Source organism: Hymenobacter negativus, from assembly GCF_016056375.1.
GTDB lineage: Bacteria > Bacteroidota > Bacteroidia > Cytophagales > Hymenobacteraceae > Hymenobacter > Hymenobacter negativus_A.
In genome coordinates this window covers 511441-568155 of record NZ_JAEDAE010000001.1, presented here as the reverse complement: position 1 = coordinate 568155, position 56715 = coordinate 511441, and the positions used below count along the sequence as shown (strand labels likewise).

The 56715-nt window shown below is 62.2% G+C and carries 50 protein-coding genes (1 of these 50 only partly in view); 20 read left to right on the top strand and 30 right to left on the bottom strand.

Going from position 1 to position 56715, the window contains the following annotated elements; all coding sequences use genetic code 11:
* Positions 1 to 1514 carry the 3' portion of a M14 family metallopeptidase gene (locus I7X13_RS02510; protein WP_198074221.1) on the top strand. 247 nt of this gene lie to the left of the window's left edge, so only the last 1514 of its 1761 coding nucleotides appear in the window; its start codon lies beyond the left edge, outside the window; it ends in the stop codon at positions 1512 to 1514.
* Positions 1515 to 1567: 53 nt separating this feature from the next.
* Here the strand turns inward: I7X13_RS02510 and I7X13_RS02505 are convergent, their stop codons facing one another.
* The 5 genes from I7X13_RS02505 to I7X13_RS02485 all read right to left on the bottom strand — a co-directional run bounded on the left by I7X13_RS02505 (position 1568) and on the right by I7X13_RS02485 (position 6449).
* Positions 1568 to 2062: a DUF4112 domain-containing protein gene (locus tag I7X13_RS02505; protein ID WP_198074220.1), complete on the bottom strand. Its 495-nt coding sequence runs from the start codon at positions 2060 to 2062 to the stop codon at positions 1568 to 1570.
* A gap of 83 nt (positions 2063 to 2145) precedes the next feature.
* On the bottom strand, positions 2146 to 2907 hold the full coding sequence (locus I7X13_RS02500; RefSeq protein ID WP_198074219.1) for a COG4705 family protein: 762 nt from the start codon (positions 2905 to 2907) through the stop codon (positions 2146 to 2148).
* Between the two features lie 117 nt (positions 2908 to 3024).
* Complete coding sequence (locus I7X13_RS02495; protein WP_198074218.1) at positions 3025 to 3444, bottom strand: hypothetical protein; 420 nt, start codon at positions 3442 to 3444, stop codon at positions 3025 to 3027.
* 207 nt (positions 3445 to 3651) lie between these two features.
* Complete coding sequence (locus tag I7X13_RS02490) at positions 3652 to 5199, bottom strand: sigma 54-interacting transcriptional regulator (RefSeq protein ID WP_198074217.1); 1548 nt, start codon at positions 5197 to 5199, stop codon at positions 3652 to 3654.
* Positions 5200 to 5342: 143 nt separating this feature from the next.
* On the bottom strand, positions 5343 to 6449 hold the full coding sequence (locus tag I7X13_RS02485) for a vWA domain-containing protein (protein WP_198068192.1): 1107 nt from the start codon (positions 6447 to 6449) through the stop codon (positions 5343 to 5345).
* 167 nt (positions 6450 to 6616) lie between these two features.
* On the opposite strand from I7X13_RS02485, the gene I7X13_RS02480 reads away from it, so the two are divergent.
* Positions 6617 to 6898: a DUF427 domain-containing protein gene (locus I7X13_RS02480; protein WP_198074216.1), complete on the top strand. Its 282-nt coding sequence runs from the start codon at positions 6617 to 6619 to the stop codon at positions 6896 to 6898.
* Positions 6899 to 7101: 203 nt separating this feature from the next.
* On the top strand, positions 7102 to 7944 hold the full coding sequence (locus I7X13_RS02475; RefSeq protein WP_198074215.1) for a methylated-DNA--[protein]-cysteine S-methyltransferase: 843 nt from the start codon (positions 7102 to 7104) through the stop codon (positions 7942 to 7944).
* Between the two features lie 58 nt (positions 7945 to 8002).
* Here I7X13_RS02475 and I7X13_RS02470 read toward each other — a convergent pair whose 3' ends face one another.
* The 6 genes from I7X13_RS02470 to I7X13_RS02445 form a co-directional block, all read right to left on the bottom strand.
* Complete coding sequence (locus I7X13_RS02470; RefSeq protein ID WP_198074214.1) at positions 8003 to 9922, bottom strand: tail fiber domain-containing protein; 1920 nt, start codon at positions 9920 to 9922, stop codon at positions 8003 to 8005.
* 397 nt (positions 9923 to 10319) lie between these two features.
* On the bottom strand, positions 10320 to 11300 hold the full coding sequence (locus tag I7X13_RS02465; RefSeq protein ID WP_198074213.1) for an acyl-ACP desaturase: 981 nt from the start codon (positions 11298 to 11300) through the stop codon (positions 10320 to 10322).
* Positions 11301 to 11447: 147 nt separating this feature from the next.
* Entirely contained in the window at positions 11448 to 13217 is a 1770-nt protein-coding gene (locus tag I7X13_RS02460) for a hypothetical protein (protein ID WP_198074212.1), read from the bottom strand.
* A gap of 30 nt (positions 13218 to 13247) precedes the next feature.
* Positions 13248 to 14201: a glycosyltransferase family 2 protein gene (locus I7X13_RS02455; RefSeq protein ID WP_198074211.1), complete on the bottom strand. Its 954-nt coding sequence runs from the start codon at positions 14199 to 14201 to the stop codon at positions 13248 to 13250.
* Positions 14202 to 14240: 39 nt separating this feature from the next.
* Positions 14241 to 15506, bottom strand: a complete 1266-nt coding sequence (locus I7X13_RS02450) for an MATE family efflux transporter (protein WP_198074210.1) — start codon at positions 15504 to 15506, stop codon at positions 14241 to 14243.
* A 229-nt stretch (positions 15507 to 15735) separates the two neighbouring features.
* Entirely contained in the window at positions 15736 to 16710 is a 975-nt protein-coding gene (locus I7X13_RS02445; protein ID WP_198074209.1) for a GNAT family N-acetyltransferase, read from the bottom strand.
* 192 nt (positions 16711 to 16902) lie between these two features.
* On the opposite strand from I7X13_RS02445, the gene corA reads away from it, so the two are divergent.
* Entirely contained in the window at positions 16903 to 18108 is a 1206-nt protein-coding gene (gene corA / locus I7X13_RS02440; protein ID WP_198074208.1) for a magnesium/cobalt transporter CorA, read from the top strand.
* A 67-nt stretch (positions 18109 to 18175) separates the two neighbouring features.
* Here the strand turns inward: corA and I7X13_RS02435 are convergent, their stop codons facing one another.
* From I7X13_RS02435 to I7X13_RS02425, 3 genes are all read right to left on the bottom strand, one after another.
* Positions 18176 to 18364, bottom strand: a complete 189-nt coding sequence (locus tag I7X13_RS02435) for a hypothetical protein (RefSeq protein ID WP_198074207.1) — start codon at positions 18362 to 18364, stop codon at positions 18176 to 18178.
* Between the two features lie 110 nt (positions 18365 to 18474).
* Positions 18475 to 19551 (bottom strand): AAA family ATPase, encoded by a 1077-nt coding sequence (locus tag I7X13_RS02430; RefSeq protein WP_198074206.1) that lies wholly within the window; start codon positions 19549 to 19551, stop codon positions 18475 to 18477.
* Positions 19552 to 19658: 107 nt separating this feature from the next.
* Entirely contained in the window at positions 19659 to 22421 is a 2763-nt protein-coding gene (locus tag I7X13_RS02425) for a hypothetical protein (RefSeq protein WP_198074205.1), read from the bottom strand.
* Positions 22422 to 22553: 132 nt separating this feature from the next.
* Here I7X13_RS02425 and I7X13_RS02420 point away from each other — a divergent pair, with 132 nt between their 5' ends.
* The 3 genes from I7X13_RS02420 (at position 22554) to I7X13_RS02410 (ending at position 25291) form a co-directional block, all read left to right on the top strand.
* A complete protein-coding gene (locus I7X13_RS02420) occupies positions 22554 to 23147 on the top strand; it encodes a hypothetical protein (protein ID WP_198068179.1) in 594 nt (197 codons plus the stop codon).
* A gap of 53 nt (positions 23148 to 23200) precedes the next feature.
* On the top strand, positions 23201 to 23731 hold the full coding sequence (locus I7X13_RS02415) for a hypothetical protein (RefSeq protein WP_198074204.1): 531 nt from the start codon (positions 23201 to 23203) through the stop codon (positions 23729 to 23731).
* An 81-nt stretch (positions 23732 to 23812) separates the two neighbouring features.
* Positions 23813 to 25291, top strand: coding sequence for an APC family permease (locus tag I7X13_RS02410; RefSeq protein ID WP_198074203.1), 1479 nt, complete (start codon positions 23813 to 23815; stop codon positions 25289 to 25291).
* Between the two features lie 167 nt (positions 25292 to 25458).
* Here I7X13_RS02410 and I7X13_RS02405 read toward each other — a convergent pair whose 3' ends face one another.
* The 3 genes from I7X13_RS02405 to I7X13_RS02395 all read right to left on the bottom strand — a co-directional run bounded on the left by I7X13_RS02405 (position 25459) and on the right by I7X13_RS02395 (position 27774).
* On the bottom strand, positions 25459 to 26169 hold the full coding sequence (locus tag I7X13_RS02405) for a carboxypeptidase-like regulatory domain-containing protein (protein WP_198074202.1): 711 nt from the start codon (positions 26167 to 26169) through the stop codon (positions 25459 to 25461).
* 308 nt (positions 26170 to 26477) lie between these two features.
* The gene (locus I7X13_RS02400) at positions 26478 to 26909 is read right to left on the bottom strand and encodes a hypothetical protein (protein WP_198074201.1); all 432 of its coding nucleotides are present in this window, start codon (positions 26907 to 26909) and stop codon (positions 26478 to 26480) included.
* Positions 26910 to 26982: 73 nt separating this feature from the next.
* Positions 26983 to 27774, bottom strand: coding sequence for a DUF547 domain-containing protein (locus I7X13_RS02395; RefSeq protein WP_198074200.1), 792 nt, complete (start codon positions 27772 to 27774; stop codon positions 26983 to 26985).
* 368 nt (positions 27775 to 28142) lie between these two features.
* Here I7X13_RS02395 and I7X13_RS02390 point away from each other — a divergent pair, with 368 nt between their 5' ends.
* The 3 genes from I7X13_RS02390 to I7X13_RS02380 all read left to right on the top strand — a co-directional run bounded on the left by I7X13_RS02390 (position 28143) and on the right by I7X13_RS02380 (position 31151).
* A complete protein-coding gene (locus I7X13_RS02390) occupies positions 28143 to 29474 on the top strand; it encodes an NAD(P)/FAD-dependent oxidoreductase (protein WP_198068173.1) in 1332 nt (443 codons plus the stop codon).
* A 24-nt stretch (positions 29475 to 29498) separates the two neighbouring features.
* A complete protein-coding gene (locus tag I7X13_RS02385; protein ID WP_198068172.1) occupies positions 29499 to 29720 on the top strand; it encodes a hypothetical protein in 222 nt (73 codons plus the stop codon).
* A gap of 102 nt (positions 29721 to 29822) precedes the next feature.
* A complete protein-coding gene (locus I7X13_RS02380; RefSeq protein WP_317191514.1) occupies positions 29823 to 31151 on the top strand; it encodes a 4Fe-4S binding protein in 1329 nt (442 codons plus the stop codon).
* A gap of 22 nt (positions 31152 to 31173) precedes the next feature.
* On the opposite strand, the gene I7X13_RS02375 is transcribed toward I7X13_RS02380, so the two are convergent.
* A complete protein-coding gene (locus tag I7X13_RS02375) occupies positions 31174 to 31452 on the bottom strand; it encodes a DUF1294 domain-containing protein (RefSeq protein WP_213019007.1) in 279 nt (92 codons plus the stop codon).
* A 256-nt stretch (positions 31453 to 31708) separates the two neighbouring features.
* On the opposite strand from I7X13_RS02375, the gene I7X13_RS02370 reads away from it, so the two are divergent.
* From I7X13_RS02370 to I7X13_RS02345, 5 genes are all read left to right on the top strand, one after another.
* Positions 31709 to 32743 carry a quinone-dependent dihydroorotate dehydrogenase gene (locus I7X13_RS02370; RefSeq protein ID WP_198074580.1) on the top strand — a complete coding sequence of 345 codons (1035 nt, stop codon included), beginning with the start codon at positions 31709 to 31711 and terminating at the stop codon, positions 32741 to 32743.
* A 493-nt stretch (positions 32744 to 33236) separates the two neighbouring features.
* The gene (locus I7X13_RS02360; protein WP_198074198.1) at positions 33237 to 34217 is read left to right on the top strand and encodes an aspartate carbamoyltransferase catalytic subunit; all 981 of its coding nucleotides are present in this window, start codon (positions 33237 to 33239) and stop codon (positions 34215 to 34217) included.
* 174 nt (positions 34218 to 34391) lie between these two features.
* Positions 34392 to 35669 carry a dihydroorotase gene (locus tag I7X13_RS02355; protein ID WP_198074197.1) on the top strand — a complete coding sequence of 426 codons (1278 nt, stop codon included), beginning with the start codon at positions 34392 to 34394 and terminating at the stop codon, positions 35667 to 35669.
* 73 nt (positions 35670 to 35742) lie between these two features.
* Entirely contained in the window at positions 35743 to 36258 is a 516-nt protein-coding gene (gene purE, locus I7X13_RS02350) for a 5-(carboxyamino)imidazole ribonucleotide mutase (RefSeq protein WP_198068168.1), read from the top strand.
* 23 nt (positions 36259 to 36281) lie between these two features.
* The gene (locus I7X13_RS02345; RefSeq protein ID WP_198074196.1) at positions 36282 to 37505 is read left to right on the top strand and encodes a 5-(carboxyamino)imidazole ribonucleotide synthase; all 1224 of its coding nucleotides are present in this window, start codon (positions 36282 to 36284) and stop codon (positions 37503 to 37505) included.
* A gap of 37 nt (positions 37506 to 37542) precedes the next feature.
* Here the strand turns inward: I7X13_RS02345 and I7X13_RS02340 are convergent, their stop codons facing one another.
* Positions 37543 to 38535 (bottom strand): alpha/beta fold hydrolase, encoded by a 993-nt coding sequence (locus I7X13_RS02340; RefSeq protein WP_198074195.1) that lies wholly within the window; start codon positions 38533 to 38535, stop codon positions 37543 to 37545.
* Positions 38536 to 38727: 192 nt separating this feature from the next.
* The gene (locus I7X13_RS02335) at positions 38728 to 39183 is read right to left on the bottom strand and encodes a peroxiredoxin (protein WP_198074194.1); all 456 of its coding nucleotides are present in this window, start codon (positions 39181 to 39183) and stop codon (positions 38728 to 38730) included.
* Between the two features lie 96 nt (positions 39184 to 39279).
* On the opposite strand from I7X13_RS02335, the gene I7X13_RS02330 reads away from it, so the two are divergent.
* From I7X13_RS02330 to I7X13_RS02320, 3 genes are all read left to right on the top strand, one after another.
* The gene (locus I7X13_RS02330; protein ID WP_198074193.1) at positions 39280 to 39978 is read left to right on the top strand and encodes a glycosyltransferase family 2 protein; all 699 of its coding nucleotides are present in this window, start codon (positions 39280 to 39282) and stop codon (positions 39976 to 39978) included.
* A 101-nt stretch (positions 39979 to 40079) separates the two neighbouring features.
* Complete coding sequence (locus I7X13_RS02325) at positions 40080 to 41537, top strand: cellulose synthase family protein (RefSeq protein WP_198074192.1); 1458 nt, start codon at positions 40080 to 40082, stop codon at positions 41535 to 41537.
* 49 nt (positions 41538 to 41586) lie between these two features.
* Positions 41587 to 42951, top strand: coding sequence for a hypothetical protein (locus tag I7X13_RS02320; RefSeq protein ID WP_198074191.1), 1365 nt, complete (start codon positions 41587 to 41589; stop codon positions 42949 to 42951).
* 75 nt (positions 42952 to 43026) lie between these two features.
* Here I7X13_RS02320 and I7X13_RS02315 read toward each other — a convergent pair whose 3' ends face one another.
* From I7X13_RS02315 to I7X13_RS02290, 6 genes are all read right to left on the bottom strand, one after another.
* Complete coding sequence (locus tag I7X13_RS02315; RefSeq protein ID WP_198068161.1) at positions 43027 to 43920, bottom strand: hypothetical protein; 894 nt, start codon at positions 43918 to 43920, stop codon at positions 43027 to 43029.
* A gap of 79 nt (positions 43921 to 43999) precedes the next feature.
* Positions 44000 to 44650, bottom strand: coding sequence for a TIGR04282 family arsenosugar biosynthesis glycosyltransferase (locus I7X13_RS02310; protein ID WP_198074190.1), 651 nt, complete (start codon positions 44648 to 44650; stop codon positions 44000 to 44002).
* Positions 44643 to 45179, bottom strand: a complete 537-nt coding sequence (locus I7X13_RS02305) for a rhodanese-like domain-containing protein (protein WP_233454638.1) — start codon at positions 45177 to 45179, stop codon at positions 44643 to 44645. Before I7X13_RS02305 ends, I7X13_RS02310 begins: the two co-directional genes overlap by 8 nt.
* Positions 45180 to 45221: 42 nt before the next feature.
* Entirely contained in the window at positions 45222 to 45761 is a 540-nt protein-coding gene (locus I7X13_RS02300) for a heme NO-binding domain-containing protein (RefSeq protein ID WP_198074189.1), read from the bottom strand.
* 113 nt (positions 45762 to 45874) lie between these two features.
* Entirely contained in the window at positions 45875 to 46783 is a 909-nt protein-coding gene (locus I7X13_RS02295; protein WP_198074188.1) for an anti-sigma factor, read from the bottom strand.
* Between the two features lie 7 nt (positions 46784 to 46790).
* Positions 46791 to 47351, bottom strand: a complete 561-nt coding sequence (locus I7X13_RS02290; protein WP_317191513.1) for an RNA polymerase sigma factor — start codon at positions 47349 to 47351, stop codon at positions 46791 to 46793.
* 271 nt (positions 47352 to 47622) lie between these two features.
* Between I7X13_RS02290 and I7X13_RS02285 the strand changes: the two genes are divergently transcribed.
* Positions 47623 to 49017: an NAD-dependent succinate-semialdehyde dehydrogenase gene (locus I7X13_RS02285; protein ID WP_198074187.1), complete on the top strand. Its 1395-nt coding sequence runs from the start codon at positions 47623 to 47625 to the stop codon at positions 49015 to 49017.
* Positions 49018 to 49137: 120 nt separating this feature from the next.
* Here I7X13_RS02285 and I7X13_RS02280 read toward each other — a convergent pair whose 3' ends face one another.
* The 3 genes from I7X13_RS02280 to I7X13_RS02270 form a co-directional block, all read right to left on the bottom strand.
* A complete protein-coding gene (locus I7X13_RS02280; RefSeq protein ID WP_198074186.1) occupies positions 49138 to 49896 on the bottom strand; it encodes a YdcF family protein in 759 nt (252 codons plus the stop codon).
* 18 nt (positions 49897 to 49914) lie between these two features.
* Entirely contained in the window at positions 49915 to 50271 is a 357-nt protein-coding gene (locus I7X13_RS02275) for a thioredoxin family protein (RefSeq protein ID WP_198074185.1), read from the bottom strand.
* A 173-nt stretch (positions 50272 to 50444) separates the two neighbouring features.
* Positions 50445 to 52196, bottom strand: coding sequence for a DUF885 domain-containing protein (locus I7X13_RS02270; protein WP_198074184.1), 1752 nt, complete (start codon positions 52194 to 52196; stop codon positions 50445 to 50447).
* A gap of 253 nt (positions 52197 to 52449) precedes the next feature.
* On the opposite strand from I7X13_RS02270, the gene aspA reads away from it, so the two are divergent.
* A complete protein-coding gene (gene aspA / locus I7X13_RS02265; protein WP_198074183.1) occupies positions 52450 to 53856 on the top strand; it encodes an aspartate ammonia-lyase in 1407 nt (468 codons plus the stop codon).
* Between the two features lie 176 nt (positions 53857 to 54032).
* On the opposite strand, the gene I7X13_RS02260 is transcribed toward aspA, so the two are convergent.
* Entirely contained in the window at positions 54033 to 56600 is a 2568-nt protein-coding gene (locus I7X13_RS02260; RefSeq protein WP_198074182.1) for an alpha-amylase family glycosyl hydrolase, read from the bottom strand.
* Between the last annotated feature and the right edge of the window lie 115 nt (positions 56601 to 56715).

Here is a 56715-nt window from a genome sequence, read left to right as displayed (position 1 = left end):
ACCCGGCCAGCACCCGCCGCAAAAACCGCCGCATCCTGTTCATCCAGAACGGCATCCACCCCGGCGAGCCCGAGGGCATCGACGCGAGTATGATGCTGGCCCGCGACCTGATGCAGCAGAAGTCGCTGGCGAAGCTGCTGGCGGGCGTGACGGTGGTAATTGTACCCGTTTATAACATCGATGGCATGCTGAACCGGAACTCGACTACCCGCGTGAACCAGAACGGGCCGGCCCAATACGGCTTCCGGGGCAATGCGCGGCACCTGGACTTGAACCGTGACTACATCAAGCAGGAATCGCGCAACGCGCAGTCGTTTGCGGCGCTTTTTCAGAAATGGCAGCCCGATGTGTTCGTGGAAACCCACACTTCCAACGGGGCGGACTACCAATACACCATGACGCTCATTGCCACCCAGCACAGCAAGCTGGCCCCGGCGCTGGGCTCGTATCTGCAGGGGCAATTGCTGCCAGCGCTCTACAAAAGCATGGAGCAGAAAAAGTGGCCGATGACGCCCTACGTGGATTTTGAAGGCCAGACGCCGGAGAGTGGCCTGCGGGCTTTCCTCGAAACGCCGCGCTACTCCACCGGCTACGCAGCGCTGTTCAACACCATCGGCTTCATGCCCGAAACGCACATGCTGAAGGCCTACGCACCCCGCGTGCATTCCACTTACGATTTCCTGCTGACGATGCTGGAAACCGTGGGCCACCAGGCCCCCGCCCTGGCCGCCGCCCGCGCCAAAGCCGCCACCGATATGGCCGCCCAGACCACCTTCCCCCTCACCTGGGCGCTGGACGAAGCCCACGCCGAAACCGTGCAGTTCCGGGGCTACGAGGGCAAGATGAAACCCAGCGAGGTAAGTGGCCAGCCGCGCCTGTACTACGACCGCGCCGCACCCTTTACCCGGCCGGTACAGTATTTCAATACTTTCAAGGCGACCACCTCCGCCAGCCGGCCCACCGCCTACATCATCCCCAAAGCCTGGACGGAGGTGGCCGACCGCCTGCGCCGCAATGGGGCCACGCTGGAGCCGCTGACCCGCGAGGTGACCGCGCCGGTAGAAGTCTATTATTTCGAGGATTTCAAGACCACGCCCAAGCCCTTCGAGGGCCACTACGTGCATAGCCAAGTGCGGCTGCAAACCCGCACGGAAACCGCCACCTTCCAGCCCGGCGACCTGGTGGTGTACCTGAACGAGGCAGCGCCCGTGCGCTACCTGATGGAAACGCTGGAGCCCCAGGCCACCGATTCGTTCTTCGCCTGGGGATTTTTTGACAGCGTGCTCCAGCAAAAAGAGCATTTTTCCGACTACGTATTTGAGGACCTGGCCGCCGACCTGCTGCGCCGCGACCCCGCCCTGCGCGAGCGGCTAGAGAAACTCAAAAAAGACAACGCCGCCTTCGCCGCCAACGGCCCCGCCCAGCTCGAATGGGTGTACCTGAATTCGGCCTACCACGAAGCCGGCCACAACCGCTACCCGGTGGCGCGGTGGCTGGGCACGGGCAGGCTATGAGTTATTTTAGATAAGAGTTAGGAGTTGAATATGCAGGATTCAACTCCTAGCACTCAATTGAACTGGTGCCAGCCCCAGCGCAGCAGCGCCACGCTGCCCCAGCCCACCAAGCCCACCACGGCCACCAGCACCATCAGCAGCAAGACTATCAACCCCTTGCCGCTGCCGCTGTGCCTGCCTTCGGCGTAGTGGCGGCGCAGCAGGGCCACGTTGCGCTCGTTGCTTTTGTAGGCGAAATCGAACACGTTGCCGAGGATAGGAATGCCGCCCACCACGGTATCGATGAAGATGTTGAGGGCCATGCGCACCACTACGGCCCCACTGGCCCCGTGCCGGAACATGGTCATCAGCAAGGCCACCGAAACCACCGTGGTCGACAAGTCGCCGACTACGGGCAGCAGCCCCAGCAGCGGGTCGAGCCCGAAGCGGAAGCGCGTGCCGGGCAACTGAAACTGGCTGTCCATGAGCCGGGCCACGCGCTCGACCCAGCGCAGACGCTCATCGGCATCGAAGGAAGAAGGGAGTGGCGGTTGCGGGCGCGGGAGCATAGAGCAGGCTTTGGGGGCATGTACGTACCCAGCGGCCGAACGATGGCCTGGACGGCACAAACCCAGCGCGAACCCGACGCGGCCTAGCGGGGCGCGAGGCGGTCGGGGGCTTCGCCGGTGGCCGGCTGCTTGCGGAAGGTTTCGTACAGCACCAGCGCCACCAACAGCCCGAACAGCACCAACGACGAGCCCTGCGTGCTCAGGCCCAGCCCTTGTTTGGCCACAGGCTTGGTGAGCAAATCGCCAAACGTGGCCCCAAACGGCCGCGTGAGCACAAACGCCGCCCAAAACAGCAGCACCCGCGAAATGCCGGTGAAATAATAGGCCAGCACCAGCACAGCCAGTAGGCTGCCAATCAGCAAGGCCCCGCCCGCGAAACCCAGACCGGAATCATCGGCCAGAAAATCGCCCAGCGCCGTGCCCAGCGTGTTCGACAACAGGATGGCGGCCCAGTAAAACACTTCCCCGGTGCGCGTCTTAATCTCCGTGACGGACAGCGACCTTTCGCGCAGCCACCACAGGCCCAACACCAGGCCCAGCAACGACACCAGAATCAGCGAGCCGGTGGCATAGCCCAGGCCCAGGGTGCGGTCCATGTAGTCGGACATGGTGGTGCCGGCCGTGCTGGTGGCCAGAATGGTGGCCCAGTATAGCGCCGGAATGTAGTGCGACACAGCCAGCTGGCCCGCCAGCACCACTAGGAAGAACCCAATCAAGATGAGCGAGCTGGCCCCGTAGCCCACCTTCATGGTTTGGGCCAGCAGGTCGCCGGCGGTTTCGCCCAGCGTAGTGGCGCAAATCTTCATTATCCAGAACAGCAGGGTGACTTGGGCGATTTTATTCATGGCAAGCAACAAAGTGAAGAAGCGGCAAAAGTGCCGGCGCATCCTGTCGATTTTCTGTGGCTGCTCACCTCGCCCCATCCAGCCTAATAGTCACCCCCAAAAAGAACGCCGGTTCGGCTAGTCCAACCGGCCCAGCAGCCAGGCCACGGCCGCACCCTCATCGGTGAATGTGCGCAGCGCAAGGGTGTCCGTGTCAGCGTAGGCCGCTTCCATGATGGCGCGCAGCTCATCATCTTCGCGCAGGTTTTCGGCCCGCACGGGGGCCACCAAAAAGGCCAGGCGCAGGTAGGCGGGCCGCACCAGGGCGGCGGCCCGGGGCAGCCAGTCGGTGGTGACCCAGCGGGCGGCTTCCGGGTCAGTGGTAGGGCGGCGGCGCACATCAAGCAGCCAGTGCGGCGTGCCCAAGGCTTCCGGCGCCTGCAGCACGGCCTCGTACTCGGCGCGCTCCGTACTAAGGGTGTGAAAAGTGAGCCAGCGCGCCGTAAACAGGTCCAGGTCGGGACGGTAGGCAAGCTGAATGGAGAACGGAGAATTCATTGCACAGGAAACTTCGACCTGCCAAAACTACGATACTACGCGGCAGTTGCCCGACACTCTGTTTACGTTCGTTGACTCTGATGCCTCACTGCCCCGGTTGCTACTACGGCAGCGGTTGGGGCAATGAGGATAAGCAAAAAGCCACGCGTACCAAATGGCACGCGTGGCTTTTTTGCTATTCACGGACTAAAAGTCTGCGATACTGCCTTACCGGCGGCGGCGCGGCTTCTCATCTTCGTCCTCGTCGTCATCATCCTCGCCGAAGCTTGGCATGGTGAACATTGAAGACAGCAAATCCTTGAACTGCGCGCCGGCCGTGAGGCGGTTGCGCGAAATCAGGCTGTGCTCGCTCAGACCGTGGAGCAGGAATTCCATGAGGAAGTAGGTGTGCTCGGGCGTTTCGTTGGGGTGCAGCTCGGTCACGATGTCACGCAGGCCGGGCACCTGGTCGAGGGCTTTGCGGTAATCGGCGGTGCTGGCGTCGTGCAGCAGGTCCAGGGTGTGGCCGTTGCCAAACCACTCTTGCACTGTTTTGTAAGGCGAGGGGCGGTTTTTAAGCTTTTTGGCCTTATCGGGGTCGGGGAAGTAATTCAGGAACAGCGTGCGGATGGCCTTGCCCATCAGCTTCTCGGCCACGATACCCGCGCCCTCCTGCTCGCCCTCGTACACCAGCTCCACCTTGCCCGTCACGGCGGGCACGGCCGAGATGAAGTCGCCCAGGCGCACGTAGGTGTTACTTTCGCCGTTCACCAGCGCCCGGCGCTCGGCGCCCGCAATCACCTGCTCGTAGGCCGAGATGGTGAGGCGAGCCGATACGCCGGATTTGGCGTCTACAAATTCGGAACCGCGGGCTTCAACCGCAACTTGTTCCACCAAATCGTGGATGACTTCGTTGCTGGTCACCATGCCGCGCTGCTCGTCCTTGATGCGGGCTTCCTGCTTGGTAATGCGCTTGCCGATTTCGATGGACTTAGGGTAGTGCGTGATAATCTGAGCGTCAATCCGGTCCTTGAGCGGGGTCACGATGCTGCCGCGGTTGGTGTAGTCCTCCGGGTTGGCCGTGAAAACAAACTGAATATCCAGCGGCAGCCGCACCTTGAAACCGCGAATCTGAATGTCGCCCTCCTGCAAAATATTGAACAGCGACACCTGAATACGCGCCTGCAAATCGGGCAATTCGTTAATCACGAAAATGCCCCGGTGCGCCCGCGGAATCAGCCCGAAGTGAATCACCCGCTCGTCGCTGTAAGGCAGCTTCAGCGTAGCCGCTTTGATGGGGTCGGCGTCGCCGATGAGGTCGGCCACCGACACGTCGGGCGTGGCCAGCTTCTCGGTGTACCGTTCGTCGCGGTACACCCAGGCCACGGGCGTGTCGTCGCCCTTCTCGGCAATCAGGTTTTTGGCAAATACCGACAGTGGCTGCAGGGGGTCGTCGTTCAGCTCGGAGCCGGCCACTACGGGCATGTACTCGTCGAGCAGGTTGATGAGCAGCCGCGCGATGCGGGTTTTGGCCTGCCCGCGCAAGCCCAGCAAATTGATGTGGTGCCCGGCCAGAATGGCGCGCTGCAACTCCGGAATCACGGTTTCCTCGTAGCCGAAGATGCCGGGAAACACGTCTTCTTTCAGCCGCAGCTTGCGGATGAGGTTTTCCCGCAGCTCGGCTTTCACGGTGCGGGGCTTGTAGCCAGACTTTTTCAGCTGGCCCAGGGTGGTAATGTGGGCGGAATGGTTGGTTGGAAGCTGGTCGTTGGCCATGAAAGGGGTTAGATTGTCATCCTTAATCTTACGTCCGCAGCGCGAAGGACCTTACCACGTCCGCACTGTTTGAAATATGTAGCGCTAACGAAAGCAGCCGTGATAAGATGCTTCCTTCGTCAGCATGACAGAAAAAGAGGGGCTTACAGCGTCTTGCGGCGGTTTTTCTTGTAGTCCTCGAACACCAGATGCCCCAGCCCTTTCAGGCCGGAATAATAGGCTTTGCCCTGGTTCACCTCCGTAAATTCCTCCACGAATTTCTGCAAATACGGGTCGGAGGTAATCATGAAGGTGGTAATCGGAATCTTGACGCGGCGGGCGGCGGCGGCCAGGTTCAGCGTCTTGTTCACCACTTTGCGGTCGAGGCCGAACGAGTTTTTGTAGTAGCCGCCGGGCTCTTTCAGGCAAGTAGGCTTGCCGTCGGTAATCATGAAAATCTGCTTGTTGGGCGTTTTGCGCTTGCGGAGCAGGTCCATGGCCAGCTCCAGGCCGGCTACAGTGTTGGTGTGGTACGGGCCCACCTGCAGGTAGGGCAAGTCCTTGATTTCAATCTGCCAGGCATCGTTGCCGAAAACGATGACGTCGAGGAAATCCTTGGGGTATTTCTGCTTCACGAGTTCGGCCAGGGCCATGGCCACCTTCTTGGCCGGCGTGATGCGGTCTTCGCCGTAGAGTATCATCGAGTGCGAGATGTCAATCATCAAGACCGTACTGGTCTGTGACTTGTGCTCATTTTCGCGCACTTCCAGGTCGCCCTCGGTCAGCATAAACTCGCCGCTGTCCATGCCGTGGTTCAGCTGGGCGTTGCGGATGGATTCGGTCATCTGAATCTGCTCCAGCGAATCGCCGAAACGGAACTCGCGCAGGTCGGTGCTCTGCTCGTCGCCCTGGCCGGTGTGCGGAGTGCGGTGGTTGCCGGTGCTGCTCTTTTTGAGCTTGCCGAAAACCTCTTCGAGAGCCGACTTGCGGATGCCCTGCTCGGTCTTGGGAGTTATCTTGAACTCGCCTTTTTGCTGCTCATTCTCATCGATGTAACCTTTTTTCTTGAGGTCATCGATGAAATTGCCCATGCCGTAGTTGTCGTCGGTAAGGCCGTACTGTTTGTCCAGCTCATTGAGCCATTGCAGGGCCTCGCCCACGTCGCCGGAGGTGATGGTGACGAGCTGCATGAACAGCTTAAACAACGACTCGAAGCCCTTCTCGGGCTGGTCTTCGGGCACAAAATCGCGGAAGCGGAAGCCAACGGCCATAAGACAGGAATACGGGATAAGGGAAAGGGAATAGGGGCGCTTTGCTACCAGTCAGCCCGGCTCAGCAAACACCGCAGGCCGGCTTTATGTTCAGCCAATACAACGGCTTCAGTCCATCGATGCCTTGTTCTTTTCCATATCCCTTGTCCCCTATCCCCATCCCACCCATGAAAGCCATCTGGAACAACACCGTTGTGGCCGAGAGCGACCACACCGTCGTCGTCGAGAACAACCACTATTTTCCCGCTGATTCTATCAAAAAAGAGTTTTTTGAGGACAGCATCGCCCAAACCAGCTGCCCCTGGAAAGGCCGCGCCAGCTACTTTTCGCTGAACGTAAACGGCGAAAAAAACAAAGATGCCGCCTGGTATTACCCCGACCCAAAGGACGCCGCCAAAGAAATAAAAGGCCGCGTAGCGTTCTGGAAAGGCGTGAAAGTGGAAAAGTAAAACCGCTACTCTGGGTTTATTAAACGTCATGCCGAGCGCAGCGAAGCATCTTGCCCGCATAAGTAATTATTTACTATTGCGGTAACGATGCTTCGCTGCGCTCGGCATGACGTTCTGTTTTCATCTGTCCCAACTGCGCAAGAATCGGGTTTTAGCCCTTCCTGCTAAGTGCGAATTTTGTAGTTAATCAGCGAATCATTGCCATGACTGACTACCAGCGCATCGCCGCCGCCCTCACCTACGCCCAGGCCCATTTTCAGGCCCAGCCCGACCTCGACGAGCTGGCCCGACAGGCCCACTGGAGCCCGTTTCATTTCCAGCGCAAGTTTCAGGAGTGGGCCGGCGTGTCGCCAAAAAAATTCCTGCAATACCTCAGCCTCAACCACGCCAAGCAGCTACTGCGCCAACAAGCCTCGGTGGCCGAGGCGGCGCACGCAACCGGCCTTTCCGGCACCGGCCGCCTGCACGACTTATTTGTAACACTGGAGGCCATGACGCCCGGCGAATACCGCCACGGCGGGGCTGCGCTGGCCATCAGCTACAGCTTCGGGGACAGTGCGTTCGGGGCTTATCTGGTGGCCTCCACCGATAAAGGAATTTGCAAGCTGGACTTCATTGAAGATGAGACTGCCGCGCTGGCCGAGCTGCGGGCGGAGTGGCCCAATGCCACGTTTGCCGCAGAAGAAATGCCGGCTCATGCCCAGGTGGCGCAGTTTTTCGCCCGCGACTTCCCGCCCACCGGCCGGCTACACCTGCACCTGAAAGGCACGGCGTTCCAGCTCAAAATCTGGGAATCATTGCTGCGCGTGCCCGAAGGCCAGCTGCGCACCTACGCCCAGCTAGCCGAAGCTGCCGGGCGCGGCGCGGCCGTGCGGGCGGCGGGCACGGCCATCGGGGCCAATCCGGTGGCCTACCTCATCCCCTGCCACCGCGTCATCCGCGGCACCGGCGCGCTGGGGCAGTACCGCTGGGACAGCACGCGCAAAGCCGCACTGCTGGGCTGCGAGGCAGCGCGAACGGCTGTACAAACCATGACGGTGGCGTAAAATAAAGGGCTGGCCATTGGCCAGCCCTTTTTGGGTGAGCAAGGTGGTACCTGGCCAGCTATTTGCTCCGCGCCTGTGCCCCCAGCAGATTTTCCAGTGCCCGCAGGCGCTCTTCGAGCGAAGCCGTGCTGGCAGTGGCCTGCACCTGGGCCTTCAGCACACTTAGCTCGGCCTGTTGGGCCTGGCTTTGCCGTTTCAGGGCGTCGTTTTCGGCTTTCAATTCCTTAATGGCTTCGACCAGCACCGGCGTGAGCTGGGCATAATTTACGGCTTTGAAGCCCTGCTTATCGGTGCTGACGAGTTCGGGGTAGACTTTCTCGACTTCCTGGGCGAGGAAACCCAATTGTTCCCCAGCAGGCAGGTTTTTATCAGCGAACTCGGCCTGGCGGAAAATGTAGCGCACGCCGCGCAGCCGGAGCACGCCCGCCAAAGCCGCGCCAACCGGGCGGATGTTTTGCTTGAGGCGGGCGTCGGAAGTGGTAACGACTGCGCCGATGCACCGGATGCCGCCGTTTACGTCCAGGGTATAACTGGGGGCAGTGAACCCGATGCCTACATTCACGGTATCGCCGCCGGTGCCGCCCAGGGACAGGCTGTTGCTTTGGCTGACTTGGGCGTTGTAGCCAATGGCACCCGCGTTGGTGAGTGCGCCGGTGGTAGGGCCGGCATTGAACCCCAAGGCCCAGTTGTTGGAACCCGTGGTGTTGTAAAACCCGCCGAACCGGCCGACAAACGTATTGTTCGTGCCGGTGGTGTTTTGAAAGCCACTCACCACGCCCGCAAAGGTGTTGCTGCCACCGGTGGTAGTAGCACTACCGCTGCCGCTGCCCGCGAAGGTGTTGTCGGTGCCTTCGGTATTGGAAATGCCGCTGCTGTTGCCCAAAAAGGTATTGTTGGTGCCCAGGGTATTGGCCGTGCCGCTGTTTCTGCCAATAAAGCTGTTGTAGCTGCCCGTTGTGTTCGCTTGACCGCTGCCACTGCCCCCAAACGTATTGTTGATACCCGTAGTGTTGGCGGCCCCGCTATTGCTGCCTGCGAACGTGTTGTAGCTACCCGTGGAGTTGGCCCCACCGCTGTTGGCTCCCTCAAACGTATTGTTGTTGCCGGTGGAGTTGTTCAGGCCACTCTGGTAGCCCGTAAAGGTGTTGCTGAAACCTGTCGAATTGACAAAGCCACTGCTGTAGCCCGTGAAGGTATTGTTGTTGCCGGTGGTGTTCAGGGTGCCGCTGCTACGGCCGGTAAAGGTGTTTTGGCTGCCGCTCGTGTTGTTCTGGCCGCTGCCGAAGCCCACAAAATTGTTGTTGCTGCCGGTCGTGTTCAGCTTGCCGCTGGCGCTGCCCACGAAAGTATTTGAGCCGCCCGTGGTGTTGGCCTGCCCACTGGCGCTGCCCACAAAGGTGTTGTTGTTGCCAATGGTAGTGGCCTGGCCGCTGGCAAAGCCCACGAACGTATTCTGAGAGCCCGTGGTGGTGTTCTGCCCACTGGAGTAGCCCACAAACGAATTGAAAAGGCCGCTAGGGTTGGCCTGGCCGCTCAGGAACCCGATGTAGACGTTGTTGCCGGCCGTGCTTTTGCCAATGTCCAGGCCCCCGACGGCGCTCACACCCAAGCCCAGGAACCCACCCGAAGTGCGCACCAGCTGGTTGGCCCCGAGCACCAGTTCCTTGGTAGCCACGTGGTTGCCCAGGTTGTCGCCGGGGTTCAGGAACGTCCACGCGGGCGCAGTGGGCGTGCCCACGTTGTAGTAAAAGCCAGCGGGGCTGTCGGTCTGGAACACGAGCAGGCCCGTGGCAGGGTTGTTTATGCCTGCACGGGCCGCCGCCGTCAGGCGGGGCAGCAGCGCCCCCTTGTCGGAGGCCACAATATCGAGCGCGGCCGAGGCGTCCGGGGTCGTGGTGCCAATGCCCACCTGGGCCTGGCTCACCAGGGAAAAGCCAAACAGGCAGGGCAATAGGAGCCCCACCAAACGCAGGGGCACGCCACGGCGGAATGCCTTAGGCACGTGCAACTCAGAACAGCAAGCGGCACGTTCGGCCCACCACCGTAAAGGAGAAAGTGTAAAAATGTGTTTCATGCAGAAAAAGCAGTTAAAAGTGCTATATTTAATAGATTGAGCAAACCCGACTGGGTGGGATGCCTTCTTTTTGATGCGGACCAACCCGTGCTAAAAGCACTTCTGGCAGGTTAGCAGGGCCGAATTTGCCGTGCAATGGCAGCCAAGAAAAAGCATATAGAAATCTTTGCCTCTCGAAATAAACAGCAAAGGTAAGTGCATCCTGCAAACCCCAAGGGCGAAACGCGAAAAGCCGGATGGGTCTTCCATCCGGCTTTTCGCGTTTCGCCCTTGGCGCGATTACGGCGCTATAAGTATCGAGCTACGAAATCCACTTGAACTTGTATTCCAGCTTGGGCACGGGCATGCGGTCGCTCACGCGGCGCAGGCGGTTGGGCAGGGCCATCACGTAGTCGCGGGCCTTCTCAGCCTCGCCGGTCAGGTCCTTGAGGTGCTCAATGTCCCAGTCGGCGATGAGCGAGTCCAGGATGTCGGTGTAGTCGTTGCTGGTGTACACGCCCAGGCGCTGGGCGGCGTCGGTGAAGTGGCCGAAGGTTTTGCCCATTTCCACGCCCATTTCGCGCATGTAGTGGGCCGGCATCACAATCTTCTTCTTCATCATGTCGGCGAAAGCCAGCATCATTTCCGACTGGTCATACTTGAAAATCTCGCTCACGAAGGCCTTGTACACGCGGGCGTGGCGGTTTTCGTCGCCGGCAATCATGCCGCAGATTTTGGAGAGCTGGTCGTCGCCGGCGGTGCGGGCCAGCTGGCCCACGCGGCGGTGCGAGATGTTGGTGGCCTGCTCCTGGTAGCTGGTGTACACGAAGGCGCGGTAAGGGTCGTTGGCCGTACCGAGGTCGAAGGCGTCGTTGATGAGGTACTGGGTGCTCACCTCAAACTCGCGCATGTTTACACGGCCGCTCAGGTAGAGGTAGCGGTTGAGCAGGTCACCATGGCGGTTTTCCTCGGCCGTCCAGCCCCGAATCCACTCGGCCCAGCCGTTGTTGCGGTCGCGGTTGATGTTGTCGAGCTCGTGGAACCAGGCTTCGTAGTTGGGCAGGGCTTCCTCGGTGATGGTGTCGCCGATGAGCACAGCCAGCAGGTCGTAGCTGAGGCTGCCGGCTTTTTCGCGCAGTTCTTTTACTTCGTCAAAAAAGGTGTCGCGGCGCGAGTCGGGCAGGAAATCGGCGGGCTGCCAGCTGTCTTCCACGCTTTTGAGGAAGGTGCCCATGTTCGATTTCAGGAAGCCTTCCATCTGTTGCAGGACTTCGCCGCGGGTTGCTGATATGGAGGTTTGCATAGCAATAAGGCGAATAGACGTGGAGGGTTAATGAAGAAGAAACGCTTTTCGCGCAACAAAGGTCTGCCCGAACCGTAGGGGGCCGGGTATAAGATTATGGCATTGGAGCCGGGCACGGGGCACAAAAACGCGATTTCCGCGTCAAAATCACCGGTCAGCCGGCTCCCGAATGTGGTAGCGCCACGCCGCAGAATCAGCCCCGTAAGCGGTGGGCAGCGGCCCCGGCCACAGCTGCACCCGCGGCCCGCCGAGCAGGAAGCGGTGGCTGAGCCACCGCGCCGTTTCGGGCGTGAGCACCCACAAAGCATCGGCCTCTGAGCCGTAGGTGCCAAGCTCGGCCAGGCGGCGCAGGCACTCGGTTTGGTCAGAGGTGCCGGTGAGGGCACGGCGCAGTTCAGCCTGCGAAGCATCGTGCGAGGACCAGCCCGTAAGCAGCAGCACGGGTTGGCGGCCGTGGCGGTAAATGCGAAAAGGCGAGAGGCTTTTCAGGAGGTCGTTGGTGCCGGCCAGGATGCGGACACGGCGGGCTTCCTGAACGGCAATGATATCTAGGGCGCTTTCGTGCCGGCGCTGCTCTTGGCTGAGAACCTGGTGCCGGTGCCAGGTTTTGACGACATAGAGGGTGATGACTAGTAAGAGTCCGGCGATGGCACCCCGGCGAGGTAAAGCACCCGGCTCCATCCATGGCAGCCTTTCACCAGAAGCGTAAAGCGCTGGTCGCTGGACGTTTGCCGCTGCGGGTGCCGCGTCAGCTTCTCCGGCTGCCTGAGCGCCACCGGATGCGTGGTTTGCAGAAGCTGCATTTGCATTGTTCAGCCAGAAAACCAGGTTGGTCAGCAGCCAGAAATCAAGCAGCGGCAGCCCCAGCCGGGGTGGCAGCTTAAATACACCCGCCAGCAAAATCAGCCCGCCGGCAAACCCCAGCTGCAGCAGCCAGAACCAGCCGTGGCGGCCCCGGCGGCGGGCTACGGCCACAGCCGTGGCCGCCAGCACCAGCAGCAGCGGGAAGTAGTCGCGCCCCAGCAGCGTGAGCCGCTGGCGCAGCTTGGCGGGCACTTCGCGGGTCAGAAAATCTGCCGCATCGAAGCGGTAGGCGCGCTGAATCAGGGCTTCGTTTACAACCGTCGAGTCGCCCAGCAGCCACAGGCCGATGGCAGTGGTGCCAAGGCTGTCGGCCGGGGTGCGCGGCTGCGGGCAGAGTTGGTCGAAGTCTAGGATGCGGCTTAAAGCGGCATCGCGACGCTGCGCGCGGGCTTCGGCCAGCGTTTGCTGCCAGTGAAGAATGCCGGTGGCGAGCAGCAGGCCCAGCGCCGCGCTGCCCAGCACCGGAAATGCCCGCCGCCAGCTTCCCGCTAACCAGACCGCGGCGGGCACAGCAGCGGCGGCCCCAAGTGTGGCGAGGCTGGGCCGAATCAGCCATGCCGCGCCCAGCGCCAGCAGGCCTATTAGCAGCGCTCCGCGCCGGCCGGGCCGCTGGGCCGCAAACAGCACCCCCATCCCTGCCAGCAGCAGCGCTACCCGCGCGTGGCTGAACCACAGCCAATGCTCCAGCCACGCCAGCCCGAAAAATAGCGTGAGCACCAATACCAGTGGCCCTGGCCGCAGGCAGGGCCGCAAAAGTTTATCTAACACCGCGAAAGCGAGCACCGTGGCCGCCCCCAGCAGTGCACCCAGCAGCAGCCCCAGCCACGGCACACCGGGCGCCGCGGTGTAGGCAGCGGCCAGCAAATGTCCGTAGCCGTGCAAAAACAGCGGCACCGAGGGCACCGGCTTCAGCGCCAGCACGCCGCTGAAAAGCCAGGCCAGCGTGGTATCGTCGTTGGTTTCGTAGTAGCTACCCAGGCCCAGCACCGTGGCTGCGCTCAGGGCCAGGGGCAGCAGCACAGTACGCACACGGAAAGATGAAAACCAGTTCATGGGCGCAAGAACGGGACTGCGGGCGGGTTTTTAGCCCAGCGGCAGGCGGGCCAGCTGGCCCAGCAGGTGGTCGAGTGTGGTGGCGTGGCCGGTCTGGCGTAGCAGGTCGTAGAGGGCGCGGCCCTGGGCGGCGTGGCGGTGGCGCAGGGACTTGCGCAGCTCCCAGCGCAGGCGGGTGGCCAGGGCGGCGCGCTCGGCGTAGGTACGGGCCAGGTCAAGGGCCTTGTCGCAGACGCGAATGGTGGAGGCTAGGTAGGGGTCGTGGCGTTGGTAGGCTTTGGCGCTCATGCTGCGTGGGTGCTTGCGCTTGCGGGTCGTCACTGCGTCGAGGTACTGGAACTGCCAGTCGCGGCTGGCGCGCACCCAGAAATCGAAGTCTTCGTAGGCCAAGGTTTCGTCGTAGCCGCCCAGACTTTCGAGGCACGCGCGGCGCATCATCATAGTGGGTGTGCTGATGAAGTAGCGCCGCAGTACCTCGGCGAAAACCCAGCCGCTGGCGGGCACGGGCTGCAATTGGCCAGCGCCATCGGGCCGGTGGTGCAGACCCAGCGAGTGGCCAGCTTCGTCAATCAGCTCGCAGTTGGAATACACCACGCCCACTTCCGGCGCGACGGCCTGAAACTGGGCTACCTGCTGCGCCACCCGCGCCGGCAGCAGCACGTCATCGGTGGCAAAATCAATTACGAACTCGCCTTTGCTTTGAAAGAAAGCGGTATTGAAAGCACGGCAGTTGCCCACGTTTTCGGGCAGCAGCAGCAGGTGCCAGGTGGGGTTGCGGGCGGCGTATTCGCGTAGGATTTCCGGGCTACCGTCGGTGCTGGCATCGTCCACGAGCCATACTTCCAGGTGCGGGTAGGTTTGGGCCCGAATGGAATCCAGCGCCTCGCGCAGGAAGGGCGCGTGGTTGTGGCACAGCGCCACGATGGTAACGGTGGAAGCTGCGCTTAATGAAGAAGGAAAACTGAAGACTGAAGAATCGGGCATAAAATCACAAGCGGCAAGCGGAAGCACAAGGTTAATTCCTCATTCTTCATTCCTCATCAAATGCCAGGCTCCGCACGCCAATAGCAGCAATCCATACCGCACCGTGTGCGCCCATACTGCCCCGGCCAGGCCCAGGTGCGGCAGCAACCCCGCCAGCAGCGCTGCAAACACCACCGCCGAGCCCGCTTGCACGGTCACATAGGCCCCCGTGCGCGCCCGGGCCGTAAGCTGGAAGATGAATAGCCAGCTCAGCAGCTTGGCCCAGTCGCCGAGCAGCTGCGGGGCCAGAAACTCCCGTGCCCCCAGCAGCCGGGGCGCAAACAGCAGCGGCAGCAGCCAGTCGCGGCACACAAATAGCAAGCCCAGGCCTACGGCCAGCACCGGGGCCAGCAGCCCGAGCACGCCGCGCAAGTAGCGCCGCGCCGCCAGCGGCTGCCCCGCCAGCGCCGCCAGCCGGGGGTAGAACACGCTGCTCATCACCGCCCCAAACACCATGGTGTAATTATCCGAGAGCTTGGCCACGGCCTGCCACAAATCGGTGCGGGCCGGGCCGAAGGTGGCCAGCAGATAGTCGCGCAGCACGTAGTCCACGGCCTTGCCGAATAGCAGCGTGCTCACGGCCATCAGCAGGAACTGGCTGAGCCGCCGCAGCGCCAGCCGGCTCATAGGCGCGGCCGGCTGCAGGTGTTGCAGCAGCCCGGCCCGCGCTGCCAGCCCCAGCGCCGGCAGCAGCGTGAGGCCCTGCGCCACCAGATACGCCAGCAGCACTACCCGCAGCGGCCAGCCGCCCAGCAGCGTGGCCGCCGTGGCGGCAGTGCCCAACACCGCCAGCAGCACTGTGAGGCCAATATATGCCCGCAGCTTGCCGGCCGCCAGCAGCGCACTACCCAGCATGGCCTGCCCTGTAATCAGCCCAATGCCCAGCATGAATACCGTCAGGCTGCCCCACTCCCAGCCTAGCAGCCCGCGTGCGGCCAACACGGCGGCCCCGGCCAGCAGCGCCGCGGCGTTCAGCACCGTGGCCGCGCCCAGCCAGGCGCGGTAGCGCGGGCTGCCCGGCCGCAGCGGCGCGAGGTATTTCACCAGGCCTACCTGCACGCCATCGTAAGGCAGCGTGGTGAGCATAGCCATCAAGTTCTGGAACTGGGCCAGCAGGGTGAGGCCGCCGGTCGGCGCATACGTGGCAAACAGCTTGTTGACGATGAGCGAGCCCGCCGCCCGTGCCGCCACCGCCACGCCCGTGCCCAGCGAGCCCCGCACAAAGTGCCGGATGGGAGATTTGATGGGAGAAGCGGCGGTGGGCATGTGGGCACAAAGAACGGGGCCGTCTGTCATTGCGAGTGAAGCGCAGCGCAATGCGGCAATCCTTCCTGTAATAACCAGCTACTTTCTTTTACCAGAATGCCCCGACACTTCGCATTTTTGGGGCTTTCTGATATTTAAAAAGGGCTTTATCACATCTCAGGGTTAGTCGCTGACCGAGGAAAGATTGCCGCGTTGCGATGCGCTCCACTCGCAATAACAGACGCTTCCCCTACAGCTCCCGCTCCCAGCTCAGCCGCAGGCCCGCCACGCCGCCCAGATGCCGTTTAAACCGCAGCAGCGAAGCATTCGGGCCGGAATCAAGCGTAGAAGTACCTAAATCGAGCACGGCCATGCCGCTGGCCCGGGCAAAGGCGTGCAAGCCCTCATTCAGCAGCACCACCGGGCTGAAGGAATTGCAGCGCAGCGGGCTGGCCGGGTAGAAATTGTACAGCACCTGCTTATCAACCTGAATGGCTACCGTGAGGGCTGCCCATTCGCCATCGGCCTGGCGCACCGAGAACAGGAAATGCTCCTTCGGGAAGCGCCGAAACAATTCCTGCACCCGCGCCAGCGGCAACGACAGCGCCTGCCCCCGCTCCTGTCGGCAAGCCTCAATGAATTCATAAGCCGCCGGCAGCAGAAAGGGCGGCTCCTGCTCAAAATGCAGGCCGGCGCGGCGGCACTTGTGCAGCCGGCGGCGCTCCGAAGGGTGCAGATGGGCTTCGTAGTCGCGGGCGGGGTCGAGGTGATAGTTCTGCTCGGCCAGGGCCACGCGGTAGCTGCGCTGGCGCAGGGCTTCGGCCTGGGACGCGGCCCCGGCAGGGTGGTAAGCGAAGGGGTAGCTGCGCAGGGCCAGCCGGCGCACTCCACGCTGGCGCAGCTCGGTTTCGGCCGCGTCCAGCAGCTGGTGCAGGGCGGGCAGCGGCAGGCCCGCGGCTAGTTGAATGCCGCCGAAAGGGGCCTGCGCGGGGCTGCGGGCCTCCCCGGCCGCCGGGCCCAGGGCTACGTGCAACTGCGCTACGGTGCGACCAGCGGCAGGAGCTTCAAGGTAAAAGCTGAGCACCGGGCCGGCCGCCTGCAAGGCTTGGTGGGCGGGCCGCAAATACAGAAAGGACTCGAAAGCCAGCGGCAGGCGGGGTTCGGCTGGGCCCAGCGGGCCGCTTTCGGCTACGGCCACCACCAGCGCCGTCTCGCCCGCCTTCATTGCAACCAGGGAATCCGTACTTCTCAACGCTTAATCGTGTGGCTTTCCCAGCAAAGTACGGTATAGATTGAGTGCCCGCCGCCGGGGTCGCCCGCTGCAGACCTCAACTCCTCGGCCCGATGAAGGCATCTTCATCCTATCGCCACACGTAAGGGCCGAAATTGCGCCTCGCTTTCGCCCCCGTCCCGCTGCATGAATCCCCTCAGCTCCAATCCGCAGGCCACCCCCTACCGCTCGCCGGCTCTCACCGAGCCCGCCGGGGCGGCCCCGTACTCCATCACCGACCGGGAGGCCACCCGGCAGGCCCGCGAGCAGCAGGTGGGCCAGCGCCCCGGCACGCTCAACATTCGCCCCGGGGCGCTCAAGCCACGCCTGTTTTTGATGTCGTACGACGACGATGTCTTCACCGAAGCTGAGTACACCGACCGCTACGACGAGCTGCTCGACGAGCTGCGCCAGCACCCCGAGCTCAAGCATTGGATTGACGTGCGTGGCTACGGCGACCTGGCCCTGATTGAGCGCATGATGCAGGAGTTCGGCCTGCACCCGCTGCAAATGGAAGACGTGCTGAACGACTACCAACGGGCCAAAATCGATGTTTTTGACGACAACCGCCTCTTCATGGTGTCGCGCATGACCGATTTCACCCGCGACCTGGAAATCGACGACGACCAGCTCTCCATCTTCACCGGCCCGAACTACGTGCTCACGTTTCAGGACGACTACGACGACTGCCTCGACTCGCTGCGCACCCGCATCCGGGCCAATTTCAGTACCCTGCGCCGCCACCCGGTGCTGTACCTGGCCTACGCCCTCACCGACGTGGTGCTCGACCACTACTACCCCACCATGGCCGCCATCGGCGACTACATCGAGGAGCTGGAGGAAGCCATTTTCGCCGACAAGCGCCCGCGCCGCCTGCTCAACCGCATCCTGCGCATCAAAAAAGACGTGGTGCGCTTTCGGCGGCTGGTATATCCGGAGCGCGATAAAATCGCGGAAATTCTGCGCCTGCCCGAGGAAATCATGCCCGAAACCCTCAAAATATTCTACCGCGATGCCTACGACCACGCCATCCAGGCCCTGGACCTGGCCGAGAGCTACCGCGACAACATCTCCTCCCTCACCGACCTCTACATGTCGGACCAGGGCAACCGAATGAACGAGGTGATGAAGGTGCTCACCATCATCAGCACCATTTTCATCCCGCTCAGCTTCGTGGTGGGCCTCTACGGCATGAACTTCCAGCGCGACGACGGCCACGGCCACTTCCTGCCCCACAACATGCCCGAGCTCTACAGCCCCTACGGCTACCCCGTGGTGCTCGTCGTGATGTGCCTGGTGGTACTCGTGCAGCTTTTTTACTTCTACCGCAAAGGCTGGCTGACCAATCGGTAGAAAGCCGAACCGGGCGGCCGAATTTTCAGTCGGCCGCCCGGTTCATGCTTACAATCACCCCGCTTTGTTATTCCTGCGCCGTGTTTTCCGATGTTTTGAGCCTCGATGGCTGATGCGTGCCTTCGTGGGGCAAATGATGCTCTTGGCCCTCGCCGATGTGGATGTCGCTGCCGCCGGAATAAGGCGGGTCGGTAAGCAACGGCTTCGGGGCCGTCGGTGGGTTTTGTTCAGATTCCTTTTCGGGGTTTTCCTGCATAGTGGTGGTTGATTAGGGTCGGCTGGAAGTAGCCTGGCGAACGGGCAATAATGCGCGGCCCATTCGATGCCGTAAGGTAACGGGATAATCGCCAATCAATAGCGCCCCCTTTAAGCTGGAAGCTCGCCCCGCCCTTGTAGCGCCGCCCGCACCTGCGCCACCCGCTCGGCCACCGTGCCCTCCACCAGTATGTACGGGATGCCGAAGTAGTCCAGCTGCATCAGTATCATACCGTGCTGAAAGCTGCGCAGTGCCTCGGGGCCGCGCCAGCCGTCCTGCTCGAAGGGCACGGTGGGCGCACACACGAAGGTGTGCGCGTAGCGCTGTCCGCACACCGCTGCCATGGCCTGCAGGGCCGGGTCGCAGCGGTGGAAATAGTAGTAGGAATAGAGCGCCGTGGTAGCCGCGTTGGTGTCGCAAAACAGCACGCCGTGGGCCTGGGTGGCAGCCTCATCCTCCAACTCGGCGTGGCGGCGGGCAATGTAGAGCAGGTCTTCGTAGCCGAGGTTGCCGTTTTTTTGCTCGTGCAGGGTACGGCCGTACTCGGGCACCCACACCGTGCCGCAGGCCTCGGCCAGCGCCGCGCACAGCGTCGATTTGCCGCTGCTTTCGGCTCCCAGAAAAACAACCCGGGGCACTTCGGCGGGCGGCACCACACCTAGCTGCGCCGCCACCAGCGGATGCAGGTAGCGGGCGTAAGCCGCTGGATTATCACGTACCAGCGTGCCTGATACGGGCACCTGCGCCCGGGCCGCATCCACGCTCACATGGGCCACCCCCAGGTGCTCGGCAAAGCCCGGCCCGTAGTCTTCGCTGGTGAATACCGCATCCACCGCCAAGCCCTGCCCGGCCAGCCACTGCCGCACAAACTCGCGGTGCGTGTAGTCGTCGGCCGTATCGAGTGGCACACCGTCGGCCTCAGCGGTGAGGGCGAATATGCGCAGCGGCGTGCTGCCGATGTGCAGCCCATCGGTCAGATTATCGCCCCGGTACAGTTCGCGCAGCCACTGGGCCCGCACCGGTGCTGGCATGGTTTCGGAGTCCGGGCCGTGCCCGGTAGGGTTGGCGTATACCAGCACCAACAGCTCGGCTACTTGCGCGGCAGCAGTTTCCAGTAGCAGCTGGTGGCCCCGGTGCGGCGGCCAGAACTTGCCGACCACAAGGCCGGTGCGGAGTGGTGGGGTCATGGATAGTCAGGAGGCCAATTGGCACGATGTAGAGACGCATATTTGCGTCTCAGCGTTGAACGGCAATTGTTGGAACGGCGCGGACGCTAAGACGCAAATATGCGTCTTTACTGCACCACCTTCAGCTCCGTGCGGCGCAGCTCGCGGCCCACAATGCGCACTAATTGGTACGCATCTGTGGTGGCGTCGTAGCTCAGGCCCACGCCGGTGCCGGTGCTGGGCAGCGGCGCATCGCCCAGCAGCTTGCCCTTGCCATTGTAGAGCGACACCTGCCCCGGCCCGGTTTCCGTGATGGCCACGATGCGCCGGCCATTGCCGAAGTCGAATAGCTGCACCGGCTTGTCTCCCGAGGTCACGAAGCGCTGGGTGAGCAGTGGCGCCGCCTGCGTGGGCAGGTACACGTCCAGCTGATTCCCATCCTCCCGGGTGATGACGAAGCTGCGGCCCCGGGCATCGGGCACCAGGTGAAAGCGGGCGGTGCGGCTCCAGGTAGCCACCCGGCGGCGGGTCAGAATATCACCGCTCAGGGTGAAGGTCAGCAGTTCGCCGTGCTGGTTTACGGCCATGAGGTGAGTGCGGCCCAGGGTGCTGCCGGGCTGCACCAGCAGGTTGCCAGCCAGCCGCGCCCCCAGGCTCAGGGGGAAGCCGGGAAACAGGTTGCCCTGCCCGTCGAAGGCATACACGTAGCCGTTCTGGAGCGGGGCCACCACCACGTCGCGCCCGCTCACGCTAAGCAGCGCGGGTTCGCCGGCTAATGGGAAATCGAGCCGCTTGGGCTGCCAGCCAGGGAAAAGGCGGCCTTTGGCATCAAGTAAAATCAGGTCGTTGCCGGCGGTGCGGGCCAGCAGGCGGGCGGGCGCATCGGGGCCGGTGGGGGCGGCCAGCAGCGCGGCCACGCGCACGGTATCGGGCAGGTTGAGGGGAAAGGGCAGTACGGCGCTGCCGTCGTTGGCCAGCAGGTGCAGGCGGTGGCCAGCCCCCAGCAGCAGGCCGCCCGGCACCCCGCCGCCACTGGGCAGCAGCGCTTGCCCCACGGCCGGCCCGGCCAGCGTATCAGACCACAACACCGCATTATCGGCACTCACGAAATGCAGGACATTGGCCGAATCCTGCACCGCCACGGCCGGAATGCGGGTGCCCAGCGCGGGCAACACCGTGGGCATCCCCACCAGTTCGTGCTTGAAATTCAGCACCCGGCCGTTGGCGGCCGCGCCGCCGGCCTGCGCCGTAGCGGGGCCCAGGTCGGGGTGGCGCAGCAGCAGCTGGGTATAATACTGGGCATCGGGCGCGGCCTCGTTCTCAGGCGGCACTAGCTGAAAGGAGAACTGCGGGAAGCGCTTGAACAAGGCCTCGTTGCGTAGCAGGCCGGCCCGCCGGTCTTCGGTGAGCACGCCCAGCAGGGCGTTCCAGCTGTTGCGCGTGTCCACGAAAATACTGAGGCGGGCGCGGGGCATCGTTTCCTGCAGGAAGGACACCTGGCTCGGGGTTTGGGCCCAGGTGCGGCCGGCCACCACATCGGCGAGGTAGCCGTTCAGGGTCAGCTCATCGGAAAGCACCAGGTAGTTGCCGACCAGCACGCCGGCGCTGGCCGTCACTTCCACAGCGCCGGGCCGGGCCGGGACCAACAACGGCCCCAGCACCGACGCCTCCGAGAAGCCCACGGGGTGGATTTCGTAGGGTCCCACTTTGGTAAAGGCCGGTGAGCTGCCCTCGATGCGGCGCAGCCGGGCCAGCCACTGCGCCGTGCGTGCCGGCGCCGGACAGCGCACAAACGCCAACCGCCCCGGCCGGCTGCCCGCCGCCACCGCCGCCAGGTAGCCAATGGCCATTTCGCCCCCGAAGGTGGTCCGCAGGCTGTCCAGCGCGGCGTTGTGCCCCAGTGAGTCGACCATCGGCGTACCGGGCCGTGGCCAGGTGCGGGCCGGCTGGGCGGCCAGGTGCAGTAGCATAGCCGTGCGCGTACTCATCAACTCGCTAAGGCCCAGCGGCTGCGCGGGCTGCCCCTTTAAGCGTTGCTGGAGCGTGCCCCGGGCCGTTTCGGGGTTCGAGAACCCCTGGAGTTGCACCCGACTACCGGCCAGCTTCACCCCCAGCAAGCCCTGCGACACCAGCCCCGTGAGTTGGTCGACCTGCCCGTGGGCATCGCGCCGAAACAGCACATCGAGAAACTGCGGCAGGCGGCGGTAATTTATCAGCAGCGAGCCATCCACGCCGCGCAGCTTCAGCAAATCGGTGGTGCCGAAGCTGGCCAGCACGGTGGGCGCATCGGGGTGGGCCAGGCGGCGCACGGCGGCTTCCACCAAGCTGGCATTGGTGCTGATGACGAGGTGGTTGCGGTAGTTGAAAACGGTGATTCCCAGCTCGGTGCGCTGCTCGGTGAGGACGGTCAGCTCCTGGCCTTCGTAGTCGCGGGTGGCGAGGCGGTAGCGGGCGTCGCGGCCCAGGGTTTCGAGCAGGCTGCGCACCTGCCGGTATTCGCTCACGCGGGCCAGCGGAATCTGGTAAAGCACGTCGAACTCGCCCGGCCCCGTCACGTGCACGGAAGTGATGACCAGCTTGCGGCCCAGCAGGTTGAGCACGGCGTTGCGCCGACGCGAGTTGCCGCCGGCCAGGCTGTCGGCCAGGGCCAGGTGGCCCGCTGCCTGCTGGAAATAGCGCACGGCCGTGAGGTTGTCCCACAGCTCGGTCTCCTGCAGGTGGCGCACCAGCGCGGGGTGGTCGTGGGTGCTGAGCACCAGCACGGCATCGTCGGGCACCAGGGCGTAGGGGTCGACGGGCACGGCCGCCAGCGTGCGCCGGTAGTAGACGTACGTGGCCAGCGTGAGCAGCAACAGCAGCGCGGTGAATAGCGCCAGAAGCTTTCGGGACATGCAGGGGCAGCGGATGACGGGCGACGAAAGTACGGCGGGAAGCGGGTTGGCGGATAAGCGCCAAGGCTCCCGCTTGGTTTGGAACGCCGCGCGCCACGTATCTTTCTGCTGAATACCACTCCCTATTTCGCAATGTATAATTGGCCTGCTGCATTCGCTGGCGCTGCCGCCCGGGTTCTCGGCGGGCTCACGCTGCTGGCCCTGCCGGCCTGCTTCCAGCTGCGCGAGCCCGAACCCTCGGCCACGGCCAGCGAGTGGATTCAGCCCACCCAGATTGATATTCTGCTGGCCAACTTCACCACCGCCGTGCAAAACGTGAACGTGGGCAACTACGAGCGCACTTTCAGCGGCCCCGACTACCGCTTCGCGCCCGACCCCACCAGCGCCGGTTCCTCGCCCGCCCTCTTCGCCAACTGGAGCGTACCCGAAGAAACCACTTACTTCAGCAGCCTGCGCCGCCGCACGGCCACCGGCACCACCAACACGCTCACTCTGAGCGGCCGCCGCGACCAGTTCTACACCACCGATTCGGCCGAAGTATCGGCCCTCTACCAACTCAAAATAACGCAGCAGGATACCGCTTTCCACGCCGGCCTATTGCAGGGCAACATGCGCCTGCTCCTGCGTCGTCGCAACAACGAGTGGCGCATTGTGGCCTGGCGCGACCAGCGCACCACCCCCGGCCTGTGCTGGACAGATTTAAAGAAATACTTCAGCTCGCACTGAGCTTGTCGCGGCGCAAAGCTTACCCTTTCCGCCATATTCGTATATTTCGCCTCATGAAACTGCCGTCCCGTTCCACTATCATGCTTTCGGGCATTGTGCTTGTGCTGACGGTGCCCGCGTGCAATCCCTTCGCCCCGGCTCTGGATGAGGTGCCCACCGACCAGAACGAGCTGCTGGGCAACCCCGTGTACGTGCGCGGCTTCTTCGACCGGTTTCGGTCGGCTTACCAGCTGCGCGATTCCACGCTCTACGGCCAGCTGCTCTCGCCCAGGTTCAAGTTCACCTACCGCGACTTCGCCGCCAACCTGGACCGCTCTTGGACCCGCGACGTGGACGCCAACACCACCTACCGCCTCTTCAAGGCCGCCCGCTCCATCAATCTGCAATGGACGCAGTACCTGCCCAGCTCCGACACGCTGGCTTCCGACACGCTGGCCAGCGTGGAACGCTCCTTTCTGCTCACCATCGAGCAGCGCGACGACGAGCGGTTTTCGGGCACCGGCACGGCCCGGCTGGTGCTGGTACGCAAGAATCGGAACGACCCGTGGCGCATGCGCAGCTGGTACGACCGCAGCGAATTTTAACCTTTTTCCGGCTTTTCATTGCGAGGCTCGCCGTCCACGGCGGGCCTTTTCGTTTTCTTTGGCAAAAATCTCCGTTCCCTTATGACCGAACCACAACCCGACCAGCCGCATTTCAAGCGGGCCATCAATCTTTTCGACGCCATTATGCTGGTCACCGGCAGTATGATAGGCTCGGGCATCTTCATCGTCTCGGCCGACATTGCGCGGCAGGTGGGCAGCGCCGGCTGGCTGCTGGTAGTGTGGCTGCTCACCGGCTTCATCACCATGGCCGGGGCCATCAGCTACGGCGAGCTGGCCAGCATGTTTCCCAAAGTGGGTGGGCAATACGTGTACCTGCGCGAAGCTTTTGGCCGCCTCACGGCTTTCTTGTATGGCTGGACGCTGTTTCTGGTAATTCAAACCGGCGTGATTGCGGCCGTGGCCGTGGCCTTCGCCAAGTTTACGGGTGTACTCCTGCCCTACTTCAGCGTGAAAAACGTGCTGTTTCACGCCGGCACCTTCGAATTTAGCAGCGTGCAATTGCTGGCCATTGCGCTCATCGTCGGCATCACGGCCCTCAACGCGCAGGGTGTGCGCACCGGCAAGCTCATTCAGAACGTGCTGGGCAGCACCAAGCTGGTGGCGCTGGCGCTGCTCATTGTCTTCGGCGTGGCGCTGGGGCTGAACCACGAGGCCATCGCCGCCAACTTCGCCGACCTCTGGACGGCCACCCGCTACCCGGCCCCCGGCGTGAGCGCCGCCCCGCTGCCCATCAGCGGCTACTCGCTGGTCATCGCCATCGGCATGGCCATGACGGGCTCCCTCTTTTCCTCCGATTCGTGGAACAACATTGGCTTCGCGGGCGAAGAAATCCAGAACCCCGAGCGGACGCTGGTGCGCAGCATGGCCATCGGCACGGCCATTGTCACGGCCCTCTACATCCTCATCAACGTGGTGTACCTGCTGGTGCTGCCCCTGCACGGCACCCCCGAAGCCGCCACGCTGGCCGGCCGGGGCATCCAATACGCCACCGACGACCGCGTGGCCACCGCCGTAGCCGAATCGGTGCTCGGCAAGGCCGGCGCCTATGTTATGGCCGTGCTCATCATGCTCAGCACGTTCGGGGCCAATAACGGCATCATTCTCAGCGGCTCCCGCGCCTATTTCGCCATGGCGAAAGACGGCCTATTCTTCCCCGGCCTGGCCCGGCTGAACGGGGCCGGCGTGCCCGGCCGCGCCCTGTGGGCGCAGTGCCTGTGGGCCAGCCTGCTCTGCCTCAGCGGCTCCTACGGCCAGCTGCTCAACTACGTGATGTTCGCCGTGATTCTGTTTTACGTGGTCACCATCATCGGCATTTTCGTGCTGCGCCGCACCCGGCCCGAGGCCCCGCGCCCCTACCGCGCCTGGGGCTACCCGCTGGTGCCGGGCCTCTACGTGGTGCTGGCCAGCGCCTTCTGCCTCATTCTGCTCATCGCGCCTGACACGGCCGAATTCTCGCGCCGAGGGCTGGGCCTGGTGGCGCTGGGCCTGCCGGTGTATTTCCTGTTCGGCCGCCGCTTCGCGGGCAAGGCCGAGGCTTAGTACGTAGTAGTTGTCATTCCGACGCAGGAGGAATCTGAGTTAATCTGCTCAAATGACCTCTCTCAGATTCCTCCTGTGTCGGAATGACAAACGCCCATTTCAATAGCACACAAAAAGGCCTCCTAATGCGGGAGGCCTTTCCTTTTTCTAACAACTCCGCCAGCGGTTTAGCGGCGCTTGCGGCTGGCTTTGGCGCGGGGCGTGAGGGTCACGTTCACGGGCTTGCTGCCGCTGTTGCGCACTTCTTCGTCGTCGTAGCCGCCATAGCCGTAGATGAGGGTATTGTCGCCGCTGGGTACTTCCAGGGTGTAATTACCGTTGGCGTCGGTGCTGGTGCCTTTGCTGCTGCCTTTCAGCAGCACGGTGGCGCCCACCAGCGGCCGGCCGTTCTCATCCTCAATCTTGCCCGACATGGTAACGGTGGTGGGCGCAGCGGGCTCGGGGGCAGCCACGGGCGCGGGCGCTGGGGCGGCTTCCACGGGGGCAGGCGCGGCGGCAGCTACGGCTGGCGCCGCTGCCGGGGCGGCAGTGGTTGCAGCAGTAGTCGTGGGTTTCACTACCGTTTTAGTAGTGGTTTTGGCAGTGGCTTCTTCGGCAGCGGCCGGGGCTGCTTTGAGGCCAGCAGCAATGCTGTCGGCTGAGGTGGGTGCGGTGGCCGTCACGGCGGCATCATCGAGCATAAAGCTGGGCGTGACGGAAGCCAGGCCGTTGCCGCCGCCTTTGGGCAGGGCCACGTAGACCAGTATCAGGGCCAGAATTACGCCCACCAGAATGTAGGTCAGCTTGTTGTTGCCACCCGATACAACGTCCTCATCCTGAGCATCCAGGTTCGGATTGTAAGGCTCGTTTTCAACCTTGGGTAGATTTTCTGAATTCATCGTTAAAAAAGTAATGGGTGGGTTAATACTTGCGCGGGATTTATTTCTTGGTCAAAGCCACCTATCCAAATAGGCTGCGCAAGTTAAGCTTTTGCGACGTTATCTGCCGCAGCCATACTTTTTTTTGATTCGGCAAATTCGAGCCTCCAGCGCTGTGCCTTCGCCTGTTGCCAACTCTACCCCTTAGCGCGCTGGTGGCTAGGACAATAAGAAAGCCGGGCCGGAGCCGCCGGACCGTAGTCTCAGCAGGCTCCGGCCCAGCCGGTCAGTCATTGCTCCCAGTGCTTTGCCAGAATACCGGCAGCAGCTTATACGTCGCTGATGGTTTCGCCGTCGTTGGCGGGCCTGGCGGGGCCACTGACACCTTTTTCGCCGAACTTCTGCTCCCGGGTGCGCAGGTTGTGGTCCAGCTCGTAACTGCCTTCGGCTTCGAAACCCGGACCCTGGGCCTGCTCGCCGGCATTGGTGTGGTCGTTGCCGCCCTGGGGGCTGGTTTCGGAGCCGACAATGTGCAGGTTCTCGAGCTGGTCTTTCTGGTTGCTGCGCTGGGTGTAGCCGTTGGCGCCTATGTTGCGCAGGGCCGTAGGGTCGCCGCTGGCTTTGTTGTTGCTTTGGTCCTGCTGGTAGTCCTTTTCTTTTTCCAGCTTTTCGTTTTTCGCAGTGTCTTTGTTTTCAATGATGTTGGCGTGTTCGCCTTCGTTGGGGTCGGTGCCGTCGCCGGAGATGTTATCGGGTATCATAAGCGGGGAAGTCTGAGGTTGAAGTGTCTCCGGCTTACGCAGGCCTCGGCAATGCGTTACGCCCGGTGCAGGCTTATTTGCTGGCCATGGTTGCGGAGTCGGGGTGCTTCTGGTCGTTCAGGCTCCAGTTGTAAGGATAGTATTCGACGGTGTACCAGGTAGGAATGCGGCTGTTTTTGCGGAACTGGTTGACGTACATCACCCCCGAATTGCCGCTGGCGCGGAAGTCGCTTTCGTACCACTGAAAAATTTCCGGCAGCCGCACGACTTTCTTCGCATCGTCCACCTGCACATAGCTGGGGTCGAGCAGGGCAAACCGGGCCTGGTTATTCAGCTGCGCAAACAGGTCTTTGCCAACGTAGGCGGTGCGGCTCAGGCGGGGGCAGCTGTTGGTGCCGCACACCAGGGCAAAGTGCAGGCGCGGGTCGTCGTAGATTTTACGGAGCTTGTCGGTTTCAATCTGGTCAAGGGTTAGCATTTCGCGCCCAACGCGCATCCGGACTCGGTTGAAAAAGCCGGGCATGTCCTGCACCGAGGTGAGCGGGTAGTTCTTCAAGACTTCACCGATTACCAGGATGTTGTAGGCATTCAGGTAGAAGGCGTACTGGTCAGCTGCTTCGGCTTTGGTCACATCAAAATCGGCAATATTGCTCAGCAGTGCGTCCAGCATTTCGGGGCTGTGCTGCAAGGCCTCGTAGCTCACCTTGCCTTCCTTGTTCACAAATTTTTGCAGGAAGGCCGTGGTCTGCACTGTGATGGATACGGCCGTGAGTGGCTCATTTCCGCCGGCCACCGCCTTTCCGCCCAAAACCAGTATCAGCAGCACGGCCCAAAACATTCCGAAAATGGAGCAGGTAGATTTCATAATGTAGTAAGCTGAACAAGTGTTTACTGACCCGAAACTTACTGTCGCGCGGGGGCATCAGTTTTATACTGATTCAACATTCCCATTTTGAAACAGTGCGTTTTTTCTGTTTCAGCCATTCCGCGCTGAATTGCGAGTTGAGTGGCATTTCATTCCAAAAAATAGTCTGGCATTTTTTGGCTTAGCCTGTCATTCCAGCCAATTTGATGGTCGGAATCCACACTTTCTGGCTACGAAGTACTGGGCGCACCCGCGGTGGGCGGAGCCAGCCAGAGGCGGCGCGTAGAGCGGCTTGGCGCACCTGCAGTCACGGTGCGGCCGGCCAGCCTTGTCGCTACATTTGAGGCCGGACATTTCTTCTCTCCACCATGCACCTCGTCATCCTTGGCAACGGCATTACCGGCGTGACGTGCGCCCTGACCGTGCGCCGGCTGCAGCCCGAGGCCCGCATCACGCTGGTATCGAGCGAAAGCGCCCACCACTACTCCCGCACCGCGCTGATGTACGTGTACATGGGCCACCTGCGAGCGCAGGACATCAAGCCCTACGAAGACTGGTTCTGGGACGAGAACCGGCTGGCCCTGGTGCATGCCACCGCCACCGCTCTCAACACCGCCGAAAACCTGCTCATCCTTGACAACAGCACCACCCTCGCCTACGACCAGTTGCTGCTGGCCACTGGCTCCGAAAGCAAATTCTTTGATTGGCCCGGCCAGCAACTGGCCGGCGTGCAGGGCCTGTATGGCTTGCCAGATTTAGAGGCCATGACCCGCGACACCCACGGCATCAGCCGGGGCGTAGTGGTGGGTGGCGGCCTCATCGGTGTAGAGCTGGCCGAGATGCTGCACAGCCGCGGCATCGAGCCCGTGGTGCTGGTGCGCGACGCTCGCTACTGGGCCTCGGTGCTGCCACCGGAAGAGGCCAACCTAGTGGACCGCCAGTTCCAGGAAAACCACGTTTCGGTACGCTATGGCACCGAATTGCGCGAGATTCTGGCCAATGCACAGGGCCGCGTGCGCGCCGTGGTGACCACAGCCGGCGAGGAAATAGCCTGCCAGTGGGTGGGCCTGGCCACCGGCGTGCGGCCCAACCTCACGCTGGCCAAAACGTCAAACGTAGAAACCGACCAGGGCATACTGGTCGATGAGCTCCTGCGCACCAACGTGCCCAACGTATTTGCGGCCGGCGACTGCGCCCAGCACCGCCGGCCCGGCGCGGGCGAGGTGCCCATTGAGCAGCTCTGGTACACCGGCCGCATGCAGGGCGAAACCGTGGCCCACACCATCTGCGGGCAGTCCACCCCCTACCGGCGCGGCATCTGGTTCAACTCGGCCAAGTTCTTTAACCTCGAATACCAGACCTACGGCCACGCCCCAGCTGCCCCTACGCCCGGCCTCACCAGCTTCTACTGGGAGCACCCCAATTGCCGAGCCGCGGTGCGGGTGTATTTCCGGAGCGAGGCGCCGCACGCCGTGGTGGGCTTCAATGCGCTGGGCCTGCGCCTGCGCCACGCCGTGTGCGAGCAGTGGATTGCACAGCGCGCACCCGTTGCCACAGTCATCAGCCATTTCGGCGCAGCCAATTTCGACCCTGAGTTTTTCCCGCAGCACGAAAAGGCCATTGTGGCCGACTTCAACCGGCAGTTTCCGGAACAGCCAGTGGTACTAAAGCAGCGCAAGGGACTTTTTGCGCGTCTGTAGCCTTCGTCACTCAACTTTTTTTCTGTGGATTTCTCCAAGCTATACCGTCCCTCGGCCCTAAACAGCTTCCAGTTCATCGCCCTCACGGGCCTGCTGATGAGCGCCGGGGCACACCTGATTCTGCATTTCTTCGTGGGCCACCAGCCGGCGGGCTTCAATTGGCTGTACGTATGCTGGTCAGGCTTTTATATTGTGGGCACGCTCATCAATCTCTTCGGCAAGCCCGATGAGCCGCACCATCATTAAATCAGTTAACAGTGAGCAGTTATCAATCATCGACTGTTAACTATTAATTGTTATCTGCTCACTGTTAACTGCTAACTGAATTTGCTTACCCCGCCCCTTCCCGTGTCGTCGCCCGCCGAAAAGCTTATGCTGGCCGTGGTAGCCGGCGGCCTGCTGGCCCTGCTTCTGGCCCTGGCCGATGCCGACCCCAGCCGGCGCAACAGTTGGTTCTGGCTGGCGGTGGGCCTGGTGAGCGCCGGCACGCTGGCGTGGAGCTGGCTGAAATATGGCCGGCAACCGGCTGGCGTGCGGCAGAACAACCTATGGTTGCGGGCCAGTACCGGCCGCGGGGCTGTGGCTTGGGTCACGGGCCTGGTGCTCACAGGCTTCTACGTAGTTCTGTATTGGTTCAGCAACGACGATGGCCAGGGCAATTTCGGCCTGCTCACCAACCTGGTGCATCCGCTCGACGGCCTCAGCCAGGCGCTGCGCGCCCGGCCAGCCGACCAATGGTTTCTCTACGGCACCTTCTACACCCTGGCCGTGCTGCTGATGGGCGGACGCGCGCTGTGGAAATACCGGCACTCGCGCTACCAGCTTATCCGCACCGTTTCGGTCATGTTTTTCCAGTTGGGTTTTGCGTTTTTGATTCCCGGGCTGCTCCAGTTTTTCCAGCAGCCGGAGTTTTATTTCAGCTACTTCTGGCCGTTGAAATACGACTACCTGTTTCCCGGCACGGTTACTTCGCTGCTGCAAAAGGGCGGACTAGGCGTGTTCATGGTGTTCTGGGGCGCGGTGATGTCGTTGGTGGCTACGCCGGTGCTCACCTATTTCTACGGCAAGCGCTGGTACTGCTCGTGGGTGTGCGGCTGCGGCGGGCTGGCCGAAACCGCCGGCGACCCCTACCGCCACCTCTCCGACAAAAGCCGCGTTGCCTGGCGCTGGGAAGTGCGCATCATCTACCCCGTGCTGGGGCTGATAGTTGCCATCACGGCTCTGCTGTGGGTACATTTTGCCACCGGCGGCACGCTGCTGGGCGCGGCCGGCAACGTGGCGGCCAAGTGGTACGGCTTCGCTATCGGTTCGGTGTTTTCGGGGGTGATTGGCGTGGGCTTCTACCCCATTATGGGCTCACGCGTGTGGTGCCGCTTCGGCTGCCCCATGGCGGCCTACCTGGGCCTGCTGCAAAAGCATTTCTCCCGCTTCCGCATCAGCACCAACGGGGCGCAGTGCATCTCGTGCGGCAACTGCTCCAATGTGTGCGAAATGGGCATCGACGTGCAGCAATACGCCCAGCGCGGCGCGCCCATCGTTCGGGCCTCGTGCGTGGGCTGCGGCATGTGCAGCACCGCCTGCCCCCGCGGCGTGCTCAACCTGGAGAATGGCCCGCGCGAAGGCCGCACGCAAGCCTCGCCGCTCATTCACGCAGACTCGCTGAGGATTTTGAGTTAGCTGATTCAGGAGCTGAAGCTGTTTAAAACCGCGCCTGTAAATAGGGCCATGTGAAATAAATAACCGCCCCTTGCAGCAGCGTCAGCATCAGGGTGACGCTCCAGAAAGTAGCTTTCCGGTTTTTATGGTGCAGCAGCAAAACAGCCGCCCACGCACCGGGGGCCGCGCCCGGCAGCGTAGCTAGGTGCAGCGTTTTCTCGGCAATGCGCCGCTGGTTGCGCCGCGCCTTGCGTTTGTCCAGGGCGAACAGCAGGAAACACAAAAGGTTGAAAAACAACAGGCAGCTCAAGAGTATTTTCATGATGTGGGAGGCGGGCCTTGCTGATTGGCTTGCTCTGGGTTTCGGCCTGGTTAGTTGCAGCCCGGGGCTGAGCCGATTGGGCGGATTCAACAAGGGAAGACGGAGTAACCGAGTGGTCGCAACCTCACCGCGCCCGAATATTTTCCGGTTGGTTTAGCAAAGCTGGGGCAAATTTTCCGAAACTTTATTCCGGGCCTACGGCTGGTTTGAGAGGACTTATTCCCCGACCTTTGCCACCACCCTGCACCTGATGCCCGTGTATAAAGCCCTCGCCAAACCCCTCCTTTTCAACCTCGACGCCGAGCGCGCCCACCACCTTGTTTTCGACAACCTTCGCCGCGCGGCGCGGGTACCGGGCACGTCGGCGCTGCTGCGCGCCCTCTACGATTTCCAGCACCCCAGCCTGGAGCGCGAGGTTTTTGGGTTGAAATTTCCGAACCCGGTGGGGCTGGCGGCGGGGTTTGACAAGAACGCAGCCCTCACGGATGAGCTGGCCACGCTGGGTTTCGGCTTCGTGGAAATTGGGACGGTGACGCCCCGGCCGCAGCCCGGCAACCCGCAGCCACGCCTGTTCCGGCTGCCGCAGGACGAGGCCCTGGTGAACCGCATGGGCTTCAACAACGACGGGGCGGCCGTGGTGGCGGCGCGGCTGGCCCGGCGGCGCAACCGCCAGCTCATCATCGGCGGCAACATTGGCAAGAACAAGGATACGCCCAACGAGCGCGCCGCCGACGACTACGTGGCCGGCTTTGAGGCCCTGGCCGAGGAGGTCGACTACTTTGTGGTGAACGTGAGCTCGCCCAATACGCCGGGGCTGCGCCAGCTGCAGGAGAAAAAGCCGCTCATCGAACTCCTCCAACAGGTGCAGGCCCGCAACCTAAACCGCGCCAAGCCCCACCCGTTACTGCTCAAAATCGCCCCGGACCTGACCGATTCCCAGCTCGACGACATTCTGGAAATAGCCCGCGAAACCAAGCTGAGCGGCCTGGTCGCGACTAATACCACCATCAGCCGCGACAACCTAAACACCGAGCCGGGCTACGTGGCCAGTCTGGGTGCGGGCGGCCTGAGCGGCAAGCCCCTGCGGGCCCGGGCCACCGAAGTCATCCGCTACCTGCACCGGAAATCTGACGGCGGGCTGCCGATTATTGGCGCGGGCGGCATTCATTCGGCGGCCGATGCACAGGAGAAGGTGGCCGCCGGGGCCACGCTGATTCAGCTCTATACCGGCTTTATCTACGAAGGGCCGGCGCTGGTGAGCCGCATAAACCGGAGCCTGGTGCGGGGCTAGCGCGATGCGCCCACGCAGATACCCCAAAAAGGCAAGCGGCACGCCCAGCACCGCAACAAAGAGCCAAAGTTAAGCGCGCTGGTCCTTGCCAGGCAATTGGCTATGCGGGCCCTATTTTTTTTTGCACGGACGGAAAGAGGATAAAAAGCGCGCCGTTTAGGTGGTTAGCCCGAAAATAAAATTCAAGAAAAGCGGGCCAAAATAAAGTTAACATGACCGATGAATGGCTGGGCGTAACAATGCCGTATTTTTGCACCATGCTTCAACCAAAAAACTTGTTGATGAAGCGTGGAACCTCGCTTGGCAGAGACCCACGAATGGACCGGAAGGTCTTCTCCGCCATCGGTTTTTCTAGTTTTGCCGCTGGTATTTCCGTTGTTTTTTCCGGGTATCGCCCCGCCGCCGTTTCGGATTCCGAAACGGTTTTTTTATGCCCGCTGAGTTCGTTAACTGCTGCGTTCACTAGCTAACCTCACTTTTCCGCCCTATTGGTATGGCACGTAAAGACCTGCTCGACATCGCATCCCTTCATCGTGAGGAAATCGAGTTTTTGCTCGACCAATCCACGTCGTTCAAAAAGCTATTCAGCCACTCGGTGAAGAAAATTCCCGCGCTGGAGGGCAAGTCCGTGCTCATGCTGTTCTACGAGGCCAGCACCCGCACGCATTCCTCCTTCGAGGTCGCGGCCAAGCGCCTCTCGGCGGAGGTCACGAATTTCGACGTGGCTCACTCCTCCATCACCAAGGGCGAGTCGGTGCGCGAAACGATTGAAACGCTGCAGGCCATGCGCACCGACTACATCATCGTCCGCCATAGCCACCCCGGCCTGCCCGGCATGATAGCTCGGCAGACCACAGCCTCGGTCATCAATGCCGGCGACGGCGCACACGAGCACCCCACCCAGGCCCTACTCGACGCTTTCACCATCAAGGAAAAATTTCCCGACCCGCGCGGCAAGAAGGTCCTCATCATCGGCGACATTCTGCACTCGCGCGTGGCGCGCTCCACCAGCACGCTGCTGCAAAAGTTGGGCATTGAGGTGGCGTATCTTGGGCCGGGCTCGCTGGTGCCCAAGTACGTGCCGGCCAGCATCCGCCGCTTTACTGATTATGAAGCGGCCATGGCCTGGGCGCCCGATGTGGTGTACCTGCTGCGCGTGCAGCTGGAGCGCCAGGACGTGCAGTTTTTCCCCAGTGTGCGCGAGTACCACCGCGTCTACGGCATCACCACGGCCCGGCTGGCCGAAATCGGCGACCTCGGCCTCTATATTATGCACCCCGGCCCCGTGAATCGGGGCGTGGAGCTCTGCGACGCCGTAATGGACTACGAGCGCAGCCTGATTACCAACCAGGTCGAAAACGGAATTTCCGTGCGCATGGCGGTGCTCGACTGGCTCACGCCGGGCGGCGACTTCCCGAAGCAAGAATCTTACGTGACCCCGCAACGCGCCAGCTCTACGGTAGCGCTGCCCTAGGGAGAGACGCAATATTTTGCGTCTCGTCGTTGAACGATAACGCCTGCACAATTAGCCAACGACCCCGAACGGCGCGGACGACGAGACGCAAAATATTGCGTCTCTGCATCTTCCAGCAACCATTCCTCTTTACCTCTCCTATAACTCTTGCCGGTTCACCACCCTTCTTCCTCCATGCTGCTCCTTCAAAACGCCCGCATCGCCGCCGAAAACTCTCCCGAACTCGTTGAGAGTGATGTCCTGATTGTCGAAGGAATTATTGAAAAAATCGGCCCCAAATTGACTGTTCCCGAGGGTGCCCGCGTCATCGACGCGGGCGGCCGGGTGCTGATGCCCGGCATGTTTGATGCCCACGTCCATTTTCGTGCCCCCGGGTTCGAGAATAAGGAAACCATCACCACGGGCAGCGAAGCGGCCATTAACGGCGGCGTGACCGGCGTGGTGATGATGCCCAACACTCGCCCGGCCCTTGACTCGGCGACCACCGTGGCCACCGTGCTGGAAAATGCCAAGGACCGCGCCCGCATCCCAGTGTACACATCGGGCTGCGTGACGAAAAACCGCGAAGGCAAGGAGCTGGCCGAAATTGAAGGCATGCGCGGCCTCGGCGTGAAGATGCTCACCGACGATGGCGACACCACTGCCGACCCGGCCGTGCTGCTGCGGGCCATGCAGTACGCCACCGAGTTCGGGATGTTTTTTGCCAGCCACTGCGAAGTGCCGGAGTTGGCCGGCCCCCGCGCCCTCAACGAAGGCGTGATGAGCTACCGGCTGGGCATCAAGGGCTCGCCGGCCTGCGCCGAGGAAATCATCATTGACCGCGATATCCGCTTGGCTCACGCGGCGGGCGCGCACGTCCACATTCAGCACGTGTCGAGCAAGCTGGGCATGGAAACCATCCGCTGGTGGAAATCGCGCGGCGATGTGAAAGTGACGGCCGAAGTATCGCCGCACCACCTCTTATTCACCGACGAGCACATCGGCGACTACGACACCAATTACAAGATGAATCCGCCGCTGCGCACGCAAGCCGATTGCGACGCACTGCTCGAAGGCCTCAAAGAGGGCGTCTTCGACCTCATTGCCACCGACCACGCGCCGCACACGCCGTTTGAGAAAGCCCAGGATTTCATCAGCGCGCCCAACGGCATCACCGGCCTCGATACGGCGCTGGTGTCGCTCTACCACCACTTCGTGGAGCCCGGCAAGTTTGGCTGGGACCTGGTGGTGAAGCGCTACTCGGCCGAGCCCCGCCGCCTGATGGGCCTGCCCGTAACCACCATCGAGGTGGGACAATCCGCCGATTGCGTCTTATTCAATACCGAAGCGGAAACGACCTTCACGAAGGACTTCATGAAATCTAAATCGCAGAACACACCCTTCATCAACCAGACCTTAAAGGGCCGGGTCGACTTGGTGGTTTTGGGTTCGGAAATCCTGCTGGAGCGTTAATAATTAGAGTTTGACAAATAATAGTCGCCCGTCATGCTTCGACTGCGCTCAGCATGACGACCAATGAATTCTGATGAGTACACCTTCCTCCTCCGACACTCTTAACCAGCCCCTTATCGGCGTGGTGATGGGTTCCAGCAGCGACTGGGACACCATGCAGCACGCCGTGCAGATTCTCACGCAGTTTGGCGTGGCCCACGAAGCGCGCGTGGTATCGGCCCACCGCATGCCCGACGACTTATTTGCCTACGCCGAACAGGCTGGCCCGCGCGGCTTGCAAGCCATCATTGCCGGCGCGGGCGGGGCTGCGCATTTGCCGGGCATGCTGGCCGCCAAAACGACGGTGCCCGTGCTGGGCGTACCGGTGGCCAGCCGCCACTTGCAGGGTGTGGACTCGCTGCACAGCATCGTGCAGATGCCCAAGGGCATCCCGGTGGCCACGTTTGCCATCGGCACGGCCGGGGCGGCCAATGCGGCGCTGTTTGCGGTGAGCCTGCTGGCCCTGCACAATCCCGAGTTGGCGACCAAGCTACAAGCGTTTCGCACCGATCAAACCGAGGCCGCCCGCGCCATGACACTGCCCGTATGAGCGCCGGTAATCATCTTACAGCTATGCCCACGCTTTTGCCGGGCAGTGTGGATACCGCAGGCCAGCGGGCCACCTTGGGAGTGCTGGGCGGCGGCCAGTTGGGCCGGATGTTTGTGCACGCCGCCCAACGCCTGGGCTACTTCACGGCCGTGCTGGAGCCCGACGCGAAAAGCCCCGCTGGGCTGGTGAGCCACCACCACATTCAGACCGCCTACGACGACCTGGCCGGACTGGCCGAGCTTGCCCGGCTGTGCCAGGCCGTCACCACCGAGTTTGAAAACGTGCCGGCCCAAGCTCTGCAAACGCTGGCGCAGACCCGCCCCGTGGCGCCCAGCGCGGCCGTGGTAGGCATCGCCCAAAACCGCATTGAGGAAAAAGCCCACTTTGCGGCCTGCGCCGATGTGTCGGGCGTGACCTGCGCGCCCTACGCAGTGCTGGAAACGCCCGCCGATTTGCAGGCCGTGCTGGACGAACGGGCCGATTTGCTGCCCGGCATCCTGAAAACTGCGCGTATGGGCTACGATGGCAAAGGCCAAGTCCGTGTCAAAACTACTGCTGAGCTGGCTGCCGCCTGGGCGGAGCTGGCGGGCGTGGCCTGCGTGCTCGAAAAGATGTTGCCGCTCACCGCCGAGTGCTCAGTACTGGTTGCCCGCGGCTGGGACGGGCAAGTGGTCAGCTTCGCCCCGCAGCGCAACGTCCACATCGATGGCATTCTGGCCGTGACGCACGCCTACGCAGGCAACATGCCGTCTGCTTTGGCCGAGCGGGCCCGGGCCGCGGCCGTTTCCATTGCGCAGCACCTTGGCTACGTGGGGGTGCTGTGCGTGGAGTTCTTCGTGGTGGAAGATGGCAGTGAGCACGGCGGGCTGGTGGTCAACGAGATGGCGCCGCGCCCGCACAACAGCGGCCATTACACGATAGATGCCTGCGACGCGTCGCAGTTCGACCTGCAGGTACATGCCATGGCGGGCCTGCCCTTGCCGCAGCCGCGCCAGCATTCGCCAGCCATCATGCTCAACCTGCTGGGTGACGTGTGGTTTGGTGCCGACGGCCAACGGCAGGAGCCCGACTGGCTCGGCGTGTTGCGCCTGCCGGGTACGCATCTGCACCTGTACGGCAAGGAACAGGCACGCCCCGGCCGCAAAATGGGCCACCTGACCATTACCGGCCCGGATGTAGCCAGTGTCAAAACAGTGGCGCGGCGCGCCGCTGAGTTGCTCGGCTTGCCGGGGCTGGACTCTATTTAGCCGATTATCTGCTTTTGACATTCGTGATACATCAAGCCTACCCCAAAAACGCCAGCAGCGCCTTGTAAAACTGCGCCCGCACCTCCAGGTGCGGGATGTGGCCCACGTTCGGAATTTCTACCAGTTTCGCGCCCTTGATTTGGGCGGCGGTGCGGCGGCCCAGTGCGGGATACTGGCCCATTTGGGTCAGCGTTTTGGGGTCTTTGATTAACGCTTTGCCTACTACCGTGCGGTCGGCCTGGCCGATGATGAGCAGCGTGGGCACGGTAATGCGGCTGAACTCGTAGCTCACTGGCTGCTGGTAAATCATGTCGAAGGTGAGGGCATTGGCGCGGGCCACTTTGGCAAAATCGGGGCTTTTGGTTTGGGCGGCCAGGGGCAGCAACCACTGGTCGTGGGCGGTGGGGTAGCCGTTGGGGTAGTAGGTTGCGTGGTACTTGCGGATGCTGGCTTCGGTGCTTTTCAGCTCGGTGGCTTCGGCCTGGTCCACGGTTTGGAAGGGCACGCCCACGCGGTAATCCTCCAGGCCAATGGGGTTTTCGAGCACCAGTTTTTCGGTGGTTTCGGGATAGAGCAGGGCGAAGCGGGTGGCCAGCATACCGCCCATACTGTGCCCCAAGACGACGGCTTTTTTCACGCCCAGCGTGTCGAGCAGCTGCTTCGTGTTGCGCGCCAGCTGATGAAACGAATAATGAATATCAGCCTTGTCCGACTTGCCAAAGCCAACTTGGTCGGTCACCACCACCCGGAAACCCGCGCCAGCCAGGGTTTTAATTGTCTCGCGCCAATAGGCTCCGAAGAAGTTTTTGCCATGCAGCAGCACCACGGTGCGGCCGTTGGCCCGGGCGGTGGGCGGCACGTCCATGTAGGCCATGCGTAGGGCCTGCCCCTCCAGCTTCAGCGGCAGGTGGTGTACCGGAAATGGGTACTCGTAGCCATCAAGTGTGGCATTGAGCGGGGCGGGCTGGGCCAGGGCGGCAGTGGCACCCAGCAGCAAAGGCAGCAGTAGCAACAGCAGGAAACGGAACATCGCGGAAGCGTTTGATGAGCTTGCTTCTACGAATTCCAGTCCTGTTCCGCACAAAAAGCATGGGGTTTCAATCCCACCATTCAGGTTTTTTTTCGTTTGTCACCCTGAACGCAACGCAGGACCATCTCACGCCTGAACTATAGCTGTTCAATCATGAGATGGTCCTGCGTTGCGCTCAGGATGACAAAGGCCCTACGCGGGCAGCCCTTCCAGCACTTTTTTGGCATTGCTCACATGGTCCGTGGCGCCGCTCAACGAGTTGAAGATGTACTGGATAATGCCTTTTTTATCGATTACAAAGGTGACGCGGCCAGGCAGCAGGCCCAGTAGCGCACGGGGCACTTCGTAGAGCTTGCGCACTTTGCCATCGGTGTCGGCCAGCAGCTCGAAGGGCAGGCGGTGCTTCTGGGTGAATTTCTGGTGCGAGGCTTCGGTGTCGGAGCTGATGCCGATGACTTCGGCCCCAAGGTCCTTGAAATCCTCGTACTGGTCGCGAAACGAGCAGGCTTCGGCGGTGCAGCCGGGCGTGTCGTCTTTGGGGTAGAAATACAGCACCAGGTGCCGGCCGCGCTGGTCGGCCAAGCGGAAGGTTTCGCCGGAAGTGGTGGTGAGGGTGAAATCGGGAGCGGGCTGGCCTACCTGGAGCATATGGCTGAAGAAGTTATTTAGAGGCCGCAAGGTAGCGGCACGGTGCGGCTTTACGGCGGCGGCGGCATCTTTGTGGTTCGTTACACCTTTTGCTTCATGCCCCAGCCCCGCGTCAGCGTCATCATTCCCGCCCACAACGAGGCCGGGGCCATTGCCCTGGTGCTGGCCGAAATCCCGGCCGGATTGGCCCAGGAAGTCATTGTGGTTGATAATAACTCGACAGACAACACCAGCGAAATCGCCCGGGCCAGCGGGGCCACCGTACTGCGCGAGCCGCGCCCCGGCTACGGCTACGCCTGCTTGGCGGGCATGGCCCACGCCTTCGGCCGGCCGCAATCCGAACAGCCCGACCTCGTCGTATTTCTCGACGGCGACCATTCCGATTTCCCCGAACAAATGCCCGAACTACTGGCCCCGCTCCTGCGCGGGGAGGCCGACCTGGTCATCGGCTCCCGCGCCCTAGGCGTGCGCGAAAAAGGCTCCCTCCTGCCCCAGCAGCGGTTTGGCAACTGGCTGGCTGCCCGCCTGCTCAATATCCGCTACGGCGGCACAGTCACCGATTTGGGCCCTTTCCGGGCCGTCACGGCCGCGGCCCTGCTGCGCATCGGCATGGAAGACAAAACCTACGGCTGGACCGTGGAAATGCAGGTGAAAGCCGCCCGCCTGGGCCTGCGCACCGTGGAGGTGCCCGTGCGCTACCGCAAGCGCATCGGCACGAGCAAAGTGTCGGGCACGGTGCGCGGCACCCTCGGGGCAGGCTACAAGATTCTGTGGACAATTTTTAAATACTGGTAATTATTTCGGGCCGATGCGCCGGCTTGTTGTCCCAGCCCACGTCGGGCCGGTCGGTGGAGTTGTTTTTTTGCTGTGTTGCGAGTTTCTCTTTTTCGTTTCTGATGGCGGTGCTGCCCATTTTGCTAGTGGTGCTGTACGGCCTGTGCCTGCTGTTCATCCTGGGGTTTAGCGCAGGACAGTGGCAGCTCACGCGGCTGGCACTCCGCTCCTACGCCAAAGGGCTGCCGCCGCCCCCACCCGCTCCGGCCAAATGGCCCCGCGTGCTGGTGCAGCTGCCGCTCTACAATGAGCAAAACGTGGTGGAGCGCATAATTGACGCCGCTGCCGCCCTCGACTATCCCGCTGAGCTCCTGCACATACAGGTACTCGACGACTCGACCGATGCCACCGTGGCACTGGCGGAGGCCCGCGTGGCGCACTACGCCGCCCAGGGCCTGCGCATCAGCCACGTGTGCCGGCCCAACCGCGAGGGCTACAAAGCCGGCGCGCTGCGCTACGGCCTGGAGGAAAATGCCGACGAGTTCGTGGCCATTTTCGATGCGGATTTCGTGCCCGACCCGGACTTTCTGCGGCGCACCATCCCCTACTTTTTGCAGGACAAAAAGGTGGGCGTGGTCCAAACCCGTTGGGGGCACCTGAACGAAGACGAGTCGCTGCTCACGCGCCTGCAGGCTTTTGGGTTGAACGCGCACTTTCTCATAGAGCAGGTGGGTCGCACGTCGGCGGGCTTTTTCATCAATTTCAACGGCACGGGCGGCGTGTGGCGGCGCGCCTGCATCGACGATGCCGGCGGCTGGCACACCGATACCCTCACCGAAGACCTCGACCTGAGCTACCGCGCCCAGCTGCGCGGCTGGCGCTTCCTCTACCGCCCCGAAATAGTGGCCCCCGCCGAGCTGCCCGCCGTGATGGACGCCCTCAAATCGCAGCAGTTCCGCTGGACCAAGGGCGCGGCCGAAACCGCTCACAAGCACCTCGGCAGTATGTGGCGCTCCGCACAGCCGCTGCCCGTTAAGCTCCAGGCCACCTTCCACTTGCTGAATAGCTCGGTGTACGTCGTCATCATGCTCATGGCGCTGCTGAGCGTGCCGCTGGTGTTCGTGCGGGCGCAGTACCACGAGTACAAGGCTGTTTTTCAGCTGGCGTCGGTGTTTCTGATTGGGTTTACGCCGCTGATTTATTACTACTACACGGCCTGGCGGCTGGCTCATCCCGACAAGCCGCTGTGGCGCTACCCGGGCTTTTTCCTGCTGTTTTTGTCGGTTTCGATGGGCCTAGCATTGCATAATGCACGGGCCGTGCTGCTGGGCTGGTGGGGCAAGCGCACGCCGTTTGTGCGTACGCCCAAGGCCGGCACCGGCAGCCCGGCCCGCAAGCGGCGCTACCGCACCGGCGGGGTGGGCGGCCTGGTAATCCTGGAGGGCGTGCTCGCGGCCTACTTTGCATTTGGCCTCGCGGCCGGCATTTACTTCGATGACTTCGGGCTGCTGCCGTTTCACTCGCTGCTCACCATTGGCTTTGCGGCAATCTGCTACTTTTCCATCCGCGACGACAACTAGCCAGCACTCCAAACCCTTGTCTCTTAAACTGCCTTCCATTTCTCAGGTTGTGGCGCTGCTGCTGTCCGGCGTGGCGTATGCGGGCCTGGCTTTTGCCACGCCGAGGGCGAACTTTGAACAGTTGGCGGGCTTGGTTGCGGTGGCACTGGGGGCCTATGCGTGGCTGCTGCACAGCCGCTTACCGCTGCGTTGGGGCCTGGGCGCGGCGCTGATGTTCCGGCTGCTGTGGCTGCCGGCCGCTCCGGCTTTTTCCGACGATATTTTCCGTTTCCGCTGGGACGGCCTGCTGGTGGCGCACGGCGTCAACCCCTTTCAGTTTCGGCCCGATGAAATCATTGCCGACGGCGCCCGCACCGCCCTGCCCGATGCCGCCGTGCGCAACGCCGTGCTGCCCGAGTTTCAGCAGCTGTATCGGCAGCTCAATTCGCCTCATTACTACTCGGTGTATCCGCCGGTGTGCCAGGCGGTATTCGGTGGCGCGGCCCGCCTGTTTCCCACTTCGGAGCGCGGCTTCGTTATCTGCCTGCGCCTGGCAATTCTGGCGGCCGAAGTCGGCACGGCCTGGCTCCTGCTGGCCCTGCTGGCCGCCATGGGCTGGCCCCAGGCGCGGGCGCTGCGCTACCTGCTGCACCCGCTGGTCATCGTAGAACTCACCGGCAACCTGCATTTTGAAGCGCTGGCCTTGTGCTTCCTGCTGCTGGCCATCTGGCTGCTGAGCCAGCAGCAATGGGCCAAATCGGCGGGGGCGCTGGCACTGGGCGTGGCGGCCAAGCTGCTGCCGCTGCTGGTGCTGCCGCTGCTGGTGCGGCGGCTGGGCTGGCGGCGGTTTCTGGCCTACGCGGGCGTGGTGGCGTGCACGCTGCTGGTGCTGTTCAGTCCGTTTCTGTCGGGGGCGCTGGTGGTCAACATCAGCCGCAGCCTGAACCTGTACTTCCGCAGCTTCGAGTTCAATGCCAGTATCTATTACGTGCTGCGGCCCATTGGCATCTGGCTCACCACCTACAATGAAATTGCCCGCATCGGGCCAGCGCTGGCGCTCACCAGCGGCGTGCTGGGGCTGGGGCTGGCGTTGCGCGAGCGCCGCCTCACCGTGGCCTCCCTGGCCCAAACGCTGCTGCTGATGCTTACTGCGTATTATGCCCTGGCTACCACCGTGCACCCCTGGTATCTCACGCTGCTCATCGGGCTGGGGGCGCTGGCGCGGTTTCGCTTTCCGCTGGTATGGGGAGGGCTGGCGGTGCTGTCATATGCCGCCTACCGCACCACCGCCTACACCGAAAACCTGTGGCTGGTGGCGCTGGAATACGTGGTGGCGTTTGGGGTATTGGTTTGGGAACTGAGACAGGGCTTGACTAAGGATGAGAACTGTCATCCTGAGCGGAGCGAAGGACCGTCTCACGCCCGCACTCTTTGATTATCAATTACCAAACGCAAAAAGGCACTTCGCTCAGCTCAGGATGGCAGGCGGCGTTTTTTACTAAATACGACCTTATTTAGGCCAATACGCATACCGGCGCGTCGATTTCAGGCGCAGGGTGCGGCCGTCCCAGGTGGTTTGGCGGAGTAAAATGTTGGGGTAGTTTTTGGCGAACCAATACACGTTTTCCTTGTCGGGCGCCAGCGCCACGGCTACGCGCCAGGCGGGCTCGGGGGCATCGGCGGCCGGGGCTTCGGTGGTCGTGAGATGGGCTTGGTAATAGACCGGCGGCGTGGCTTTGTTGGTTTGCTGTAGGTCCAACACCACAAGCTTGAAGCTGGGCTTCTGGTCGAATTTCAGCGCACGAAGCGTATATGGCAGGGCATCTTCGAGGAAGACGTCGCGGCGCAGGTCGCGGCTGTTGTCGCCCTGCCCGTCCCAGTAAGAATGAAACCACATTTCAAAATTCACCCCGTCATCAATAATAGATTTGAAGGTGTTGCCGCACCATTCCTGCGACGACGACGACATTTTGAATAATGACACCGGCTGGTCGCGCCGGAAAAACAGCGACGTGAGGTAGTGGTATGGGTACTCATCGGCCTGAATGCTGCAGAACTGGTTGATTTTCATCACCGGAAACAGGTCATCCCGCTGGTAGTCGTCCGTTTTCACGTTGAACTGCTGGTTGAACTCTTCCTTCACCGTAATCTGCGTGTATTCAAACGTGCGCTTCTTCTTGTAAATCACCCGCTCCGCATCGTAAGTCGCTACCTCGGCCAGTCCGTCTTCCCACAGCTTGTGCATGGCCCAGTTCTGGTCGAAATACGGCATCACCGCCTGCAAGGCCTGGGCCGATGTCGGCGTGCGGGCTTTCACCGTCTTGTCCCCGTCAGGATTGCAGCCGCTTACCAAAAGGCCCACCAGTAGCAAAGGCATCAACAGGCGCAGCGGAAAGAAACTCATACAGCCAAATGGGGTTTTGGGAAGCGAATATAGGTATCGCGTTTCAGCAGCGCGCTCACCTGCAACACGGCCTCTGGAGCTAGCTTACGCTTTCCGCACGCCACACCGCTAAATCATCGGCGTCGTCTACGTCACGCAAGGTGGGCAGAAAGGCTACCCGAAGGCCCAGCCGTCCGGCATCGGCCAGGGTGTCGGTCAGCACCGAATCCGTACTCCAGGTTTTGCCCTGAAACAGCTCGGACCGGGGCTGACGCAGGCCGAGCAGGTAGTAGCCGCCATCGGTGGCCGGCCCCAGCACCAGGTCGTTGGTTTCGAGCAGCGCAAAGGCTTGCTTAAGATGGGTGTCGCGCAGCCCCGGGCAATCCGTCCCGATGATGGCCACGCAGCCCGCTCCCGCTTCAAACGCAGCCGCAAAGGCCGCCGCCATGCGCGCGCCGAGGTCGCCTTCGGGCTGGCATCGGGCGTGGTGCGCGGCCCATTCGCGGGTTTCGGCGGCAGTGGGCTTCGGGCCGGCGGTATCGGCCAGCCAGACGGTGGCCGGCACGCCGGCGTCCATTATCGCAGCATTGGTAATGGCCAGCAATTCGCGGTAGATGGCCAGCGCGGCCGGCTCGCCTACCCCGGCCGCCAGCCGGCTTTTCACCCGCCCCAGGGCCGGTACGCGGGCAAATACCAGCAGGTGGGCATCAGTATTCGATGGAGCGGTGCGAGCCGCAAGGTCTTCATTCATATACTTTTCGTCCCCGTTTCAGCCAAGGGCTCCAGACAGCAGAATAAGGGTGCACGTTGGTGGTGGGGCCGGTGGCATCCACCACAGGACGGCCTTCGTTCACCCATTCAAACAGGCCGCCGTAGAGGTTGCGCACATTGCGAAAACCCAGCGCGTGCAGGCGCTCGCCCAGCCGCTCGCTCCGCACGCCCACCGAGCAGTACACCACCACGGGCTGGCTGCGGTCGAGGCCAGCAAACTGCGCGGTGGCGATGGAATCGAAGGGCACAAACCGGGCCCCGCGCAGGTGGCTCACGCGGTATTCGGCGGGCGTGCGCACGTCGAGCAGCAGCGGCGGGGCCGGCGCGGCCAGCTCCTGTGCCAGGGCGGCGGCGGGCACCGTGGGCACGGTGTTGCGGTATAGGGTGCGCAGCAACTGCTTGTAAAGCATGCCAGGAGTAGCGGTTTCACCACCGGCTCCGCTGCCGCAGGCTCCCGAAGCCAATAAGCCGGCAATCAGGCTGATGCGAACCAAGAAGAGCCAGCGCATGGGGTACGTAAATGTAGAGTAAATAAATCGGGGCAAGATAAGCTAGCGCCGACGCACGTGAATGCGCACCCGTTCGCCGTCTTCGGTGGTGGTGGGCATCACGTCGATGCGGTCGGCTTCGTCGTAGTAAGTGGCTAGGCCGCGCACGATGCCCACCGCCAGGCCGCCCATTCGGCGCGGCGACACGTAGTCAATCATCAGCTCATTGGGGCCCAAGCGGCTGACATCGAGCACGGGCGGCGAGTTTTCGCTGTGCTCCTGCCGCACCTGCTTGTGCATGGTTAGCTCGGTGTGTTCCAGCATGTCCAGCGTTTTCCACTCGGGTTTCAGTAGGCGCTGGTACATGTACATAAGGTCGGGCACGAGGTATTCGCCAAACTTCTCGTGCAACTCACCGGCCGAGAGGCCCGTCATCTCGGCCGCATGGCCCACGAGGGCGTAAATATGCTCGTCGGGGTACACTGTTTTGTGGTCGAATTCTACTTTATCGAGCCCCGACAACTCCATTAGCTTCACCCAAGTGCTGTGGTCATATTGCGTTTGGACGTAACGCTTTAGCAGAGTAAGAATGGTGCCGTGCATGGACTTAAAGAAGATTTTTGGAGTGATAAACAAAGCCGCCTGCCAGCGCAAACGGCTAACAGGCGGCTTTGTTTATTTTTGGTCAAACCAAATGCACCTGGTTTTCACGCGCGCTAGATATTGCCTACCACCGTCATGGTGCTCAGCGTGGGGCCGGCGCTGCCGCCGGCGGGCTCCACGGTCATGGCAAAAGTCTGGGCGCTGGCAATATCCTTCATGTGCTGGAGGCCTTCGCCGGTGGCCGTAGCCACGGTGAGCACGCCGGCATCAATCGGTTTGCCTTTGTCGAGGGCCCAAAGTTGGTACTGCTTATCGGCGGGCAGGACAGGCAGGCTGCGCACGTCCACGTACACCTTGTGGGTGGCGGGGTTGAACAGCACCCGGGCGTGGGCCGTGGGCGCGGTTTTGGTGCCGGCCAGGGCCACGGCGCGGAACTCGTCGTTGCGCAGCACCTGGTTTTCCTGCTGCAGCGCACCCAGTTTTTTCTCCACTACCTGCGAAGTAGTGGCGAAGCGGGCTTGCTCGTTTTGCAAGGCCACCAGCTCCGAGCTGGCGCTTTTCCAGTTCGAGTACAGCAGCATATTACCGCCCAGGCTCAGCAACAAGGCTACCGAGGCGGCGATGGCCCAGCCCGAGCGGCTGGCCGGCACCTCCACCGGCGCAGCGGACAGGGGCCGTACCACGGCTTCATTGGCAGCTACCGGCTGCGGAGCGCTGGCTACGGGGCGGCTGGCGGTCTGGGCTACGGCGTCTACATCGGCACGAAGGCTGGAAGTGGCGGCGGGGCCCGAGATTTGGGCCAGTACGTTATTCAGTACCCGCTCGCGCATGGCGGCGGGGGGCGTGATGGCGTGGGCTTCGGCGTAGAAACCCAACGCTGCCTGAACCTGCTCCAGCTCGGCCCGGATTTCGGGGTGGCTGGCGGCCTGGGCTTCCACCGCCGCCTGCTCGGCGGCCGAAAGCTCGCCCAGAGCGTATTGCTCCAGGATGCCCGATTCTATATAGTCTTGGATGTTTTCCACGGTTGGTTCAGCGAATGAGTTTGCTTAGGACTTTGATAGCGGTGCGGGCGCGGGTTTTCACCGTCCCCAAAGGGATGTTGAGCTCCTCGGCCACCTCACTTTGGGTGAAGCCCTCGAAGTAGAGCATGTCGATAATCTGGCGCTGCTCGGGAATGAGTTTCTGAGTAATTTCTTGCAGGCCAATATGTTCGGGGCGAAAGGCCGTGGGCGCGGCCTGGCGCTGCGCCGTCAGACTGTCGTCCAGCCCCGTTGTTTTGCTACCTACGCGGTGCTGTCGTGAGCGGATTTTGTCGATGCTCAGATTCCGGCAAATGTTCAGCACCCAGGTAAATAGCCGGCCCTTGTTGGGGTCATAGCTAGCGAAGGCGTTCCAGATTTTTACCAGCGCTTCCTGCAGCACGTCCTCAGCCTCGTCCTCGGCCTTCACAATGCGGAAGATGACACCGTAGAGCGCGGCCGAGTACCGGTCATAAAACAGCGTCATGGCCGATTCGTCACGGGCCTGGAGGCGCCGGACCAGGTCCTCCTCGGCGGCGGGTGGTAAGGGAATTAATGGATTATCGGACACGGGAGTGACTGAAAGTGAGAGATAAAGCAGAAAGGCAGAGACTTAGGTAGCGCACGAAAATACGGTTTGCCACGCAATTGCCCGTATACGGCATTTTGCGGGCCGCAACCGAAGTCGGAAACTGAGGCTTGCCAGCCTTGCCACTGCCACAACCCAAGCCGGGGCTATGTTGTTGACCAGCTACTTACCGACAGTATAATACCACCATTTTTTGCCGCTGAATTGTTGGTTGCGTGCTAATTAATTTTTCTTTCGATTTTCTTTTTTTGCAATGCCCATCGAGTCATACAATCCTTACACCGGCCGCGTGCTGCGCCGCTTCTCCCCTTTCAGCTGGGCCAAGACTGAACGTATTCTGGGCCAGGCGCACCGGGCGGCGGCTACCTGGGCCGCTACCACGTTTGCCCACCGCGCCGGGGTGCTGCGCCGCGCCGCCACCCTGCTACGCGAACGGCAAGATGAGCTGGCTCACCTTATGGCTCTGGAGATGGGCAAGCCCATCACCGATGGCCGTGCGGAGGCCGTGAAGTGCGCCACCTGCTGCGAATACTACGCCGACCACGCCGAGGAATTTCTCAGCGACGAGCTCATCAAAACCGATGCCGGCCGCAGCTTCCTCAGCTACCAGCCGCTGGGCGTGGTGCTGGCCGTGATGCCGTGGAATTTTCCGTTCTGGCAGGTGGTGCGCTTTGCCGCGCCGGCGCTCATGGCCGGCAATGTGGGCCTGCTCAAACACGCCTCCAACGTGCCGCAGTGCGCCCTGGCGCTGGAGAAAATCTTTCACGATGCAGGCCTGCCGCCGGCCTGTTTCCGCACGCTGCTCATCGAAACCAATCAGGTGGAAAAACTCATTGCCGACGACCGCCTGCGGGCCGTGACGCTCACGGGCAGCGAAGGCGCGGGCGCGGCCGTGGCCGCCGCCGCCGGGCGGCACATCAAGAAAACCGTGCTGGAGCTGGGCGGGTCTGACCCGTTCATCGTGCTGGCTGATGCCGACGTGGCCCTGGCCGCCAAAACCGCCGCCCAAAGCCGCATGATAAACAGCGGCCAAAGCTGCATTGCCGCCAAGCGTTTCATCGTGGAAAAACCGGTGCTAAAGGAATTCATCGGCCACCTGAAAACCCACTTGCTGGCCCTGCGCCCCGGCGACCCGCTCGACCCGGCCACCCAATACGGTCCCCTGGCCCGCCCCGACCTAGCCGATGAGCTCACCGAGCAAGTGAACGACTCCGTAGCGCAGGGCGCAAAGGTGGAGCTATTTGGCGGCCAGGCCAAGCCCGGCACCGCCCTGTTCCGTCCCATGATTCTGTCGAACATCAAGCCCGGCCAGCGGGCTTATGCGGAGGAATTATTTGGCCCGGTGGCACTGGTGCTCGAAGCCAAAAACGCCGCCGATGCCGTGCGCATCGCTAACGATTCCCTCTTTGGCCTGGGAGCTGCCGTGTGGACTGCCGACCCGAAAAAAGGCGAGGAAATGGCCCGGCAAATTGAGAGCGGGGCCGTGTTCGTGAACGGGCTGGTGAAATCGATGCCGGAGATGCCCTTTGGCGGGGTGAAAAAGTCGGGCTACGGGCGCGAGCTTTCTTACCTGGGCATCCGCGAATTTGTCAATCAAAAGTCGATTTGGATTGGGAAGGAAGTCGCGCCGGAAGCGAAGACGGAGTAATTTCCCTCTCTGTCATCCTGAGCGTAGCGAAGGACCTTATCATGCTTAGACAAGTTGTTCGAACGTGATAAAGTCCTTCGCTACGCTCAGGATGACAGTTGATTCCTTTTCTCCTGCGGCCTACAAATATCCCAACGCCTTATACGTCAGCCAGCCCGTGACCTCATGCGTAAGCAGGCTGAAATTGACCATTGCATCGGGGTTGGGCACCAGTAAGGCGTCGGGGGAAAGGCGGCGGTCGGTGCTGCGGTAGCCGGCCGGAAAGCCGATGGGATGTAGCCCGACCTTTGCAAAACAGCCCATGGCCCGCCGCTGGTGGAAAGCCGACGTGACGAGGATGAGCGTGTCCTGCTCCTGCGTGAGCAGCTGCCTGGTAAAAAGCGCGTTTTCGCGGGTGTTGCGGCTTTTTTCTTCGCGGATGATGGCGGAGTTGGGCACGCCCGCTAGGCGCAGCAGCGTGGTCAGGTCGTCGGCTTCGGTGTGGGCCACGGCCTGCACCGCGCCCGAGCCGCCCGACACGATGATGCTGCGCACCCGGCCGGCCCGGTACAGCCAGAGCGCACTCGTCACGCGGTCGGATCCGGGGCCGAGATACACCCGGTCGTGGGGCGATTTGCTAACGTTGGTGATGCCGGTAAGCAGCACGGCGGCATCGGCGTGGCGGGGCAGAGCGGCCAGGGCCACGGGCGGGGCCTCCCAGGCCAACAACAACTCATTGACCAGAAACGGATTAGTGGTTAAGAGCGTGAGTGCCAGCGCGGCCACCAGCCAGCGACGCTGGCGCGGCGGCCGCGCCACGAGCGCCGCAATCAGCAACGCCACCAGCCACACGGTGGGCAGCAGCACAAAGTCGAGAACCTTCGAGAGCAGAAAAAACACGCCCAAAGGTAGCGCCGCCTACGTGTGGACGGGCACGAAGGCCCGCAGGCGGGCGAGTTGAGCCACAACTTCGGCCTCGGTAGTCAGGTTGTCGCACTCCAGCATCCGGCCCTGGCAGTAGCTCACGAAGAAGGGCGCTACTTTTTGCTGCATCAGCTTGCGGGCCACGGGGTTTTCGTCGGAATCGAGGCGCACAAACAAAATGGATTCGTTGCCGGGCTCGTCCACGAACTTGGCGAAGGGCGGGGCCAGCGCCTGGCAGATGGCGCAATCGGCGGAGGTAAATTTGGCAAATACCTTCATGTGCTCGTGCGTGAGGCGGCGCAGGTGCTGATCGTCGGTGTCGACCACGTGTTTGCGTTCTTCTTCAGTCATATAAGGCAGGTGATAGCCGGGCTAAGCAGTGGGCAGACTTATGATGAGGTTGTCATTCCGACGGAGGAATCTGATGAAATCGTCCAACCTTTTTATTCAGATTCCTCCGGCGTCAGAATGACAAATTCCCTCCAAAATGCCGTTTAACTACAAAATCAGCTTCAAGGTTCAGCTTATATGCGCAGCATTAATTCCCGGATGTACTTCACTGGGGCGCTGCCGTAGCTGAGAAAATTTTCGTGGAAGGCTTTCAGGTCGAAGGCCTTGCCTTCCTGCTGCTTAAGCTCCTGGCGCAGGGCATAAATCTCGGTGTAGCCCGTGAAGTAGCTGCTGAGCTGCACCTGGCTGAGGGTGGCCCGCAGCCACTTGCCCCGCGCCTCGGCTTCTTCCTGGAAACCTTCGCGGCGCAGCATATTCACTACATCCGTTTCGCTCATGTTTTCGGCCTGGATGGCGTGGTCGATAACCGCGTTCAGGGTCGAGCGCATGTTCCATTTATCCCACATCAGCCACATTTCGTCGGAGTTGTTACCATAGCCGCTTTCCAGCATCATGCGCTCCGAGTACACGGCCCAGCCCTCCACCATGGCGCCGTTGCCAAAAATGCTTTTCACCAGCGAGGGCGAGCGGTTGGCGTACACCAGCTGCGTGTAGTGGCCCGGAATGGCCTCGTGGATGTTGAGAATCTGAAGGGTGTAGTCATTGTATTCGCGCAGGTAGCTCTCGGCCTGGGCGGGCGTCCACTCGGCGGGCAGCGGCTCCACGTTATAGTAGGTGTTGGCGCCCTTGTCGTAGGGGCCGGGGGCCGATACGCTGGCCCCTGCCCCACTGCCGCGCATGTAGAGCGGGGTTTCGCGCACCACCAGCGGCTTGCTGGGGTCCTGGGTTAATAATTTGTGGTCATTGACAAAGGCCACCAGCGTGGGAATTTGCCGCTTCACGGCGTCCACGAAGCCATCGCGCGGGGCGTGCTTCAGGGTCAGCTGGTTAATGACGGCCGTAATCAGGGCCAGCGTATCAGCCGGCGCTTTCTGGCCAGGGAAATACTTGGGATAGAGCCTGGCGGCGCGGTGGCCCATGTCGTGCAGCAATTCGGCCTTGTGTTTCAAAGCCTGCTGGTAAATTTCGGCGGCCGTGAAGCGCGACTGAATGTCGTAGGCAAACTTCTGGTCGAACAGCTCCTTGCCAATGCGGAACGAGCGAAATTTCCCGGCCGTCAGCACATCGTTTTTGAGGAAATTTATGTAGCCCTGCACGGCCGTGCGGGCGGCGGCCACGCGGTCGGTCAGGGTCTTTTTCTCAGCTTCGGTCAGGCCCGATTTTCGCACCGAATCGGCCAGCGCGGAGCCGAAAACTTCCAGACCGCCCGCGTTTTGCTTGAGACCCAGCTCGGTGTGCTCCTTCGTGGGGTTGCTGATGTTGGCCCGGGCGGCGGCGTAAAACTCGGCCGCGTGGCTGATTTTGTCGGAGATGTTGCGCAGGCGGCGGTCGAGACGGAAATGGCGGCCGTTGAGCAGGTCGCCCACCGAGGCGCCGAGGTTGTAGCTAGCTGGGTTCCACTGCCAGCTTTTGAGCGTGTCGGCGTACCAGCGCTCGGCCCGCAGCTCGTTGCGCAGCAGGCGCAGGTCAATCTTGTTGTTGGGCGAGAGACTGTCGAGTGTGAATTTGCCCAGCGCGGCCAGGTTTTGCTGGGCGAAAGCATAGTCGGCTTGCCGTTGGGCGGCGTTAGGAATCAGCAGCAGCGAGTCGTATTTGTGGTAGCCCATGCCGGAGGCGTAGTCCGGGTTTTGCTTCCACAGGGCTTCGATGAACTGGGTTTTGAAGGCATCGAAGCGAGCATCGGGGCCGCTGCTGGTGGTGGGTTTATCGGCTTGGGAGCAGCTGGCGAGGGCCAGAGCCAGCAAGGGCAGGTAGCGGAGTTTCATGGGTGGGAATGGTTGCACGATATGCAGAGACGCGACACTTCGCATCTCGTCGTTGCTAAAGTTATAAGGTCGGCCAGGTCGTCGCGGCTACGGCCGTTCAACGCCGAGACGCGAAGTGTCGCGTCTCTACATTTTCAGCCACCAACGCCCAAAGGAACACCCCAAACCCGGCACGTTGCAACGCGCCGCCGTAGGTTTGTCCCGCCGTTCGGCCATTCCGTATCAGCCCCATCTTCCTACCCCAAAATTCCCCATGTCCACTTCCCGCATCGAACACGATTTCCTCGGCGAACGCAGCTTGCCCGACACCGCCTACTACGGCATTCAGACGCTGCGCGCCCTCGAAAACTTCGCCATCACCGGCATTCCCATTAAGAATGAGCCGCTCTTCGTGCAGGCCCTGGCCTACGTGAAAAAGGGCGCCGCCCTGGCCAACAAGGAGCTCGGCGTGCTGCCCGCCAACATTGCCGATGCTATTGCCGCCGCCTGCGACCGCGTGGCCGCCGGCGAGTTCGACAACCAGTTTCTCACCGACATGATACAAGGCGGCGCGGGCACGTCGGTGAACATGAACGCCAACGAAGTCATCGCCAACGTGGCCCTCGAAATGATGGGTCACCAGAAGGGCGAGTACCAGTATTGCCACCCCAACAACCACGTCAACTGCTCGCAAAGCACCAACGACGCCTACCCCACCGCCTTCCGCATTGCGCTTAACAACAAGCTGGTGGGCTACCGCGAAACCCTGGTGGAGCTGGCCGACGCCTTCGCCCAAAAAGCCGAAGAATTCCGTGATATTCTCAAAATGGGCCGCACCCAGCTCCAGGACGCCGTACCGATGAGCATGGGTGACGAGTTCCGCGCCTTCGCCACCAACCTGCGCGAGGAGCTGCTGCGCATCGACGACTCGCGCCGGCTGATTGACGAAATCAACATGGGCGCCACCGCCATCGGCTCGCGCATTAACGCACCCACCGGCTACCCCGAGCTCGTGACCGAGCATCTGCGCGCCATCACCGGCCTGAATCTGATTTTGGCCGGCGACCTGTTTGAGGCCACCTACGACACGGGCGCCTACGTGCAGCTCTCGGGCGTGCTGAAGCGTACGGCCGTGAAGCTCAGCAAAATCTGCAACGACCTGCGGCTACTGTCGTCCGGCCCGCGCACGGGCATCAACGAAATCAACCTGCCGCCCTTGCAGCCGGGCTCTAGCATAATGCCCGGCAAGGTGAACCCCGTGGTGCCCGAGGTGGTGAACCAGACGGCCTTCTACGTCATCGGGGCCGACCTCACGGTGACCATGGCGGCCGAGGCAGGCCAACTGCAGCTCAACGTGATGGAGCCGGTTATCAGCTTCGCGCTGTTCACCTCCATTTCCTACATGACCAACGCCTGCCGCACCCTGCGCGAGAAGTGCGTAGTGGGCATCACGGCCAATAAGGAACACGCCGAAAACCTGGTGCGCAACAGCATCGGCATCGTCACGCAGCTCAATCCCGTCATCGGTTACGAGGCTTCGGCCGAAATCGCCAAGGAAGCCCTTAAAACCGGCAAGTCCGTCCACGACATCGCCGTGACCGAGCGCGGGCTATTAACGCAGGAGAAGTGGGACGAGATTTTCACGTTTGAGAACCTGATTCGGCCAGTGTTTATGAAGTAGCGGAGCACCTCCCCGCCCCCCTCTCCTTGGGGAGATGGGGAACCTGATGAATTTCTGATTTAGGTCGGATTACAATAAAAAAAGCCTCGTATCTCCGAGGCTTTTTTTATTAGCATAACCCTGCGCCACCGTGGCTCCCCCTCTCCACCGGAGAGGGGGCCGGGGGGGTGAGGCCCCTACTCTACCACCAGCCGCTGCACCGCCACGGCCGTGCCCGACTGCACCCGCACGAAGTAGGTACCGGCGGCCCAACCGCTAGTTTCCAGCACGTAGCTGTTGCCGCTGATGTTGCGCGTTTGCAATAGGCGGCCGGTGAGGTCAAATACCTGGAGCTGGCTTTGGGCGGCTGGGGCGGCGGCCAGGGCCAAGCGCACCACGCCGGCCGTGGGGTTCGGGTAGAGGGCCACGCCGAAGGCGGGCTGCGTGCTGGCCGTGCCGGTGGCCGTGGTGGAGCGCAGGCGCAGCACCCAGGTCTGGTTGGCGGCCAGCGCCGGCAGCGTGGTGGCGAAGCTGCTGAAACCACCCTGCGCGTTCACCGTGACGGTGCCGGCGGCCTGGCCGGTGTACAGCTCGGTCACCTGGTAAGTGCCGGCGGCCAGCGTCGACATATTGAGCGAAAGCGTGGAGCCACTCACGGTGCTGCTGCCCAGGTTGGCGGCAATCAGGGTAGCTTCCTGGCCGAACACACGGGCGTAGGCCAGCACCGAAGCAGCCGACGACGTGGCGGGCAGGTAGTAGCCCTTGCGCAGGGTTTCGTTGGCGGTGCGCAGGCCAATGAGCTTCTTGTAGTGGCTGAGCAACGAGTTCTGGTCAGCCTGTTCGGTGGCCACGTTGTAGGTGCCGAAGTTGGAATTGATGCCACGCCAGGGCGTGCCGGTGGTGAAGCCCGCCTGCGTGCCGGCCGTCCACTGCATGGGCTTGCGCTTGTCTTCGTCGGCCCCGCTGCCGGCCATGCCCACTTCTTCGCCGTAGTAAATGAACGGCACACCGGGCATGGTGAGGTAGAGCGCTGCCGCCTGCTTCATGCGAGCCACGTTGCTGCCCAGCACGTCGAACACGCGGTTCTGGTCGTGGTTGGTGAGGAAGGTGGCGTATTGCAGGCGCGGGTATTGGCTGGTAACGAGGTTGAGCTGGGTGCGCAGCGCGGCGGGGCTGCCCGCCGTCACGGCCCCCACGATGCTGCTGGCCAGGTCGAACTCAAAGCAAAGGTCAAGGCGGCCGTTGCGCACGTAGGGAATCACGGCACTGGTATTGGTCCAGGCCTCGCCCACCGACAGGGCGGCCGGGTTCACGGCCTTCAGCGAGTCGTGAAACTCCTCCAGAATGCCGAGCGTCTCGGGCGTGTCGGCCGTGGTGGTGCCGGTTTCCACCAGGTAGCGCACGGCGTCGAGGCGGAAGCCGTCCACGCCCTTGCGCAGCCAGAACCGGTCGGCATCCCACATGGCCGCTTTAAGCTGGGGGTTGCGCCAGTTCAAATCGGGCATGCCATCATAGAAAGCGCCGTAGAAATACTGGCCGTTGCGCAGGTGCCAGCCGCTGCCGCCAAACGGCCCGTAGCCCAAGTCGGTGGGCGACCACAAATACCAGTTGCGGTACGGGCTGGTAGTACTAGCCGCCGACTGCGTAAACCACGGATGCTGGCTCGACGAGTGGTTCAGCACCATGTCCAGAATCACCTTGATACCGCGCTGGTGGGCGGCGGCCAGGAATGCATCGAACTGGGCCATCGTGCCGTAGTCCGGCTCCACAGCCTTGTAGTCGCTGATGTCGTAGCCGTGGTAGCTGGGCGAGTCCATAATGGGCATCAGCCAGAGGCCAGTCACGCCCAGGTCGGTGGTGGTGGCGGGGTTGCCGTCGTTGAGGTAGTCGAGCTTCTGGGTGAGGCCGGCGAAGTCGCCCTTGCCGTCACCGTTGCTGTCGTAGAAGCTGCGCACGAACACCTCGTAGAACACCGCGTCGTTCCACCAATACGTGGAGTAACTGGTGAGCGTGGCCCCGTTGCAAGCCGTGCAGGTGCCGAAGCAGTAGCTCGGCGTGGTGTTCACGGCGGCCGTGGCGTTCACTACGCGCAGCAGGGTGCCGCTGGCATCGGCGGTGCCGCAGGCGGCGGGCACGGTTTCGGCTCCGGCCAGGGTGTTGCCGTTCACAAAGCGGTACTGGAACATGCCCGGGGCCGGCAGCGAAATCGTCACTTCGTAGATGCCGTCGTTATTGTCGTCGGTCAGGGGCAGCGCGGTGGCGTCGTTGTTCGCGCCGTAGCCGGCCAGGGCCTGAAAGTTGCCCACCACGTGCACGCCGGTGCGGGCCACGGTTTGGCCGGTCATGTCCACGGCGAAGCGCAGCTGCGGGGCACAGCCGGCAAAGGCCACGATGGGCAGGCGCACGGCCGAGCCGCCCACCACCACCTGCCGGTTCACGTTGCCACTGCCATCGGTAATGCCGCAGGTAGCGGGCACGATTTCAGAAACGCCCCAGGCGTTGCCGTTCACGAACTTATAGAGGTAGGTGCCGGCCGGCACGTTTACGGTGGCTTCCCACACGTGGTCGCCGTCGGCATCGGTCAGGGCTGTGGTGGCGGGGTTCCAGTCGGCCGGGAAGCCGGCGGCGGCCTGGAAGTTGCCGGCTACGTGCACGCCGCCCGCAGGCACGGCCGTAGTGCCCATATCCACCCGGAAGGTGAGCTGATTGGCTTGCGCGCTGCCCCAGCCGGCGAGTAAAGCGATAAGTAGTAAGCGGAATTTCATTGGTTTGATACTTGCGAATGCGAGAGCCACAAAGTTACGCTCACTGCTGCCGGAACCCCTTGCCGGCTGTCATCATGAGCGCAGCGAAGGACCTCATCACGTTCGCATCAGGAGG

Excerpts from the sequence above, each read along its gene's own strand:
- I7X13_RS02505 (WP_198074220.1), bottom strand. The coding sequence starts at position 2,062 with ATGCTCCCGCGCCCGCAACCGCCACTCCCTTCTTCCTTCGATGCCGAT.
- I7X13_RS02500 (WP_198074219.1), bottom strand. The coding sequence starts at position 2,907 with ATGAATAAAATCGCCCAAGTCACCCTGCTGTTCTGGATAATGAAGATT.
- I7X13_RS02495 (WP_198074218.1), bottom strand. The coding sequence starts at position 3,444 with ATGAATTCTCCGTTCTCCATTCAGCTTGCCTACCGTCCCGACCTGGAC.
- I7X13_RS02490 (WP_198074217.1), bottom strand. The coding sequence starts at position 5,199 with ATGGCCAACGACCAGCTTCCAACCAACCATTCCGCCCACATTACCACC.
- I7X13_RS02485 (WP_198068192.1), bottom strand. The coding sequence starts at position 6,449 with ATGGCCGTTGGCTTCCGCTTCCGCGATTTTGTGCCCGAAGACCAGCCC.
- I7X13_RS02480 (WP_198074216.1), top strand. The coding sequence starts at position 6,617 with ATGAAAGCCATCTGGAACAACACCGTTGTGGCCGAGAGCGACCACACC.
- I7X13_RS02475 (WP_198074215.1), top strand. The coding sequence starts at position 7,102 with ATGACTGACTACCAGCGCATCGCCGCCGCCCTCACCTACGCCCAGGCC.
- I7X13_RS02465 (WP_198074213.1), bottom strand. The coding sequence starts at position 11,300 with ATGCAAACCTCCATATCAGCAACCCGCGGCGAAGTCCTGCAACAGATG.
- I7X13_RS02460 (WP_198074212.1), bottom strand. The coding sequence starts at position 13,217 with ATGAACTGGTTTTCATCTTTCCGTGTGCGTACTGTGCTGCTGCCCCTG.
- I7X13_RS02455 (WP_198074211.1), bottom strand. The coding sequence starts at position 14,201 with ATGCCCGATTCTTCAGTCTTCAGTTTTCCTTCTTCATTAAGCGCAGCT.
- I7X13_RS02450 (WP_198074210.1), bottom strand. The coding sequence starts at position 15,506 with ATGCCCACCGCCGCTTCTCCCATCAAATCTCCCATCCGGCACTTTGTG.
- I7X13_RS02445 (WP_198074209.1), bottom strand. The coding sequence starts at position 16,710 with ATGAAGGCGGGCGAGACGGCGCTGGTGGTGGCCGTAGCCGAAAGCGGC.
- corA (WP_198074208.1), top strand. The coding sequence starts at position 16,903 with ATGAATCCCCTCAGCTCCAATCCGCAGGCCACCCCCTACCGCTCGCCG.
- I7X13_RS02435 (WP_198074207.1), bottom strand. The coding sequence starts at position 18,364 with ATGCAGGAAAACCCCGAAAAGGAATCTGAACAAAACCCACCGACGGCC.
- I7X13_RS02430 (WP_198074206.1), bottom strand. The coding sequence starts at position 19,551 with ATGACCCCACCACTCCGCACCGGCCTTGTGGTCGGCAAGTTCTGGCCG.
- I7X13_RS02425 (WP_198074205.1), bottom strand. The coding sequence starts at position 22,421 with ATGTCCCGAAAGCTTCTGGCGCTATTCACCGCGCTGCTGTTGCTGCTC.
- I7X13_RS02420 (WP_198068179.1), top strand. The coding sequence starts at position 22,554 with ATGTATAATTGGCCTGCTGCATTCGCTGGCGCTGCCGCCCGGGTTCTC.
- I7X13_RS02415 (WP_198074204.1), top strand. The coding sequence starts at position 23,201 with ATGAAACTGCCGTCCCGTTCCACTATCATGCTTTCGGGCATTGTGCTT.
- I7X13_RS02410 (WP_198074203.1), top strand. The coding sequence starts at position 23,813 with ATGACCGAACCACAACCCGACCAGCCGCATTTCAAGCGGGCCATCAAT.
- I7X13_RS02405 (WP_198074202.1), bottom strand. The coding sequence starts at position 26,169 with ATGAATTCAGAAAATCTACCCAAGGTTGAAAACGAGCCTTACAATCCG.
- I7X13_RS02400 (WP_198074201.1), bottom strand. The coding sequence starts at position 26,909 with ATGATACCCGATAACATCTCCGGCGACGGCACCGACCCCAACGAAGGC.
- I7X13_RS02395 (WP_198074200.1), bottom strand. The coding sequence starts at position 27,774 with ATGAAATCTACCTGCTCCATTTTCGGAATGTTTTGGGCCGTGCTGCTG.
- I7X13_RS02390 (WP_198068173.1), top strand. The coding sequence starts at position 28,143 with ATGCACCTCGTCATCCTTGGCAACGGCATTACCGGCGTGACGTGCGCC.
- I7X13_RS02375 (WP_213019007.1), bottom strand. The coding sequence starts at position 31,452 with ATGAAAATACTCTTGAGCTGCCTGTTGTTTTTCAACCTTTTGTGTTTC.
- I7X13_RS02360 (WP_198074198.1), top strand. The coding sequence starts at position 33,237 with ATGGCACGTAAAGACCTGCTCGACATCGCATCCCTTCATCGTGAGGAA.
- I7X13_RS02355 (WP_198074197.1), top strand. The coding sequence starts at position 34,392 with ATGCTGCTCCTTCAAAACGCCCGCATCGCCGCCGAAAACTCTCCCGAA.
- purE (WP_198068168.1), top strand. The coding sequence starts at position 35,743 with ATGAGTACACCTTCCTCCTCCGACACTCTTAACCAGCCCCTTATCGGC.
- I7X13_RS02345 (WP_198074196.1), top strand. The coding sequence starts at position 36,282 with ATGCCCACGCTTTTGCCGGGCAGTGTGGATACCGCAGGCCAGCGGGCC.
- I7X13_RS02340 (WP_198074195.1), bottom strand. The coding sequence starts at position 38,535 with ATGTTCCGTTTCCTGCTGTTGCTACTGCTGCCTTTGCTGCTGGGTGCC.
- I7X13_RS02335 (WP_198074194.1), bottom strand. The coding sequence starts at position 39,183 with ATGCTCCAGGTAGGCCAGCCCGCTCCCGATTTCACCCTCACCACCACT.
- I7X13_RS02330 (WP_198074193.1), top strand. The coding sequence starts at position 39,280 with ATGCCCCAGCCCCGCGTCAGCGTCATCATTCCCGCCCACAACGAGGCC.
- I7X13_RS02325 (WP_198074192.1), top strand. The coding sequence starts at position 40,080 with ATGGCGGTGCTGCCCATTTTGCTAGTGGTGCTGTACGGCCTGTGCCTG.
- I7X13_RS02315 (WP_198068161.1), bottom strand. The coding sequence starts at position 43,920 with ATGAGTTTCTTTCCGCTGCGCCTGTTGATGCCTTTGCTACTGGTGGGC.
- I7X13_RS02310 (WP_198074190.1), bottom strand. The coding sequence starts at position 44,650 with ATGAATGAAGACCTTGCGGCTCGCACCGCTCCATCGAATACTGATGCC.
- I7X13_RS02305 (WP_233454638.1), bottom strand. The coding sequence starts at position 45,179 with ATGCGCTGGCTCTTCTTGGTTCGCATCAGCCTGATTGCCGGCTTATTG.
- I7X13_RS02300 (WP_198074189.1), bottom strand. The coding sequence starts at position 45,761 with ATGCACGGCACCATTCTTACTCTGCTAAAGCGTTACGTCCAAACGCAA.
- I7X13_RS02285 (WP_198074187.1), top strand. The coding sequence starts at position 47,623 with ATGCCCATCGAGTCATACAATCCTTACACCGGCCGCGTGCTGCGCCGC.
- I7X13_RS02275 (WP_198074185.1), bottom strand. The coding sequence starts at position 50,271 with ATGACTGAAGAAGAACGCAAACACGTGGTCGACACCGACGATCAGCAC.
- I7X13_RS02270 (WP_198074184.1), bottom strand. The coding sequence starts at position 52,196 with ATGAAACTCCGCTACCTGCCCTTGCTGGCTCTGGCCCTCGCCAGCTGC.
- aspA (WP_198074183.1), top strand. The coding sequence starts at position 52,450 with ATGTCCACTTCCCGCATCGAACACGATTTCCTCGGCGAACGCAGCTTG.
- I7X13_RS02260 (WP_198074182.1), bottom strand. The coding sequence starts at position 56,600 with ATGAAATTCCGCTTACTACTTATCGCTTTACTCGCCGGCTGGGGCAGC.